This window comes from Tenggerimyces flavus, from assembly GCF_016907715.1.
Lineage (GTDB): Bacteria > Actinomycetota > Actinomycetes > Propionibacteriales > Actinopolymorphaceae > Tenggerimyces > Tenggerimyces flavus.
This window is the reverse complement of sequence record NZ_JAFBCM010000001.1, coordinates 1,414,675-1,472,345: the sequence shown is the minus strand read 5'-3', so window position 1 is coordinate 1,472,345 and position 57,671 is coordinate 1,414,675. Positions and strand designations below refer to the sequence as shown.

Sequence of the window (57,671 nt, the reverse complement as noted above, 5' to 3'; positions counted from 1 at the left end):
CCCTGACGCTGGCGGTCGCCGCCACCACGTTGACGTTGACCGGACCGGGAGCCACCGCGGCACCGCCCCCGGCGCCGCCGGCGAAGCAGCAGGGTGAGCGGATCACCCTGGTCACCGGCGACCGGGTCGAGGTCGTCCGGGGCGCCGCGCAGCTCGTCCCGGGCAAGGGCCGGCAGGGCATCGGGTTCGCCGAGACCCGGACGAAGGACGGCCGCTACACCGTCGTCCCCTCCGACGCGATGCCCCTGCTGGCCGCGGGCCGCCTCGATCCGCGGCTGTTCGACGTCACGTTCCTGCTCGAGGCCAAGTACGGCGACGCCCACCGCGCGGACCTGCCGCTGATCGCGACCTACACCGCAGCCAAGAAGCCCATCGCCGGCGCCCACGTCGTACGCAACCTCGCCAGCATCGAAGGCGGCGCGATCGCCGCCGAGAAGGCCAAGGCGACGACGTTCTGGAACGAGCTCAAGAGCGGCGCGGGCATCGCCAAGCTCTGGCTGGACGGCCCCGTCCGCGCGAGCCTCGACCAGAGCGTTCCGCAGATCGGCGCGCACACGGCCTGGAAGAGCGGCTACACCGGCAAGGGCGTCAAGGTCGCCGTTCTCGACACCGGCATCGACGCCACCCACCCCGACCTCGACGACGCGATCGTCGAGGCGAAGGACTTCTCCGAGTCCGGCAGCACCATCGACTACTTCGGCCATGGCACCCACGTGTCCTCGATCGTCACCGGCAGAGGCGACGCCTCGAAGGGCAAGTACAAGGGCGTCGCACCGGACGCCAAGCTGCTGGTGGGCAAGGTCCTCGACGACGGCGGCTACGGGTACGACTCGAACATCATCGCCGGCATGGAGTGGGCCGCCGCCAAGGGCGCGCGCGTCGTCAACCTGAGCCTCGGCAGCTGCGCGACCGACGGGAAGGACCCGAAGTCGCAAGCGGTGAACGCGATGACCAAGAAGTACGGCACGCTGTTCGTCGTCGCGGCCGGCAACCACCCGGCCGACCCGAACTGCTTCGCCGACGAGCGCGTCTCCTCACCGGCCGCCGCGGACAGCGCTCTCGCGGTCGCGAGCGTCACCAAGCAAGACGCGCTGAGCACGTTCTCCAACGTCGGCCCGCGCCTCGGCGATCACGCGCTCAAGCCGGAGATTTCCGCACCAGGACAGGCGATCGTCGCCGCCAAGGCCTCCGAGAGCGGCGGCGACCCGGCCGTACGGTACGTCCAGCAGTCGGGGACGTCGATGGCCGCTCCGCACGTCGCCGGTGCCGCCGCGATCCTCGCGCAGCAGCACCCGGACTGGCGCGCGCCGCAGCTGCGCGCGGCACTGATGGCGTCCGCACTGCCGAACGCGAAGCTCGGCGTCTTCCAGCAGGGCGCCGGCCGCGTCGACCTGACGAAGGCGATCAGGCAGACCGTGCTGACCGAGCCCGCCGGACTCGGCTTCGGCCTGGCCAGGTGGCCGCATACCGACGACCAGCCGAGCAGCAAGCGGCTCACGTACCGCAACACCAAGCTGCGGCCAGTGACGCTCGACCTGTCCGTCACCGGGAACGCACCGGCCGGCATGTTCAAGGTCAGCCCCGCGAAGGTCACCGTTCCCGGCGGCAAGACGGTCGGCGTCACGGTCACCGCCGACACGAAGGTGAAGTCGGCCGACGGCCTGTTCGGCGCGTGGATCACCGCTCGTGCGGGCAGCACGCTCGTCGCGCGCACGCCGCTCGGGGTGAACAAGGAGGTCGAGTCGTACGATCTCACGCTCAGGGCGATCGACCGGACCGGCAAGGCGGCCGTCACGCAGGTGTGGCTCACCAGGCCAGGCGCCAGTGAGGTGCGGCCGGCCAGCCTGAACGGCAAGCCGGTCACGGTGCGGATGCCCAAGGGAACGTACGACCTGTCCGCCCCGATCCACACCGAGAACGCCGATCCGGCGCTGTCCAGCTACACGATCGTCGCCCAGCCGGAGTTGAAGCTGACGAAGAACACCGTCGTCGTCCTCGACGCTCGCAAGGGCAAGAAGGCCGGCGCCAAGGTGGACGCCGCTTCCGCCAAGCCCCAGGGACAGTACGCGATCTGGCTCGACAACGGGTCGCTGCTCTCGCGGGTTCGCGGTGGCGACGACGGCAACGTCACGGGCGTGCTCTTCGCGGTGCCGACACCGCCGGTGACGAGCTACCCATATACGTACGGCTTCACCGGAACGCTCGCCTCCGCCACCCGGGGCTACCTGCTGCACGAGACCCTCGCTGGGCGGATTCCCGAGCCCATGTTGGTCGTCCGCGACAGCCAGCTCGCGACGGTGCGCACGCGCCTGCACGCCGAGGGCGTCGACACGGGCGGCGTCGGGCACCTGAAGGTCATGGTCGCTGGCGACTCGTTCCCGGTTCCGCTGGGGTTCGACGTTAACGTGCCGGGCGATCGGACCGACCTGTACTCGGCGCGTCCGGAGCTCGGCTGGCAGAGCGAGCTCAGCACGGACCAGACGTACGAGTACGACTACGACTCAGTCGCCGGCAGCTCGTACCGCCCGGGCACCAAGTACGACAAGTACTGGGGCAAGGGCGCGCTCGGTCCCGCGTTCCGGCCGAGCTACGCGTACGAGCGGCTGTGGGCGGGCGTGGGTGAGTTCTCCTCGTCGGCGACGGGATCCCTTACTGGCTTGCAGGTCAACGACGGCGTCACCGCGCAGAACACGCTGCGCAAGAACGGCGTCGTGATCGGTTCCAACGACGAGCCGGGCGGCGGGACCTTCGACGCGGTCGACCCGGACGAGGCCGCTACGTACCAGCTCACGACGAGCGCCACGCGCGCTGTGGACTGGTCGACGCTCGCGACGCGGGTGGACGCCGCGTGGACGTTCAAGGGCCCGTTCGAGGAGTTCGAGCGGCCATCGGCCCTGTCCGTGCGAACGGCGGGCGCGTTCGACCTGCTCAACCGCGCACCGGCGGATCGTGCGTTCCCGCTCCGCGTCACGGTGGAGAACGCCGACGGGACGAAGCCGAAGGTCCAGCGGGTCGCGCTGCGGGCCTCGTTCGACGACGGCACGACCTGGACGACGCTCCAGCTGGCACCGTCGGGCGACGTGTACTGGACGACCGTGCCGAAGCCGCCGGCCAACGCACACTTTGTCTCGCTGCGCGCCGTGGCCGAGGCGGCCGACGGGACGAAGGTCGAGCAGACGGTGATCCGCTCGTACGAGCTGAGGCGCTGAGCAGTCACCGCACGCCGGACATCAGGCGCTTGATCATCGGTGACGCGACTCCCAGGAGCACGCCGAGGAGGACCGTGATGCCGCCGAGGATGCCGAAGTACTTCACTTCGTCGTCGGGGTTGTAGAAACCAGCCAGCGCACCCGACATCGCCGTGCCCACGGCGACCGAGAGGAAGAACAGCGCGACCATCTGGGTACGGAACGCCGCCGGAGCGAGCTTGGTTGCCAGTGACAGGCCGACCGGCGACAGCAGCAGTTCGGCGATCGTGAAGACCAGCAGGACGCCGGCCAGTCCGAGGAGCGGTGCACTGTTCGACCCACCGCCGGACATCGGCAGGAACAGCAGGAACGCCAGACCCATCGCCACCAGACCCAGTGTGAACTTCACCGGCGTCGACGGCTGCCGGTCGCCCAGCTTCGTCCACAGCGCCGCGAACAACCCGGCCAGGACGATGATGAACACCGGGTTGATCGACTGCACGAACGACACCGGCATCTCCCAGCCGAAGATGGTCCGGTTGAGCCGTGTGTCGGAGTAGATCGTGACGACCGTGAACTGCTGCTGGTACAGCGACCAGAAGACCGCACTCGCCAAGAACAGCGGGATGAACGCGACAACCCGGCGCCGCTCGGTGGAGTCGATGTGCTTGCTGCTCAGGATCACCGCGAAGTACGCGACCGCCGCCGCGACGCTGAGCACGATCACGATCGTCGCTAGGTGGGCGGCGGGTAGCAGTCCCAGGAACGCGAGGACCGCGACGACCACCACGACGGCCGCGCCGAGCGCGATCACCTTCGGTGCTTGGGATCTCGGCAGCGGACGTGGCACTTCGCGCGCCTCCGCAGGCAGCCGCCGGCGACCGAAGCTGTACTGCAGCAGGCCCAACGCCATCCCGACCGCGGCGGCGCCGAAGCCATAATGGAACCCGGCCTCCTTCTGCAGCAGCCCGGTCAGCAGCGGGCCGATCAGCCCACCGAGGTTGATTCCCATGTAGAACAAGGAGAATCCGGCGTCGCGGCGCTGGTCGCCCTGCTCGTACAACGTGCCAACGAGCGATGTCGCGTTCGCCTTGACGCCGCCGCTACCGAACGCGATCAGCACCAGCCCGACGCCGACACCCGCGAAGCCAGGCAGCAGTGCCAGCGCGATGTGCCCGAGCATGACCACGAACGCGCTGTAGAACAACGTACGTTCCGGCCCGAGCACCCGGTCGGCGAGCCACGCGCCGAGGATCGTCGACAGATAGACGAGGCCGCCGTACGCACCGACGATGCTCGCGGCCGTGGCCTCGTTCATGCCCAGGCCGCCCCGCTCGGCGGAGTAGTACAGGTAGATGAGCAGGATGCCCTGCATGCCGTAGAACGAGAACCGCTCCCACAGCTCCACGCCGAACAGGCTCGCCAACGGCCACGGCTGCCCGAAGAACGTGCGCTGCCGTCCACCCGTCGTTGTCGCGGACATCAGCATCGTCCCCTTTCGCTGCTTCGCCCGAGCCTCCCATCTCACCACGAACCGGGCGGGCTTCGCGCTACGAGACGCGCGGCGTCGTCATCCTTTGCGCAATCGAGAACGAGCGTCCTCGGCCCACGCGAGCAGGCGGCCCACGTGCGGGTCCTCTTCATCGGTCAGGACGGCTGCGTGGCCGCGGACGACCTCGCCGCCCGTTCCGTCGATGCTGACCAGCGTGCCGTCCTCGAGCGCGAGGCCGGTGGCGCCGACGACGGCGGGCTTGCCCATCGACCGCGCGACCACCGCGGCGTGGCTGGTCGGTCCGCCCTTCGCGGTCACGACACCGGCCGCGGCGGCGAGTCCGTGCAGATCCAATGGCGAGGTCTCCGGCCGGACCAGGATCACCGGACCGTCCGCGGCCATCCGCACCGCGGCATCCGCGGTCGTCGCGACCTTCCCGATCGCGACGCCCGGGCTGGCGCCGATCCCGCGGGCGAGGACGTCCGCCTTGTCTAGGTCGAGGCGCGGCGTACGGACGTGCGCCAGCTGCTTCGGCGAGACCCGCGCGACTGCCTCGCCCCGGTCGATCACACCCTCGTCGACGAGCTCGACCGCGACACGTACGGCCGCTCGGCCGACCAGGCCGCCGGACCGTACCTGCAGCAGCCACAGCCGGCCCGACTCGAACGTGAACTCCACCGAGCACGCGTCCCGGTAGTGCGCCTCGATCCGTCCGAGGGCGTCAAGCAGGGCTTGCCAGACCGCGGGCTCCCCGTCTTGGAGGTCACTCAGCGGAGCAGTGGTCGAACGGCCAGAGACCACGGCCTCGCCCTGCCGGCCGAACAGCACGTCTCCGTAAGGGATTCGCTCACCTGTGTTGGGATTCCGGCTGAACGCGACGCCGCTGCCGCTGTGCTCGTCGCGGTCGCCGTACACCATCGCCTGCACGACGACCGCCGTTCCGCTGTCGTGCGGGATGCCGTGCAGCGTGCGGTACGTCTGCGCGCGGGGCGTGTTCCAGGACGAGAACACCGTCTCGATCGCCCGCATGATCGGCTCGATATCCGTTGACACGTTGAGGATCGTGCTCATCATGCCGGGCATCGACACCGCCGCCCCGGATCGCACGGACACCGCTCCGGGAAGAGCGGTGATTGCCGACGCGACCTCGTCGACGAGACCGTCGGGCGGCCGGCCGTCCCGGAGGAACGCGCGACAAGCAGCCGTGCCGATGACGAACGCCGGCGGCACGGGCAGCCCGAGGCGCAGCAGGACGACGAGCCCGAACGCCTTACTGCCAAGGGCATTCGCGTCCTCGTCGAGTTCCGGAGACAGCTGGCGGATCCAGCTCATTCGAGTAGCCTGGGCACGTGCCGTACTCGACCAGCACCGACCTCCTGGTGCTCCACACGCTTCGCTGCGTCGGATTCGTCAGCCTGGCAAGGCTTTCCGAAGCGACCGGCCTCCCCGCGGACGACGTCGAGTCGGAGCTGATCGACCTCGCCGTCGCCGGGCAGGTCACGCACCTGCCGGGTGACTTCGGCGGCTGGGGTATCACGGACACCGGCAAGGCGGTCGATCTGGAACGCACTTCCGCCGAGCTCGACGCCGCGGGCGCTCGAACCGCGACGGCGAAGGCACTCGACGACTTCCTCGTGCTCAACCCGGAGCTGCTCGACCTGTGTGCGGCCTGGCAGCTGAGCGACCACGACGACTCGGCGTACGACGGCCGCGTGTTGGGCGCGTTCCTGGATCTGGACCAGCGGGTCGACCCGATCTGCGCGGCGTTGGCGGCAGCGCTGGAGCGCTTCGCGCGTTACCGAGCGCGGTTCGACAGCGCACTCGCGCGGGCGAAGGCGGGCGAGCTGGAGTTCCTCGCCGACAGCACGTCCTCGTACCATGCGATCTGGTTCCAGCTTCACGAGGATCTGCTCTCCACGTTGGGGATTCCGCGTACCTGAGCGACGCCGACAGCGTGCCCTGCACCGGGACCCTGCGCTCGGGCGACGACCCGGCCGCGGGCGACGCGGACGGCGACCTCGCTGTCGTCACCCGTCTCCTCGCTGTCGAGAACGAGGCGGAGCCGCGGCACCGGGTCGGGCCCGAAGACGCGACGCAGACAGACCAGCAGGTCGCCGATCCGCAGAGCGACCAACCGTCCCAGCTCGGCACGGTCGTTCGTCGCGAGGACGACCGTGACCAGTTCGCCGGATCCGGCTGCGCGGATTGCCTCCTCGGCCGCTCCGAGCCGGCTCGTGCCCAGCACGACCATGAGCCCGTCGTCGCCTTCCGAGGGTTCGTCGACAAGCTCGGCCGAGCGGACGAACGCCAGGTGTGGCGGGTCCCAGGTATCGCCGAGGTCGAGATCGGCGAGGTGCTCGCACGCGCGCGCCACGTCGAACGGGTCGCCGAAGCCCGGCGCGGTCTCGGCGAGCTGGCCGACCCCGTTCAGCAACGTGAGCACGAGCTCGGCGAGCCGCACCCGCCGCATCGGCTGCGCGTCGAGGGACTCCAGCGCCCGGCCGAGTAGCAGCGCCTCCAGTCTGGCGACCTGGCCGAGCACCACCCGGCCGCGTTCGTCGTCGACCACGCCGGCGAGCGAACGCAGCCGTAGCCGCCCGTCGGCGGGCGAGTGTCCGGTCAGCGGCAACCGTTCGAACCAGACCCGGGCGAACGCACCGAGCGCCTCCGCCACGCTGCCCAGCGGCTGGGCCGCGGCGGATGCGTCGTCGAGCGAGTCGACGAGCACTGCGAGATAGAGGGCGCGCTTGCTCGGGAAGTTCGAGTAGACCGCGCCCCGGGTCAGCTCGGCCCGCTCGGCGATCTGGTCCACCTTGGCATCGGCGTACCCGCGGGCGGCGAACTCCGCCCGCGCCGCCGCCAACACCGCCGCCCGCGTCCGGTCCTGCTGCTGCGCCCGGGTCAGGCGAGCCACGCCTCGCACCTTCCAGATGTTGTCATCATCTGAATGATAGCGGTTCCAATATGACGCCAGGTGTCGCGAAGGTCTGGGAGGGTCGGGGGATGACGACGAAGGCGCTGACCGGGCGCGACATCGCTGAAGCCGGCCTCACGGGGTGGGCGTTCATCCAGGACTACGGGCTGTTCCGGCTGGAGACGCGGATCCAGACCGGGAGCTACTCCGCGAGCCTCCAGCTCGTGGCGGCTCTCGGGGCAGCGGCGGAGGAGGTGGGTCATCAGGCTGACTTCGACGTGCGCGGGAGCCGGGTCGACGTACGGCTGACCAGCGGCTACGAGGCACACGGCGTGACCGAACGGGACGTCACGCTCGCCCGGCGGATCACCTCGCTCGCCGCGGCTGCGGGGGTCGAGCTCTCCTGCGAGGGGCTCTCGCGGCTCGAGCTGGCGCTGGACGTTCCGGACACCGCGAAGACCGCGCCGTTCTGGGCGGCTGTGCTGGGCCGGGAGATCACGAGCGGCGACGGCTGGGCCGACGTGGGCGACACGGGTCAGGTGCTGCCGATGATCTGGTTCCAGAAGTCGGGGAGCGAGGAGCCCCGGCAGCGCTGGCATCTCGACCTCTGGCTCAACCCCGACCAGGTCCAGCCCCGCATCGACGCGGCGCTGGCCGCCGGCGGGACGTTGGTCAAGGGCACGACGGTGGCCGACCCGGACGGGAACATGATCTGCCTCTGCTCGGCGAAACCGGACGACGGCGTGATCTAGTTGACTCTCGGGCTACCCGAGACTCCAGGCTGGTGGCATGTCCGGCGACGAACTCCTCAGCATCGGGCGCTTCGCCCGCCTCGCGCTGGTGTCGGTGCACACGCTCCGGCACTACGACGAAGTCGGGCTGCTCGCGCCCGCGGAGGTGGATCCCGTCTCCGGCTACCGCCGCTATCGAAGGGCGCAGATCCGCGACGCGCGCCTGATCCAGGCGCTCCGGGGCGTCGACCTGCCGATCGAGGACGTCCGGCGCATTCTCGAAGCCGGTACGGACGACGGCATCCGGCGGACGCTGGCTACGCATCGCGCCAAGCTCGAACGGCAGCGCCGGCACGTCGACGCGCGGATCGCCCAACTCGACCAGTTCCTGGAGGACGGAATCCCCATGCCCACAGTGCAATCCGGCTGCCGACCCGTTCAGATCAGCATCGGTGTCGATGACCTCGACGCCTCGATCGCCTTCTACCAAAGGGCGTTCGACTTCCCGTACAAGGTCATCCGCCGGACCGAGCAGCGGGACCACTTCGGTTTCTCGTTCGGCGAGTACGGCAGCGACGATTTCTTTCTGTTCCTGCTGCTCGGCCCCGACCGCTGCGGCCGGCCACCGGGGCCATGGACGATCGGGCTCGAGGTCGACGACGTCGAGGCGTACCACGCGAAGGCCGTCGCCGAGGGTGCCGCGGAGACCGTTCCGCCGAACGACGGCCGCTCCGCCGTACGGGACCCGAGCGGCAACTGGATCGACCTCGCCGAGGGCAAGTCCGCACCGCGGCCGGCCGCGATCAAGCTCGCCGTTTCCGACGAAGCTGAGGCCAAGGCCTTCTACACCAGGGCCTTCGGCGAGATCAGCAGCGCGGACTTCACCGTCCAGGTGCTCGGGGACGAGGACAGGTTCGACCGCCCCGGCCCGTCCGGCTTCTCCCTCCTCGTCGAGGACGTCGACGCGATCCACGCCCGCGCTCTTGCCGAAGGCGCCACCGAGGTCGTAGCCCCACGCGAGGCCCAGGGCATGCCGCGCCACTCCTCCGTCAAGGACCCGAGCGGCAACACCATCGGCCTCGCCCAGGGCTAGGCGCCCGCCACCCACCTCACTGCGCCCCGCGGGGTGGCGGCTGTCCACAGCAAGGTCCGACTTCACCCACCGAAACGGGGTTCTCCAACGTGGCAACAGCTCGCGGGACCCCGGCCCGGTGGGTGAAGTCGCGTGGGAGCTAGGCGGGCACCCGGTGCTGACGCTGAACACGCGGAACGGCGGCACGTCCCTGCTCGGCGAGCGGGACGCCACCGCCCATCTCGAGCGCGTCACCAAGGTCGGCGTCTATCGCTGGGTCTACGCCACCGTGGCCCGCGACTTCAGCGCCCTCGCCACCCTCTACGGCTCGCACGATCTGGTCGGCAGGCGCGCCTAGAATCCGGCGCGTGGATCGTCATGCACATGCCGGTCGACGGCGTCACCGGGGAGTAGCGGGCGCCCAGTAGAGCCACGGCCCCGTACACGGCGTGAAGCCCCGAGCGCCGTAGAACCGCGATGCGGCCGCGTCGACCGCCGACACGAAGACCACCTCCACGCCAGCCGCAGCGAGCCAGGACAAGCACTGCTCCACCAGCGAGGTCCCGACCCCGGAGCCCCGAGCCGAGGAAGCCACGACCAGCTCCTCCACCATCCCGTAGGAGCTCGACCCGTAGTCGACCAGCGTCGCCACCACGACGCCGACCAGGCGGGAGCCGTCCTCGGCGACGAACGTCCGGGCCTCCTGCCGTACGGTAGGCAACGTCGTCTCGTCCGCACCGCCCGGATGCAGCTCGGACAACACCCGGACCAGCTCAGCTCGGTCCGAGGCGACAGCTTCGCGAATCGTTCCCACACAGCGGATTCTCAGTGAACTCCCAGGAATCCGCACCTGCATTCCGCCGCTGCGGTAAGCACACGAACCACCTAGGGTTGGACCACATGGGCAGAGTACGAAGGCGGGACGAACGCGGCGTTGTGACTCAGCTGTTCATGTTCCTCGTGGTCAGCGGCGTCGCCGGCGTTCTCGTCGCGGGCCTCGTCATCCCGCTCGCCGGGATGACCGGCATGTCCACCCAGGCGGCGATCGACAACTTCGAGAAGCTCCCGAGCACGCTCAAGGAGCCGCCGCTGCCCGAGCGCAGCACGATGTACGACAGCAAGGGCAACGTGCTCGCCACGTTCTACGACGAGAACCGCATCAACGTCAGCCTCGACAAGATCTCCAAGCCGATGCAGCAGGCGATCGTCGCGGTCGAGGACGCCCGGTTCTACGAGCACGGCCCGCTCGACCTGCGCGGCACCATGCGCGCCCTGATCCGCAACCAGCAGGGCAGCGGCATGCAGCAGGGTGGCTCGTCGATCACGCAGCAGTACGTCAAACTCGTGCTCTTCGAGTCCGCCAGCACCCCCGCCGAGCAGAAGGCGGCGATCGACGAGACGTACGAACGCAAGCTGCAGGAGCTCCGCTTCGCGGTCGGCCTGGAGGAGAAATACTCCAAGGACCAGATCCTCGAGAAGTACCTCAACATCGTCTTCTTCGGCGCGAACATCTACGGCGTCGAGGCCGCGGCGAAGCACTTCTTCAACACGACGGCCGACAAGCTCACCGTTCCGCAGGCCGCGATGCTCGCCGGCATGGTCCGCAACCCGAACGGCTTCAGCGTCGAGAAGGACCCGCTGGAGGTCGTCGCCCGCCGCAACTTCGTGCTGTCCCGCATGGTCGACCAGAAGTCGATCACCGTGGCCGACTACGAGCGCCTGAGCAAGCAGGGCCTCGGCCTCGACATCAGCGAGACGAAGACCGGCTGCTTCAGCTCCAAGTACCCGTTCTTCTGCGAGTACGCCGTCGAGACGCTGCTGGACGACCCGGCGCTCGGCGCGACGCGGGAGCTCCGCCGGCGGTACCTCTACGAAGGCCGCCTCGAGATCCGCACCACGCTCGACCCGAAGGCGCAGGACGCGGCGCAGAAGTCGATCCGCAAGAAGATCCGCCCGACCGACCCGGTCTTCTCCGCGGTCTCGATGGTGGAGCCGGGGACCGGGCACATCAAGGCGATGGCCCAGTCGAAGGGGTACGGCAGGGGCGACGGCAACACGTTCGTCAACTACAACGTCGGCCAGAACGACGGCGGCGGCATCGGTGTGCAGCCGGGTTCGACGTTCAAGCCGTTCGTGCTCGCGGCCGCGATCAAGCAGGGCATCCCGCTCAGCCACCAGGTGTCGTCGCCGAACTCGATGGTGCTGCCCGCGCGCGAGCCGATCTCGAGGTGCGATGGCAGCCGTCCATGGCGCGACGACGACCCGTGGCGGATCGGGAACTCGTCCAACCCCGGTGCCAGCAGCATCGACCTGATCCGCGCGACGACGCGTTCGGTCAACACCGCGTTCGTCAACCTCGAGCGCGAGACCGGGCTGTGCGACCCGTGGCGCATCGCGACCGAGGCGGGCATCAAGCGGGGCGACGGCAAGCCGCTGGAGCAGGTCGGCTCGTTCGTCCTCGGCGTGAACGAGGTGACGCCGCTGTCGATGGCCGAGGCGTACGCCACGTTCGCCGCCCGTGGTGTGCACTGCCGCGCGATCGCGGTGACGTCGGTGCTCGACCGCAAGGGCAAGGCCGTTCCGGTCAAGGCCGCGGGCTGCAAGCGGGTGCTCGAGGAGCACGTCGCCGACGCTGTCAACTACACCTTGCGTCAGGTCGTCGACGGCAACGACCCCAGCCGGTCCGGCAAGGACATGGCGATGGAGGGGCGTCAGGTCGCGGGCAAGACGGGTACGAACAACGACCGCAAGGCGGTCTCGTTCGCCGGCTACACAACCGACCTCGCGACGTACGCGGTCGTGCAGGACGCGCACTCGCCGCTGCGCGGCCTGCGTGGCCAGCGGGTCGGCGGGAAGCGGCTGGCCGACGCGGAGGTGTGGGGCGGCAAGCTGTCCGGACCGATCTGGCTCGGCGCGATGGAGGGAGCCCTCGACGGCAAGTCGAGCCCGGACTTCGAGGACCCCGAGGACGTCGTCGTCGAGGGCGAGCAGTCCGATGTGCCGTGGGTGTTGGGATACAGCGAACGTACGGCGACGCGGATGCTGCGCGAGGCCGGCTTCGAGGTGACCGTCGGCGAGCCGGTGTCCTCCTCGCGGGAGGAAGGCACGGTCGCGGCGCAGTCGCCGAGTGGCGGGTCGGAGTACGGGACGGGGAGCACCGTCGAGATCCGGCTGTCCCGCGGCGACGGCAACGGCGATGGCGACGGGGATGGGAACGGCGACGGGGACGGCGACGGGAACGGGGACAGCGGCGGCGATGGCGACGGCGACGGCGACGGGGACGGCAACGGGAACGGTGGCGGCGACTAAGAGGGGATGAGCACCTTCTCACCGGTTGCTCATTCTTGTCTCACCGGACGCGGCTGGACTCTCACTCGAACCAATCGAGAGAGGAGTCCAGCCGAGATGAAGACGCGAACCCTGATAGCCGGCCTGACCGCGGGAGCCGCCGCGCTGGTGGGTGTGGTCCTCGTACCGTCGATGGCGCACGCCGAGGAGCGCGTGTGCCGCAACGCCACGCTGGGTGCGATCACCGTCGACAACCTGCGTGTACCGGCGGGTGCGTGGTGCACGCTCAACAAGACCAAGCTGATCGGCACGGCGAAGATCGAGCGTGCCGCGGCCCTGTCGGCGAACAGCGCGCGCATCAACGGGAACGTCCAGGCGGAGAACGCGCGACAGGTCAACCTGCGTAGCACGTTCGTCGGCGGCAGCGTCCAGATCAAGCAGGGCGGCGGCGCGGCCGTGACGGACAGCCGGATCACTGCCGACATCCAGTACGACTCCAACCGCACAGCCCTGTCCGCGTTGAGGAACAGGGTCGGCGGCAGCATCCAGGTCATGTCCAACCGCGGCGGCGTGACGATCACGTCGAACCGTGTCAACGGCAACTTGCAGTGCAAGTCCAACAACCCCGCGCCGAGAGGCAGCGGCAACATCGTGCAGGGCAACAAGGAAGACCAGTGCAAGCGACTCTGACCTAGAGCACCAACGTCGATCCGGCCGGCGGTCCCCCTTCTCCTGGGGCCGCCGGCCACTTGTCTTTGGGACCCAAGCGAAACCACACCCAGGTGAGAGAACTCTCATCTGGCGTTCATGGTCCTCTCTTCCGGACGTACCAGACTCCTCGCCATGATCAGGACGAAGATCATCGGAGTGGTCGCCGGAGTACTCGGCGTAGTCGGCGTGGGTGGGCTGATCGCGGGATCGGCGCTGGATCGGGCCGTCGGGGAGCCCGACCTCGGTGGACGGGTGGAGCTGGATGCCCCCGTCGTTCCCGCCGACGCCAAGCCGGCTCAGCCGGCCCAGCCGGCAGAGGCCGCCAAGCCGTCCCCCGTAGCGCCGGTGCCGCGAGCCGCGGCCAACGACGATGACGACGGTGGCGATGACGACGCGGACGACGGCGCCAAGGGTACGCAGAACCAGAAGCCCGCCAGGTCCAGCGCGGGCGATGACGACGATGACGACGACCAGCCGGCCAAGAAGAAGCAGCCGCGCCCGCAGAACCAAGACGATGACGACGATGACCAGGACGACGACGGAGCAGGCGACGACGACGGAGACGATGACGGGGACGACGGGGACGACGACTAGCCACCCCTGGATCCGCACCGCGGCCGAGACGCTGCGCTCGGCCAGGCTGCGGATCCTCGGCTGGGTCCTCCTCCTCACCGCGCTCGGCATGACGTTCGCCGGCGCTGCCGTCTACGTGGTCGAACGGGCCCGCATCGAGACCCGCGTCGACCAGTCCCTCGCCCAGGAGGTCGACGAGTTCCGCAAGCTCGCCGCACAGCGCAACTCGGAGACCGGCCAGCCGCTCGGCCCGCGGGAGCTCCTGTCCCTCGCCCTGCAACGCAACATCCCCGACCGCCACGAGGCGATGTTCAGCTTCCTCGACGGCAGCGCCGCCTACTTCGCGCCGAGCGAGCAGGCCGAGGCCATCAGCACCGACGAGGAGTTCCACCGCGCGGTCAGGGCGATCCTCGCCGACGGAAGGCCGGGCTTCGACCACGCCGACACCCAGGCCGGGACCGTACGCATAGCCGTTCTCCCCGTACGCCAAGGCGACCAGACCCACGGCTGGGTCGTCGCCCACCAGATCGACCGGGCGCTCGCGGAGTTCGACGACGTCATCGGCACGTACACGGTCGTCGCCGCCACCGGCCTCGTCCTCGTCGGCGCCGTCGGCTGGATCGTCGCCGGACGGCTGCTCAGACCAGCAAGACTGGTACGCCAAACCGCCCAGCAGATCAGCGAGAACGACCTCACCAAGCGGATCCAGGTCAGCGGCGACGACGACCTCTCCGAGCTGGCGCGAACGTTCAACGCCATGCTCGACCGCCTCGAAGCCGCGTTCCGCACCCAACGGCAGTTCCTCGACGACGCGAGCCACGAGCTCAGAACGCCGATCACGATCGTCCGCGGCCACCTCGAGCTCCTCGACCACGACAACCCGAGGGACATCGACGACACCAAGGCGCTCGTGCTCGACGAGCTGGACCGGATGAGCCGCCTCGTCGAGGACCTCATCACACTCGCCAAGGCCGAACGTCCCGACTTCCTCCGAATCGCCCCGGTCAATCTTGGCGCGCTCCTCGACGACATCCTCGACAAGGCCCGCAGCCTCGGCGACCGGCACTGGCGCGTCGACGCCAGCTCGCACGCGATCGTCCAGGCCGACGCGCACCGGCTCACCCAGGCGCTGCTCCAACTCGCCGACAACGCGGTCAAGCACACGACACCGCACGACGTCGTCGCGTTCGGCACGCACGTCGACGGGTTCGCCGGCACCGTACGGTTCTGGGTCCGCGACACCGGCCCGGGCATCACGCCGGCCAACGCACAGAGGATCTTCGAACGCTTCCAACGAGCCGAAGCGAGCTACGACGGCTCCGGCCTCGGCCTCGCGATCGTCTCCGCGATCGCCGAGGCGTTCGGCGGCCGCGTCGAGCTCAACAGCCGCCCCGGCGCCGGCGCGATCTTCACCCTCGTCATCCCACACGTCCGGGTGTACGAGGCGAACGACGACCGCACCGAAGTCCTGCCGATCTACGGAGCGGTCAACCGATAACCCATTCCGCGGACGGTCGCAATACGCTCCGAGCCGATTTTCCGGCGCAGATAACGTACGTACACATCGACGATGTTCGAGCCCGGATCGAAGTCGTAACCCCAGACCCGCGACAACAATTGCTCCCGCGACAACACCTGGTCCGGATTGCGCAGGAACGTCTCGGCAAGCAGGAACTCCCGCGCCGTCAGCTCCACCGTCTTGCCCTCGATCGACGCGCGCCGCGTCCGCAGGTCCAGCGACAGATCGCCGTGCCGCAGCACGGTGATCTCGGCGGATCGCTCGTCCCGCAAGCGCAACCGGATCCGCGCCAGCAGTTCCTCGAAGCGGAACGGCTTGCTCATGTAGTCGTCCGCGCCGCCCTCGAGCCCCGCGACCGTGTCCGTCACCGTGTCGCGCGCGGTCAGAATGATGACCGGGATCAGATTGCGCGACTCGCGCAGCCGCCGAAGGACAGAAAAGCCGTCCAGATCCGGCAGTCCGAGATCGAGAACGAGCAGGTCGTACTCACCGGTGGTCGCGAAGTCGTACGCGGTCGAGCCGCTTGTCACGGCGGTGCTGGTAAATCCGTTGGCGCGAAGCCCTTTCTCGATAAAGGCGGAGATGCGGGCTTCGTCCTCGGCTATCAGGATCCGGCTCAAGACGGCGACCATTTCGTTGTCAGGTTCATCGGTACCAGCGTCAGCCGTCCAGCCGGAATCCTCAACGACAGCGAGATGAGAATCCTCTCATGAAAGGCCGGGGACGCTAGGCCGTCAGGGAGAGAAGAAGACCTAGCGTCCCCGCTGGGCCGGCGGACGGTTGGGTGGGGGGTCGAACCGGCCGACCTGCCAGCATGTCCACCAGACTGCCCAGCGCAGATGAAAGCGCGATGAGACCACCCTGAGGACTTCCTCATGCGGGTCCGGTGCGCTGGAACACGACGTCGGGCTCGCCGATGGCAGGCGGAACGACCGTCGCGTACGGGATACGCAGCAGGAACGTCGCGCCGCGCCCCACCCGCGACTCCACCCACGCGCTCCCGCCGTGCGCCTCGGCGATCGCGCGGACGATCGCCAGCCCGAGGCCCGACCCGCCCGTACGCTGCGAGCCCTCCGTCCGCTGGAACCGTTCGAAGATCCGCTCGGCGTGCTCCGGGGCGACACCCGGACCGAAGTCGCGGACCCAGAGCCGCACCCACGAGCCGTCCGCCGACGAGCCGATCAGCACCTCGTCGTCCGGCCCAGAGAACTTCACCGCGTTCTCCGCCAGCTGAACCAACGCCTGCGTGAGCCGGTGCCGGTCCGCGATCACGGCTGCGGACGTCCGCGCCTCGATCCGCCAACGCCGGTTGCCGAGCGCCCGCGCCTTGTCCACCACGTCGTCGGTGAGTCGCCCGATGTCGACGAGGTCGATCTGCAGGAAGTCAGGACGTTCGGCCTTGGCCAGAACGATCAGGTCCTCGACCAGCCGGCTCATCCGGTCGAGCTCGTCGAGCAGCAACGCGCGCGTCTCGGCCGCGTCGGCCGGGTCGGACACGTCGAGCAGCTCCAGATGGCCACGGACGATGGTGATCGGCGTACGCAGCTCGTGGCCGGCGTCGTCGAGGAACTCCCGCTGCGTCGCGAACGCCGTCTCCAACCGGTCCAGCATCGCGTTGAACGTCCGCGCGAGTTCGGCCACGTCGTCCTTGCCGGTCTCCGCCATCCGCAACGACAGGTCGGTCTCGGAGATCTGTTGAGCGGTACGGCGTACCTCACGGATCGGCCGCAGCAGCCGTCCCGCCGACAGCCAGGTCACCAGCCCCACGACCACCAGCACCCCCACCGCGGCGATCGAGTAGATCCGGATCACCTCGATCAGCTCGGCATGCTCGGACTCGGCGAAGTAGGCGACCACGAACGTGCCTCGCTCCGCGCCCTGCACCACCGGCATCGTCGCGAACCGCACCATCCCGCGCGCCGACTCGTACTGCCCGTACGCCGGCTCGTCGGACCGCGTCACGAGGTCCTGGAACGCCGGGTCGAAGTGCAACGGGAGATCGCCGTCCAGCGGGTGGAACGGTTCCTTCCCCGGCATGAACCCCGCGAGCGTCTGGTGCTCGTCCGGGACGTTGCGCCGCATCGCCACATAGAGGAGCCGCTCGATGCTCGCGAAGCTCTCCCCCGTCCCGGGGTCGATCCCGGACTCCTCGAACTCCGCGAACTCCCGGATCTCCTGCTGCAGCGACGCGTTGATCCGTTGGTCGATCCGCTGATCCTCCAGCACGTACGCCACCCCGGCTGCCCCGGACATCCCCAGCGACATCAGCAGAATGACCCAGGCGAGGATCCGCGCCCGGACCGAGTGCACGAGATCGGACACGGAGCGGCCGAGGCCCCGGAGGGCCCCGGCTCGTTCCGTCGGCTCGACCATCATCTGTCCAGGCTGGCAGATTCTGCCGACTCCCGGGGGTTTTCGGCCCGCGTCAGCCGTAGCTGACGACCAGCCGCGGCGGGTTGTCGGTTCCCTTCTCCCTACTGTGGAAGCCCTGATCCAGGCCACCACCGTTCTCCGCGGCGTCCTTGACGAGGAAGCCGTTGTTGGCGCCGCCGTACATCGCCAGGACGAGCGCGTCCACGTCCCACTCGACATACCGAGCCGAGGTGGCCGACGGAGCCGTCGCCGGCGTGCCGGCCATCGCGGGTTGGTTGTTCCACCGCACCGCGCTCTCCGTCCACGCCGCCCCGAGCCCGTGGGCCTGGAGCGTCCGCCCCGACTTGTACGACGAGGCGTACAGGCGCAGCTTCGCGTCCGTCACCTGGCAGTTCGCCGGGATCGTCGGGAGGTTGAACCGGACCAGAGCCCGTGCGTTCGCTCCCGACTTGGTGTCCACCTTGAGCACCGAGTCGGTGCCGTAGTTCTGGCTGGCGGAGTCCTGCAGGATCCAGCTGTCGGCGGCCGCGCCCACCGTGACCGTCCCCGGCGTGCAGGTCGTCGGCGGCGGCGTGACGGTCCAGGTGTGGACCGTCGGCGAGGCGTCCGGGTTGCCCGCGGCGTCGACCGCGTGCACCGCGAACGTGTGCCCGCCGACCGCGAGCCCGGTGAGGTTGCGCGGAGACCCGCAGGTCGCCGCCGCGGCCCCGTCGAGCGCGCACCGGAACGTCGATCCGGGCTCGTTCGCCGAGAACGTGAACGTCGCCGTCGTACTCGCCGTGCTCGCCGGCGGCGCCGATCCCATCGTGGTGGCAGGTGGCGTCGTGTCCGGCGGCACCTCGACCGTCCAGCTGTGCTCGGCCGGCGACTGGTCGACCAGCCCGACCGCGTTCGTCGCCCGGACCGCGAACTCGTGCGGCCCGACCGCGAGCCCGGTGTACTCCCGCGGCGACGTGCAAGGCGTGAACGCCGCGCCGTCGAGCGAGCACCGGAACGTCGCGCCCGCCTGGTCGGAGGAGAACGTGAACGCCGCGGTCGTGCTGGTCGTCGTCGCCGACGGAGCCGTCAGGATCGTCGACTCCGGCGCCGGCACCACGGTCCAGGTACGGACCGCGGGCGACGACTCGACGTTGCCGGACAGGTCCAGTGCCCGGACCCGGAGCTCGTGCGCCCCCGGCTCCATCCCCTGCACCTGGTGCGGCGACTCGCACTCTTCGTACGCCGCGCCGTCGACCGAGCACTCGAAGGTCGCGAACGGGTCGTCGGCAGTGAACGTGAACGTCACGTCGATCAGACCGGTCGTCGCCGGCGGACCGGTGGCGATGGTGGTCTGCGGCTGCACCGTGTCGCCGGTGTACGTCCAGCCGTACCGGACGTGCGACGCGTCCACGTTGTCCTCCGCGTCCACGGCCCGCACGTCGAACGTGTGCGGTCCGTTGGTGAGCGGCTCGGGGACCTCCGGGTTCGGGTACGTCCACGGGCTGGTGCACTCGGCGAAGTCCGCCTCGTTGTCGCTGTCGAGCCTGCACTCGAACAGCAGCCCGTCCGGCGACGTCACGTTGTCCGTACCGGTGAACGTGAACGTCGCGTCACCGCTCGGGTTCGCCGGCTGCGTCAACAGCACCGTGACCGGCGGGGTCGCGTCGAGCGACGGCTCGATCTCCCATTCCCACAAGCCCATCTCGTCCTCGCCCGACGGGATCTCGTCGAGGTCGGTCGCCTGGATCCGCAGCACGTGCGAACCCACGGCGAGGTCGGAGAACGTCGCCGGCGACGTGCACTCCGCGAACGGCCCGAGGTCGAGCGAGCAGGCGAAGCCTGTCACGGGCTCGTTCGCCTCGAACGTGAACGACGCCGTCGTGCTCGTCGTCGGGTCCTCCGGACCGGCCGTGATCGTCACGACCGGCGGACCCACGCGAGTCCACGGATGCACCGCGGGACTCGGGTCCCGGTTGCCCTCGTCGTCGACCGCCCGCACGCGCAGCTCGTGCGCGCCGAACGTGACCTCCTCGAACTCCAGCGGCGAGACGCAGGTGGTGTACGCCGCGCCGTCGAGCGAGCACTCGAACGTCGCGTCCGGCTCGTTGCTGGTGAAGAGGAACACGGCCTCCTCGAGCGGGGACTGGGCCGGCGGCCCAGACGTGATGGTGGTGTCCGGCGGCACACCCGGCGCGGGCAGCTCGATCACCCAGGTGTACGGATCGGGTGTCGGGTCCACCTTCTCGGCAAGGTCGACGGCGCGCACCTCGAACTTGTGCGGCCCGGGGGACAGGTTCGAGTACAGCTGCGGGTTCTCGCAGTCCTCGAAGTCGGCCTCGTCGTTGCTGTCGAGTCGGCACTGGAACTCCAGCTCGAACAGCGGGGTGTTGTCGTCGGTGCCGGTGAACGTGAAGCTCGCCGAGCGGCTCGCGCTGGGGTTCGCCGGCATCTCCAGGATCTCGGTGTCCGGAGGGTTGACCTCCGGCGGGATCGGCGGGCCGCCGTTGCACTCCACGTTGAAGCACTGCAGCAGCTCGGTGTTGCCGACCGCGCGGTTGCCGCCACCGTCGATGTTGTTGATCTCGGCGTAGATTCCCCAACCGTCGTTGTTGTTCGCGGTGTTCGCCGTGATGCGGTGGCCTGCCTTGTTGACCGCGATGCCGTCGCTGGTGTTGTCGTTGGCGATGTTCCGCTCGATGACGTTGCCGGGATCGGTCGACTCCGGCAGCACCTCGGCCTCGACCGCGATGCCCTCGGACTCGTTGGCGCTGGTGAGGTTGGACAGGATCACGTTGCCCAGCGACAGCGAGCCGATCGCGATGCCGGTGTCGGCGTTCTCACTGGCGTCGTTGGACTCCAGCCGGTTGCGGTTCGACTCGAGGAGCTCGATGCCACCGCCGTTGAAGCGCAGGTCATTGCCTCGTACGACGGTGTCGTGCGCGCGTTCGAGCACGACACCGGGCTTGTCGAACGAGTTGGCGACGTTCGCCACGATCTGCGTCTCGTTCGAGTCGATGACGTCGATGCCGGCCTCGCCCTCGCTGACGGTGTTGCCCTCGACGAGGTTGCCGTGCGAGGCCGCCTGGATCAGCACAGCGCTCTTCGCGCTCGCACCGATCGTGTTGCCCACCAGGGAGTTGTTGCCCGAGGCGAGGTCGAGCATGATGCCGCTCTCGCTCGACGCGGTGATCGAGTTCTCCTCGAACCGGTTGCCGGTCGAGCCGACCACCCGCACGCCCTCGCGAGCGCTGCCCGCGACGGTGTTGCGCTGGACGAGCGCGCCCTGCGTGCCGTTCTCCAGGACGATGCCGGCCGCGTTGCCGGCGAACGAGTTGTCCCTTACCTGGTTGCCGTTCGTCCCGTCGTCGGCGTTGTTGAGGTACGCACCGGCCTCCTGGTGGAGGCGCAGCGTCAGGTCCGCCACGATGCCGAGCGCGGTGTTCGCACCGAGGTGGACGCCGTAGTCGAACTCCTGCACGGTCCCATTCCGGATCGTCACCGCGTCGAACCCGTCGTTGCGGATGCCGACGCCCTGTCCGACCCCGTCGATCACGGAACCGTCCAGGTCGAGCGTGATCCCGTTCGCGCCGATCACCAGACCGTCGTTCTGGCAGTCGGTCAGGTCGTTCGTCACCCGTGTGCTCTGGGTGAGGACCTGTCCGCAGGTGACGGTCGTGGGCACCGGGGCCGCCGCGACGGTCCAGGTGTACTCGGCGGGAGACAGATCGACGTTGCCTGCGCCATCGGTGGCGCGCACCCTGACAGTGTGGGCGCCGACGGACAGCCCGCTCAGCTGGTGCGGGGAGGAACAGCTGGCGTACGCGCCCGTGTCGAGGGCGCAGGCGAACGTCGACCCGGCTTCGGTGGAGGTGAAGGTGAACGTCGCCGTGGTCGCGACCGTACTCGCGTCGGGACCGGAGACGATCGTGGTGTCCGGTGGCGTCGTGTCCGCGGGCGGCGGCACGATCGTCCAGGTGTAGCTCGCCGGCGTCGGGTCGACGTTGTCGGCGAGGTCGATGGCGCGCACCTGGAACGTGTGCTCGCCCACCGTCAGCCCGGGGTACGTCTTCGGGCTCAGGCACGCCGCGAACGGCGCGGCGTCGATACGGCATTCGTACCGGAGGTTCGGCCCCGGCGTCTGGTTGTCGCTGCCGCGGAACCCGAAGACCGCCTCGGTGCTCGACGTCGAGGCGTCGGGCCGCTGGAAGATCGTCGTGTTCGGCGGGGTGTCGTCCGGTCCCGGCGGTGCGGGCACGACTGTCCAGGTGTACGTGGCCGGCGACGGGTCGAAGTTGTCCGACGGGTCGACCGCTCGTACCTCGAACGTGTGCTCACCGGCCGGCAGGAACCGGTACGTCAGCGGGTTGGCACACTCCAGCCAGTTCTCACCCGGGTAGGGCTCGGTCGGGTCTGGATCGGGGTCCGGCGGGTCCGGTGGCGCGTCGAGACGGCACTCGAACCGCAGCGCCCCGGCCGGCGCGACGTTGTCGGTGCCGGTGAAGTCGAACACCGCGGTGCCGAGGCTGCTGCTCGGGTTGGTCGGGTTCTGCGTGATGGTGGTGTTCGGCGCCTCGAGGTCCGGCAGGACCGGAGGAACGGGGATGCCGTCACCGCAGACGACGCCGGCGCACTGGTCCGGCTCGCCGTTGCCGTTGGCGACGTTGCCGCCGCCGTCGACGACCGGCTCGGCGGCGTTGATGCCCCACGCCGCGTTGTTGTGCGCGATGTTGCTGGTCACCGTGTGGCCTGCCGCGGCGGCGATGCCGTCGCTCAGGCTGCTGTTGGCGAGGTTGCCCTGGATGACGTTCCCGTCGAGCGGGTTGCCGTCCTGGTCCAGCGCCTCGTTCAGCACCGCGATGCCGTCGCCATCGGCGGCGATCACGGTGTTGCCCAGAATGCGGTTGCGCAGCGACTCGCCGCTGACCGAGATGCCGGTGCCGGAGCTCCGACTGGCGTCGTTGTCCTCGATCAGGTTGCGCGAACCGCCCTCGAGCTCGATGCCGCTCGGGTTGAAGCGGACGTCGTTCTCGCGGATCACACTGTCGTTCGCGCCGTTCATGCCGATGCCGCTGTCGGACGCGAGGTGCGCGGAGATGCCGATCACCTGGTTGGCGTCGGAGTCCTCGATCACGACGCCCGCGTCGCCCGTACGGGTGTACGTGTCGCCGCGGACCTCGTTGCCGTGCGCGCCGTCGGTGATCATCACGCCGGCGTCGCCGGTGTCGGAGACGGCGTTGTCGGTAAGGACGTTCTCGGACGACGCCTCGATGCGGATGCCGCCGTCGCTGTCGAGCAGCGGGTCGGTCGTGACGCCACTGATCCGGTTGTTGTCCAGGGTGTTTCCGCTGCCGGACCAGACGTGGATGCCGCTGGCGAAGTTGCCCCGCAGCTGGTTGTCGGCGATCACGCTGTTCTCGGTGTCGTTGAGCAGCGAGATGCCGATCTCGTTGTCCTCCAGGACGTTCTCTCTTACCTGGTTGCCGTTCCGGCCGTCGTCGGCGTCGGACAGCTCGATGCCAGCTGTCGCGTTGCCGCGGACGGTCAGGTCCTGGACGGTGCCGTACCGGGAGCCGGCCGTCAGCTGGACGCCGTACCCGAACTCCTGCACGGTGCCGTTGACGATGACCACGCCGGTGTGGCCGACGTTGCGGACGCCGGCGGGCAGGCCCTCCTCGGGCAGCTCGATCGGCGAGCCGGGCTGGCCTTCGAAGTAGCCAGGTCCGTCGATCGTCTTGCCGTTCAGGTCGAGCTTGACGTTCGGCGCGCCGATCACCAGGCCGTCCAACGGGCAGTCCGTGAGGTTGTTGAGCACGAGCGTGCTCTGGGTCAGGATCTGCCCACAGGTGACCGTCGTCGGGACGGGGTCGGCCGGCGGGGGCGGTGGCGGCGTTCCGGGTCCGTCGAAGCGGAGCACGAGCTGCGGGTACGTCGGCGGGGTGCCGGGGTCCTGCTCGGCCTCGCTGCTCGCGAAGACCTGCTCGGCGCCGGGCTCGCCTTCCTCTTGGGTGTCCTTGACGAGGAAGCCGTGGTTCGGTCCGCCGGCGAGCATCGCGGTGAGGTGCGCGGTGAGGTTCCAGCTGCGCGTGCCGGGGCCGGACGTCGCGAGGGCTTCGGTTCCCGTGGCCGCGGGCTGGCTGTTCCAGGTGACCGTGGCCTCGTCCCAGTCCGCGACGATGGGCGCCGCGGACAACGTACGTCCTGCTTCGCCACCGTCGGCGTGCAGTCGGAGGCTGGCGCTCTCGAGCTCGCAGCCTGCCGGGAGGGTGGTGGGCAAGGTGAACTTGACGAGGCTGCGCGCGTCGGAGCCCGTCGCCTCGGAACGTACGGTGAGCTCGGGCTCGGCGCCGACGTTCTCCTCCGGGTTGACCTCGTCGACGTACGCGTCCTGACTGGCGGCGAGGGTGACGTTCGCCTCGTCGCAGTTCGCCGGCGACGCGACGGTCCACTCGAAGCGCGCGGGTGTCGGGTCGATGTTGTCGTTCTCGTCCGTAGCCCGGACCTCGACGGTGTGCTCGCCCGGGGTCAGGTTGGAGAACGTCGTCGGGCTGTAACACTCCAACCAGGCTTCGGGATCCGTGCTGTCGATCCGGCACTCGAACTCGAGCAGGATCAGCGGCGTGAGGTCGTCGGTCGCGGTGAAGCCGAACGTCGCGGTGCGCCCGTTGCTCGGGTTCGGCGGGGTGAGGGTGAAGCTCGTCTGCGGCGGCGTGACGTCGAGTCCGCCGATGAAGTTGTGCACTGCCGGGGACTGGTCCACATTCCCAGCGCGGTCGATCGCGCGCACCTCGAGGCGGTTGTTGCCCTCTTCGATGTCCATGGGCTCGTACGGGTTCGGGCAGCCGAGGAACATCTCGTCGGGGTCCGGAGGCTCGGTCGGGTCGGGCGGGTCAGGTGGGTCGGTCGGGTCGTTGTTGAGGATGCGGCACTCGTACAGCAGGTCCGCGGGCTCGGTCACGTTGTCGGTGCCGTTGAAGCGGAACGTCGCGGTCTCGCCGGTGGTGGCCGGCGGGTCGACGAGGCTCGTGTTCGGCGGCGTGGTGTCCGGTGCGGCGAACGGGCCTTCGTGTTCGTACGCCCCGATGTCGCAGGTTGCGCCCTGGGGCCGCTCGACGCCGCGCTGGTCGGTCATCGGGCAGGGGGCGAGGCCGCCGTCGAGGGCGTAGCTGTCCTCGCGGATCGCCTGCGCCATGGTGCTTCCGCCGTTGTCGGCCACGGCGTCGATGCGCGGATCGCCCGCGTGCTGGCGGTCTCTGGGACCGCGGAAGAAGCAGGTGTCCGCGGAGTCGAGGTTGCCGCCGACCGAGCCGACCGCGAAGTTGCAGTCGGCGCCGAGCCTGTTGCCGGCGACGATCGTGTTGCGGAACAGCACTGACGTGCTGGGCTCGATCGGGAAGTTGATCGAGGTGATCTCGCCGCCGACGCCGCTCGCCGTGGGAGAGGTGTTGTGGGAGATCGTGGAGTTGACGACGTCCACGGTGGAGTCGGAGTCGATGTAGAGCCCGCCGCCCCGTACCTGGGCGAAGTTGGCGGAGATGGTGACGTTCTCGTACGTCGCCTCGGCGTCGCCAAGCCCGTACACGCCGCCGCCGAGACCGCTGTCGTCGCTGACGCCGAGTCTGGCCTGGTTGTTCCAGAACGTGGAGCGGATGACGCGCAGCTCGCCGTCGGCGAGGTTGGCCATGCCGCCGCCGTTCTCGGCGGTGTTACCGTGCACGCTGGTGTCGACGAGGTTGAACGCGCCACTGCCCTCGTTGGCGATGCCGCCGCCGTCGAGGGTCGCTCGGTTGCCTTCGAACGTGAGTCGCTCGAGGGTCGTTCTATCGCCTGTGTTGGCGAAACCGCCGCCTTCGGCGCTGGTCGTGTTGGCGGTGAACTTGCTGTCCTTGACCGTCACGGAGCCGTTGTTGCCGGTGTGGAGACCGCCTCCGCCGGCGATGGACTCGTTGCCGTCGAACGCGGCGTTGGCGATCGTCACCGCGCCGTCGCCTCCCGCGGACATGCCACCGCCGCCTCCGTCGCCGGAGACCGGGTCGCCGGCCTCGTTGGCCTTGAACGTGGTGCCGGTGACTGAGACGGGGCGCTCGGTGCTGGTGTAGAGGCCGCCGCCTTCGCCGCCTGCGTGGTTGCTCTCGAACTTGCCGCGGGTCACGGTGACGGCGGTCTTGGAGATGGCCGCGACGCCGCCGCCGTCCTCGACGGCGGTGTTGTTGACGACGGTGGAGTCGGTGAGCGTGAGCTCGCCCTCGTGGTCGACGTACGCTCCGCCGCCTGCCGCTAGGGAGCTGTTCTCGGCGAGCGTCGTGTGGGTGAGCTTGACGACAGCCGGAATGCCTTCTGGGCTTGGCTCTCCGGAGTTGAAGATGCCGCCACCTGATCCGGCGCTGTTACCTTGGATGGTGCTGGGGGTGGCTGAGGTGCCGGTGACGTTGACTGTGCCGAACGCGACGTACAGGCCGCCGCCCTCGCCGGCCTCGGTCGTGTTGTCGACGAGGTCGACGCCGACCAGGTCGAGGCGCCCGGTGCCCTGGCTGGAGATGCCGGCGCCGAACGTACCTGCCTGGCTGTTCCGGACGGCGACGTTCTCGAACCTGACGGTGCCCTCGGAGGTCGTGTGGACGCCGCCGCCCTGCTCGGCGTCGTTGCCCTCGCGCATGGTGAGGTTGGTGACGGTGACATTGCCGGCGGTCAGGTGGATCTCGAGGACCCTGTCAAGGCCGACTTGCCCCGGGCCGCCGTCGATGATCGTGGCTTCCTTGCCGGCGCCCTGGATCGTCAGGGGCCTGGTGATGTCGAGGTCGCCGCTCGCGATGAGGTTGTCGCCTTGCGGGGCGATGCTGAGCGTGTACGTACCCGCGGGGACGACAACGGTGTCGGCCGCCGTACTCGCGTTGGCTTCCTGGATCGCCGCGCGCAACGTGCAGGTGCCCGCGGCGGTGGCGCAGCTCCCGTTCCCGACGCTCGCGTCCGGGGCGTCGGTGGGGCTGGTGACGGTGTAGACGGCGCTCGCCAGCGCCGGTGCCGGTGGTGTCGCGAGGGCGGCGAGAAGCGCTATGCCTGAGGCGACGGCGATGAATCTGAGACGACGGTGTGCTGCTCTCACGACGGACCCCCCAAGGGTCGTCAAGGGTCCATCGCGGCATGAGTCGACTCGTCGTCGCCGATGCTTTTGCGCGGCGTCGTTCTCTTGGTCGCGCCGCGAGGAATCCCCACCCAGTAAGACGATTGCTTCTTGTCTCCCCCGAGACAATTCGCAGCATAGGAAGATGAGGAGAAGCATTAGCGGCGGATGAGAACCTTCTCACCGCGCTTTCATGCTTCTCATGCTGGTCTCATCTGGGTCTCATGTACGAGGGATCTTCTCGGCGGGTTGCGGGTGGTATGGCCCGGATACGTCGAGGAACGTAGGGAAGTTGTCGCTCTGCGTCGGACGCTCGGGGTTTGGGAGTCGGCCATCGTGTGCGGCATGACTTCGCTCTCACGTCCCCGCCTCGCCACCGTCCTCGGCCTAGTAGTAGCCGCCCTCGGCATCGTCGTGCTGATGCTGTCCGGCGCGAACCTCCCCGTCGTCCCACCCGGCCTCGTGCTCCTGTTGGGCGTAGCCGGGGTGGTCTTCTTCACCCGAGCCCGCTGGACGCCGCTACTGGCCGTGGCCATCGCCCTCGCCGAGCTCGCGGGCGTGATCTTCAGCGGTGCCCTGGCCAACGTGGTGGACCCCACGGCGTTCGCCGCCTTCGGAGCAACGTGGCTCCGAGTGGTGGGTGTCGCCATCACCCTGGTCGCCGCCGTGGTGACCTTCACCACCGCCCGACCCCGCCCCGTCGCCGAGCCCGCAGCCGCCTGACCCACCCGCAGACCCCGATGGCCACCGTCGCCCCCACGGTGGCCATCGGCCCATGTCCAGACGCCGGCCGCCGCGGGTTAGACACCCCAGGTCCGTAAGTTGTCAAGCGGCGGTTTGTTGATCTTGGTTTCGGTGGGCCCAGGCGGTGTGTTCGTCGTAGTGGGTGTGGTGGCGTAGGCATCCGTGGAGGATGCCGACGAGGCGGTTGCCGAGGGCGCGGAGGGCTTGGTGGTGGAGGTCGCCGGCGGCGCGGTGTTGGTCGTAGAGGGCGCGTGCTCCGGGGCTTCGGGTGAGGGAGCAGAAGGCCCAGGCGTCGATGGCGTCGTAGAGGCGGCGGTTGCGGACGTGGCGGGCGAGCACGGCGCGTTTCTTGCCCGAGGCGATGGTCAACGGTGACGTGCCGGCGTAGTTCTTGCGAGACTTGGTGGTGGTGTAGCGAGTGGGGTCGTCCCCGAACTCACCGAGCACCCGGGCGCCGAGGATGACACCGAGTCCTGGCAGGGAGAGGTAGATGTCGGCGTCCGGGTGGTGCTCAAAATGGGCTGCGAGTTCGGTTTCGAGCTCGCTGATCTGGCGGTTCATCTCGGCGATGATGCCGACTGCGGCGCGGGTGGTGGCTGCGAACGCGCCCGCGACGGGGACGGGTGCGGCCAGCTGCTCGGTGCGCAACGCGGCCTGGATCTCGCGGGCCCGGGTGTCGAGGTTGCGTTGCCGGCCGCCGCGTTTGAGAGCGGCTCGGATCGCGGAGATACTCAACTGCGCGCCCTGGTGGGGAGTTGCGGCGCGCTCGAGCACGGCCAGCGCGTCCCGGTCGGCCAGATCGTCGAAGGCGACCAGCGCGGCCGGGTAGTACTCGCGCAGCGCCGAGCGCAGCGCGTTGGTCTGCCTGGTGCGCGCCCAGATCAGGTTCTGGTGGCCGCGGGCCAACACCTTGACAGCCTCAGCACCCGCACTGTCACCGGCGATCGGCCGGTGGTTGTGCCGGTCGGTGCGGACCAGATCGGCGAGCAGTTTCGCATCACCGGCGTCGGACTTGGCTCCCGACAGATGGTGGCGGTCGCGGTAACGGGCCACCGCCAGTGGGTTGATCGCATACACCTGGTACCCGGCCGCGACCAACGCGTTGACCCACAGACCACGGTCGGTCTCGATCCCGACCACCACCCCGGCCGGGTCCACGCCATGATCCTCGGCATGGACGGCGGCGTGGCTGGCGACCACGTCATGCAACGCCCGGATCCCGGGCAGCCCTTCCGGCAGCCGGCGTGAGGCCAACCGTTCACCGTTCTCGTCCATCACGTGAATGTCGTGATGATCCTCGGCCCAGTCATCGCCAACGAAGATCATCGATCACCTCCCAGGGTGCGCCGAGTCGCTGGAACCTGTCCGAGCCGAAGGCAACCCGGCGGCAACCTAATGGATCAGTGCTCACGCCATCATCGACGGGCACGACACCCCATCAGCGCTACAGGAAGCCTCACCAACCGGCCGGCGCACGATCTAACCCTAGGAGTCGAACATCGATCCAGGCGGCAGAAGTGCTCACCGGCCAGCGGCTCGGCGACCAGCGTTCCTCCAACCAGACATCATCCGTTCGAGGCTCGCCGATCAGGTCCCATTAGGCGGCCGGGGTGAGGCGGTGATGGCGAAGTGGTTGTCGCTGGGGGTCGATCCAGTCCGGGGGTAAGAACTCGGGTAACCCATCGAGCGCGATGCGGACCTGCCAGGCGCCTTGGTGGATCAGGCGGTGGTGGTAGCCGCAGAGCAGAACCCCGTTGTCCCGAGTGGTGGGTCCGCCCTTGCTCCACGGGACCACGTGGTGGGCGTGACACCAGCCGGGTGGCCGGTCACACCCGGGGAAGGCGCAGCCGCCGTCGCGGAGCTCGAGGATGCGGCGGAGTTTGCCTTGGAAGAGTCGTTGTTGGGTGTCGGTGAGGATGCTGACGCGGCCGGGCTGATCGTCGGGCTTGACCAAGAACGCGCGGTCGGCCTCACACATCAACTGCTCGACGAGTTTGCGGGACAGTTCGATGCCGGTGTGCAGGGTGCGTCCGCCGGTCCGGGTGACGGTGATGACGAGTTGGGTGGGGTTCCCGCCGTGGGAGGGAACGAGCTGTTCGGCCAACAGCCGGCGGCAGGCTTCGCCGATTGCGTCGGCGTAGCGCTGTTCGGGGGTACGGGTGTCGCGTCCGTCGGGGCCGGACTGCGGCGCGGCCAACGGGTCGAGGACGAGTTTGAGGCGTTCCCCGACCACCTTCGGCAACCGGCCGGCGACCCGCCAGGTGCCGGTGGTCTCGTCCCAGCCCATCCGGAAGAACCTGTCCCGGTGCGCCCGCGCCTCTTCCCGCGTCAGTTTCTTCTCCAACACGTGGTCGGCGAGGTCGGGGTCGATGTTGTCCAGGACATGGTTGCCGACCGTGTGGAGAGTTCTGGCGTCGAAGGTCTTCGCCTCCTCGGCAAGAGTGGCGTCCACGCGGGCCCGCAGCTCGGGGGTGGAGACCTCCGACGGCAGCAGGTGCACGGTCTTGGAGACGACCCGGGCATGGTCGAGAGAGATCTCCCCTGCTTGTAGAGCCGCGGTCGTGGCGGGAAGGTCGGCATCGAGGTGCCGGGCCAGCTTCACCAGGCCACCCGCCTCCGCGGTGGTCACGTGCAGGAGGCCGGCGACCCACTGCTGGGTGTTCGCCGCACCAGCCGCGACGCCGACGTTGCGAGCGTCGGCTTCGCGGATGAGCTCGACCCGGCGGCCCTGAAGCTGGTTCAGCTGGGTGGCGTTGTCGAGGAGCGCGGTGGTGAGTTCGGAGTCGGTCATCGACCACGCCGACACACCACCAGTAGCGGTGCCGGTGGTGTTCGAGCAGGTGGTCGATTCCATAGCAGAATTCTACCAAGAGAATCGGCTTAATGCCCAACATCGTAAGGGGAATCCCCGACATCACCGCCACCACAAACAACGGCGGGCCCCACAAGCAGCCGCAACACGGCCACAAACCCAAGGCGCAGGCAGGCCTGTCCCCGGGAACTGTTCCGGGGGGCAGGGGCGGCGCGTGAAAAACAGGTGGCCGGACCGGGGCGAGTCAAGGGCCGCAAAGCGGTCGCGAAGCGACGCCTCTCTCCTCCGCGAAGCGCCCCAGAGAGGCGCCCTTGACGCGCCCCGGACCGGCCACCACACTCGACCGCCGCCACAGCCCGACCAGCTAGCCCGCCCAAGCACAGCAGGGAAAAAAACAGCAAGAACAGAAGCACAGCACCGCCCCCAAAGGAGCGAAGGTGAAGAGGATGGGAGTGACAGTCGAGAGAGGTGAGAGCGACCGCGCAAGCGACGATGGCGGAGAGGGTCAGAGCAAACGGGGCTCGCGGGGCCAGGGAATGGAGCGATGGTCGCGCGCAGCGCAAGATGACGAGGCGCGCAAGATGACGAAGCGCACTGGATGAAAGAGCGTGCGGGTGGCAATGACGGCTGCCCAGGAGAGGGCGAGGGTGATGCTGCGGCCCAGTGAGTGACGTAACGGTGAGATGGATGGGCGCGGCGCGGAAGAGAAGTGACCCGGACATCGTTCCGCCCGCACCGGCACCGCCCGACGTACAAGCGGTGGTCAACACACGGCCTACCGACGTCCTCCCCGCATTCGCCGAGGTGCGCGTACGGCTGGAACTGGACCCATGGCAAGCCGATGAGACGCCGCGTCACCCGGCCGAAACGACCCCGCCGCGGGGAAATACGCGAACGATCGCGTTCGGCAGGTGCTGCTGACGGCGGGTGATGTCCATGGGTGGTATCGATCGCACTTGGGACGGTTGGGGTCCATGATCGGATGCGCCGTCACTCCCGGCCGAGCAACGCCCAGGCGTTGCTGGCGAGTTCCTTGGTTTCGATCTCCTCGAGGGTGAGGAACTGCATCGCGAGCCCCTCGCCGAGGACGACGTCTTCCTGGCGGGCGTCGGTGCTGCCCTCGAACACATGGAGGCGGATCCCGGTTCCGTCAGCACCGACCTGCTCCAGCACCCGACAGAGCTCAAGGGTGGCGGTCAGCCCGGTCTCCTCCAGCAGCTCACGGTGGGCAGCGGTCAGGGCGTCCTCCCCCGGCTCAACCAGTCCACCTGGCGGCGACCACCGTCCCGGTTCCGCACGCTTGTCATGGCCACGGTGTTGCATCAACACCCGCCCAACCCGGTCGGTGAGGACGACGAACGCAACTTCGTGATCGATCATGCACAGCACCCTAGGCGCCGGGTACGACATCCCACCCAGCCGCAGGACCGTGCCCGAGAGTGCTCGCATGACAGCAACAAACGCCCATGGATGATGCTGTCGGACCCGTGTCTCTTCGCGTCGAGAGGTTCGGCGGTGAACCGACTTAGGTATGGTCTGGTCCGTACCAGGCACGCCGGATTGCGGAAGATTCGCAAGGAAAGCGCCGGGCCAACGCTCGCTTCTTGCAGGATCACAGCAAGAGCACGTCATATCCCCCGAGGTTGTGACCACGACCACCCTTCGATACCTCTCGCCCGGGTAGCCACCACACCTAACTTCGAAGAACGGTCGCACCCAGACCGCCACAGGCTCCCGGGAGGAATCGGACCAGATGACGGCCACCTTGAACCCGCACACGAAGACGAGCGAGGCACCCTCACCAAGCGCGAGCGTGGCAGCCACGACGCATGCGCCGACGACCCATGCCAAGTTGCTCGCCTGGGTCGACGAGGTCGCCGAGCTCTGCCAGCCCGACTCCATCTACTGGTGCGACGGCTCCGACGCCGAGTGGGCCGAGCTCACCAACGAGCTCGTCGCGGCCGGCACCCTGGTGCGTCTCAACCCCGCCAAGAAGCCAAACTCCTTCTGGGCCCGCACCGACCCCTCCGACGTCGCCCGCGTCGAGGAGCGTACGTACATCTGCTCAGCCAAGGAGAAGGACGCCGGCCCCACCAACAACTGGATGGCGCCGGACGACATGAAGCGCACGATGCGCGAGCTCTACCAAGGCTCGATGCGCGGAAGGACCATGTACGTCGTCCCCTTCTGCATGGGCCCGCTCGACAACGAAAACCCCATGTTCGGCGTGGAGATCACCGACTCCGCGTACGTCGTCGCCTCCATGCGCATCATGACGCGCATGGGGCAAGCAGTCCTTGACAAGCTCGGCACGGACAAGAACTTCGTGCCCTGCCTGCACTCCGTCGGCGCCCCGCTCAACGAGGGCCAGAAGGACAAGGCCTGGCCCTGCAACGAGACCAAGTACATCTCCCACTTCCCCGAGACAAGGGAGATCTGGTCGTACGGCTCCGGCTACGGCGGCAACTCCCTGCTCGGCAAGAAGTGCTACTCCCTCCGCATCGCCAGCGCCATCGCAAAAGACGAGGGCTGGCTCGCCGAGCACATGCTGATCCTCAAGCTGACAAGCCCAAAGCAGGAGACCCACTACATCGCCGCCGCCTTCCCCAGTGCCTGCGGCAAGACCAACCTCGCGATGCTCGAGCCGACCATCCCCGGCTGGAAGGTCGAGACGCTCGGCGACGACATCGCGTGGATGCGCTTCGGCGAGGACGGCAGGCTGTACGCGCAGAACCCCGAGTTCGGCATGTTCGGCGTCGCCCCCGGCACCGGCTGGCAGACGAACCCGAACGCGATGCGCGCGATCGAGCAGGGCAACTCGCTCTTCACCAACGTCGCTCTCACCGACGACGGCGACGTCTGGTGGGAGGGCTACTCCCCCAAGCCGCCCGCGCACCTCACCGACTGGAAGGGCCGCGATTGGACCTCCGAGGCCAAAGAGGTCTCGAGCCACCCGAACAGCCGGTTCTGCACGCCGCTCAGCCAGGTTCCCATCCTGGCGAACGAGTTCGACAGCCCGCAGGGCGTGCCGATCTCCGCGATCTTCTTCGGCGGCCGCCGCGCCTCGACGGTCCCGCTGATCACCGAGTCGCGCGACTGGACGCACGGCGTGTTCATGGGCGCCACGCTCTCGTCGGAGACCACGGCCGCCGCGGCCGGCAAGGTCGGCGTCGTGCGCCGCGACCCGATGGCGATGCTGCCGTTCCTCGGGTACGACGGCGGCGACTACTTCGCGCACTGGTTGTCCATGCAGCAAAGGACAGAACCGGCGAAGCTGCCCCGCATCTTCTACGTGAACTGGTTCCGCCGCGACGACGAGGGCTCGTTCCTGTGGCCGGGTTTCGGCGAGAACGGCCGCGTGCTGAAGTGGGCGATCGAACGGATCGAAGGCCGCGCCGAAGCCACCGAGACGCCGATCGGCAACGTTCCCGCGCAGGGCGCGCTCGACGTCACCGGACTCCACCTCACCGCTGACGAGCTCGAGGCCGCGCTCGCGGTCGACGCCGAGGAGTGGAAGGACGAGATCCCGATGATCGCCGAGTGGTTCGGCAAGTTCGGCAGCACGCTGCCCGCCGAGCTGTGGACCGAGCTCGACGCCCTGAAGGAACGCCTCAACAAGAACTAGGTCCCCACCTGGACGAAGGAGCCGCCTCAAAGACGAGGCGGCTCCTTCGATTTCTACAGCGAGTCGAGCACGGCGAACGGGTCCGCGCCAAGCCCCGAGTCGATCGCGACGATCCGCCGAGCGAACGACCACGAGCCACCCGCCGGCAGCACGACGCGGAAGCGGCTCTGGATCCAGTTGCCGTTGCCGTACGCGACGAATCCCCCATCCGCATAGAGGATTCCGTACGTCTGCCGATCCGTCCCGGTCATCCCGATCCACGGCCGCGAAGGCTGGTACTGCGCCGGACTCCCGTACGGCGTGGTGATCACACCGTGGCCAGGCACCCCACTGCGCTGGCCGGCGCCGTCGTGGTCCATCGCGTCGCCGACCCACACCTCGAGCTCCGAAGCCGACGTGTTCGTCAACGTGCTGTTGACAGCAACCCAGGGATCCGACGCAGTCGCCGTGAACGTGGACGAGACCGTGACACCGGCAACTTCCGCGGCGGCACCACTGACCGTCACCGTCGCCTGAGCGGAGTCCACCACCACCGAGGTCGAGCGCACGAGTCCGCGCTGCCACGCCTCCGTCCCGGTAGGCACCGACGACGCCACGTACGGCAGGTTGGCCCAGTCCAGCTGGTCCAGATGCCCCACAGACCCTAGGTCGATCGGCTTTCCCCTGGTGGCGTCGGGAAGTTGAGGATCGTTGAACGCGTTCGCCACCGTCAGAGCGACCAACCCGTTGCCGAGAACGATGTCCTGCGGACCGCCCTCGCTCGTCGGCCCCGGAACCCGCAAACCCGTCGAAGCGAACGCACCCGAGACGGCCTCCAGCGAGAAGCCCCCAGGGATGGGCGAGCCCTCGACCACGGTGATCGGCCGGCTCTGCGACACGAAGCCCACCGCCGACGCCTCGAGCGTGTACGAACCCGGCGGCACGAAGAGCAGGTACTCGCCCTTCGCATCCGTCCAGCTCCGCACCACGACCGAGCCGGAGGGCTGGCGGACGACCACCTCGGCGTTCGGCAACAGGCGCTGGTCGCCAGCGGCCCGGATGGTCCCGCCCAGCCCGTCGCCCTCGTCGATCCGGCGGACACCGGGAACTCCCGACCGAAGCTCGTACGCGGCGATCGTGTACGCCGGCGACGTGGCAACGCCCGCGTTCAGCACGATCCGCAACGTCGTCTCCCACCGCTCCGGCGTGACGTCGAACAGCTGGTAGCCGCGGTAACTGCCGTTGTAGAAGCGCACGTGCGGGTTCGCCGCCAACCCCTGCCGGACGTCGGCGTCCCAGCCGATCCCCGACGAGATCGACGTCCCCACGAACTCTGACGCCACGATCTCCGAGTCGCGGTAGACGTCGTTCACCCAGTGCGAGTGCCAGTCGCCGGACAGGATCACCGGGTTGCTCGGCCGATGCGTCGCCACGGCGTCAAGCAGTCGTTGACGCGCCGCCGGATAGCCGTCCCACTGGTCCAGGTTGTACGTCAGGCCAGGCCCCAGGTCGTAGTCGAAAGGTGCCAGAATCGTCTGCTGGGCAATGACATTCCACCGAGCGGACGACGCGGCCAGCCCGTCAGTCAGCCACCGCTCCTGCTCCGGCCCCATCAACGTCCGCTCCGGGTCGAAGACCTCGTCGCAAGGCGGCCGAGTCCCGTCGCCGCAGGCCTGCGCGTCCCGGTACTGCCGCGTGTCGAGCACGGAGAACTCGGCCAGGTTGCCCCACCGGAACCGACGGTACATCGGATAGTCGGGCCCGACCGGCGCGGTGCGCATCGGCAGGTGCTCGTAGTAGGCCTGGAACGCGTCCCGCCGCCGCTCCGGGAACGGCCGCCCGTCCGGGTTGGACTTGTGGTCGTCCGCCCAGTTGTTGAGGACCTCGTGGTCGTCCCAGATCGTGAAGAACGGGAACCGCGCGTGCGCCTCGCGCAGGTCCGGCGAGGTCTTGTAGAGCGTGTGCAGCCGGCGGAACTCCTGCAGGCTGCCGTTCGACGTCTCGTAGATGTAGTCGCCGAGGTGGATCACAAGGTCCAGGTCGTGCTCGGCGAGGTCACGCCAGGAGGAGTACGGACCGCCCGCCCAGCTCTGGCACGACGCGGTCGCGAACCGGAGCCGCGCGGCGGCGTACCCCGGCGTCGGCAACGTCCGAGTCCGCCCCGTGCGGCTGTACGTACCGTCCACCTCGAAGCGGTAGTAGTACCACCGGTTCGGCCCAATCCGGTCCGCGATGACGTGCACGGAGTGCGCCGACTCCGGCCGCGCGACGACCTCGCCACGGCGCAGGACGTTGCGGAACCGTTCGTCCCGCGCGACCTCCCACCGCACCGTCACGGGCTGGGCCGGCATGCCGCCGTCCGGCCGGGACGGGTCGGGCGCGAGCCGGGTCCAGAGCACGACGCTGTCGTGGGCTGGGTCGCCGGAGGCGACACCGAGCGTGAACGGCGCCGGGTCGACGTCCGCGGCAGCCGTGGACGCTCCCAGGACGAGGGCGGTCGACGCGCCGCCCGTGAGAACGAGAAACCGTCGGCGGTCGAGCAGGTTCGTAGTCGTAGGCACAGGTAGGACTCCCCGGTCGTCAGTAGGCCCCCCGTGCCGGATTGTCAGGGAACCGGGCGCGGATGACCACGAGGCGACAACCCGCTGAACGGAACGTGGGGTGTCAGCTTCCGGTCGTCGGCGCCTTGCCAGGCCGCCGTGTTGCCTGGCCAGTGCACTGGCCTCAACGGGAGGGAACCAGGATGCTGCCAGAATCATCCATGAGTTGACCGCCACCTCCCGGGGGACCCGATGCGCGCAATCTTGATCTTCGTCAGCTTCGGTGCGGTCGTGGCCTTGCTCGCGTTCACGATCTACCTCACGGTCCAGGTCTCCGGCCTGCGCAAGGAACGGGCTCGCCTGAGGGAGCTGGTCGCCAGGGTGAAGGACATCGCCTGGGACCAGCGCGAGCTCGACCCCAACCTCAGCACCGTGATCATCGACGAGATCCGCATTTACGAAAAGAAGGAGCTGGGACCATGAGGAAACGCACGGGGGTCGTCGCGATCGTTGCAGCGGTCGGACTCCTCTCCCTCACCGCCTGCACGAGCATCAGCACGCAGCCCGACGAGGCCGGCCTGACGTACAACGCGGGACCGATTTCGGACACCGCGTTCGACACCTGCGTAGGTCCGGGCAACCGCGACTGGGACGGCCCGGGCGACCAGCACTATACGTACCCGTTCGGCCAACGGACGTTCGCGTTCGGCGGCGACGAGGGGCTCGACGGCGCGGCGATCAGCGTCGTCACCAGCGACAACGTCACGATGTCGGTCTCCGGGGTCACGACGTTCGCGCTCAACACCGACTGCAAGACGCTGCAGCAGTTCCACGAGCGGATCGGCATCAAGTTCCAGGCGTGGATGGAGGACGGTCAGACGACCGACGGCTGGCGCGACATGCTGAACATCTACCTCAAGCAGCCGCTGGAGAAGGCGATGGACGCCGTCTCGAAGAAGTACGGTTACAAGGCGCTCTACTCCGACCCGGCCGTCAAGGAGAAGTGGGAGGACGAGATCGTCACGCTCGCCTCGACCTTCATCAAGGACCAGTCCGGCTCCGACTACTTCTGCCAGCCTGGCTACGCCGGCGCGGGCCCGTGCGGCAACGCCGTGCTGACGCTGCAGTCGCCCGTTCCGCCGGAGAACATCCGCGCCGCGCTCACCGCGGAGCAGGAGGCCGTCGCGCAGAACAACGCGCAGAAGCAGAAGAACGAGACCGTCCGGACCGAGCTCGAGTCGATCCGCGAACTGGTGAAGGTCCTCGGGCCGGAGGCGTACGTTCTGTACAAGGCGATCCAGGACGGCAAGGTCAGCGTTGTCCCCGTCCCCGCCGGCAGTGGCATCAACGTGAACCCACCTGCACCGAAGTAGGGAGTGCTCGCTCTTGAAGATCACCGACGTCAAGGCAATCTGTACCGCTCCGGACGGGATCCGGCTCGTCATCGTCAAGGTCGAGACGGACGAGCCGGGCCTGTATGGGCTGGGTTGCGCGACGTTCACCCAACGCCCGTTGGCCGTGGTGACCGCGATCGAGGAATACCTCAAGCCGTTCCTGGTCGGCCGTGACCCGGCGGCGATCGAGGACATCTGGCAGGCCTCGTTCGTCTCGTCGTACTGGCGCAGCGGACCCGTCCTCAACAACGCGATGGGCGGCGTCGACTCGGCGTTGTGGGACATCAAGGGCAAGCAGTTCGGCGTGCCCGTCTACCAGTTGTTCGGCGGGAAGTCGCGGGTCGCCGCCGATGTCTACGTGCACGCGAACGGGTCGGACGTTCGCGAGGTCGAGGACAACGCGCGCGCGTACCTGGAGCAGGGTTTCCGCCACGTACGCGCGCAGATCGAGGTCACCGGCTACTCGACGTACGGTGTCGGCTCGTCCCAGAGCGTGCCGAGCACCAACCCGAAGCCGTCGGAGTCGGCGCGGCTGAAGGTCGAGGAGAAGGCGTGGGAGCCGCGGCCGTACTGCCTGCTGGTGCCGCGGCTGTTCGAGCACCTGCGCAACACCCTCGGCGACGAGGTCGAGCTGCTGCACGACGTGCACGAGCGGGTGCCGCCGATCATGGCGATCCAGCTCGCGAAGGAGCTCGAGCCGTACCGGCTGTTCTTCCTGGAGGACATGTTCGCGCCGGAGGACAACGAGTACCTGCGGATGGTGCGGGCGCAGACGGCGGTGCCGATCGCGATCGGCGAGCTCTACGTCAATGTGCACGAGTACGTGCCGCTGATCCGGGACCGGCTTCTGGACTTCATCCGCGTGCACATCTCCGACATCGGCGGCCTCACGCCGGCGCGGAAGCTGTCGGCGCTGTGCGAGTACTTCGGCGTGCGGACGGCGTTCCACGGACCGGGCGACACCTCGCCGGTCGGGCACGCGGCGCAGCTGCAGCTCGACCTGTCGGTGCCGAACTTCGGCATCCAGGAGGCGCACCTCTTTGGGGAACGGACGCGGGAGGTCTTCCCGGGCTGCCCGGAGATCCGCGACGGCGCGATGTGGTCGAACGAGCAACCGGGCTTCGGCATCGACATCGACGAGTCACTGGCGGCGAAGTACCCGTTCCCGGAGCACCCGTACAACGGCGCCTGGCCGGAGATCCGCCGCCGCGACGGCACGGTCGTCAAGCCCTAGCCTCGACCTTGCCTCCGGCGTTGGTTCGACCGGCCGGCCCCGCCCGCCCTGGGGCCAACGATCATGTTTACATGATCATTGGCCCCTTGACGTGGGATGGACGCCAGGTCATGGGGTCACTGGCCCGGTAAGGCGACCACCAACACAGGAAATCCCGAGGCTAGTTCTATGCGCGATCTCTCGGCCTGGCGCGGGATCAACTTCGGCGGCGCGCTCGACGGCGGGCGGGACTGGATCCTCGACCACCACCTCGACGTGGTGGTCGAGGCCGGCTTCAACCTCGTCCGCCTGCCGGTGCGGTGGTCGCCGCGCCGGCCGGAGTTCGCGCGGGTGGACGAGGTCGTGCGGGGCGCGCTCAGCCGCGGGCTGGACGTCGTCGTGACCGTGCACCACTACGACGAGCTGTCCGCCGACGTCGCACTTCACCGGGCGGACTTCCTTGCGCTGTGGGGATCGCTGGCGGAGCACTTCGCTCCGTTCTCGCCGAAGCTGCATCTCGCGCTGTTGAACGAGCCGCACGAGCCGATGACCTCGTCGCAGTGGAACGAGCTGCTGGCCGAGGCACTGGCGGTGGTCCGTTCGAGTAACCCGGACCGGCTCGTGCTGGTCGGTCCGATGCTCTGGAACACGTTCGAAGCACTGCCCACGTTGTCCGTGCCGGACGACGAGAACGTGGCGGTGACCGTGCACTACTACTCGCCGTTCCAGTTCACCCACCAGGGCGCTCCGTGGCTGCCCGCCGAGCTGGTCACGCCCGCGCGATCGTGGGGCTCCGAGGACGACTACGCGACCGTCCGCGCGGACTTCGCCCGAGCCGCCTCCTGGGGACGCCCCTTGTTCCTGGGCGAGTTCGGCGTCCTGAACACCGTCGACCTCCCCACCCGCGCGCGCTGGCTCACGCACGTTCGTTCCCTCGCGGAGGAGTACGGGATGGGCTGGGCCTCCTGGGACTTCGGCACCGACTTCGGCGCCTACGACCTGACCGCGGACCGGTGGCGACCGGAGCTGCTCACCGCTCTGCTGCCTCAGTAGCCGCGAGGAGCGCACGGGCTCGGGCGATCGTGTCGGCGAGCTCGGCGGGCGTCGTTCCCACGGAACCGAGGAGGCCGTGAGCCTGCTCGCCGAAACCCTCCGGCGCGCTCGGCAAGCTGGCCGCGGACGCGATCATGCCCTTCTCGTTGATCAGCCAGCGACCGTCCCGGCCGTGCACGGCGTGACAGATCGCCCCGATCGCGCGGAAGAGACAGCCGGCGACGTACGTGGGGTCATTGCCCTTCTTAGCGTTGTCGAGCAGGAAGCCCGCCTCCCAGAACCCGTGGCCGAGCGCCGACGCGAGCGCGGGCGGGTACGTCCGCGTCTCGTCCCGCAGCAGAGTGAGCTCGCGCGAGGGGTCCGCGAGCACCCGGGAGAGCGCGACCTCGCCGACGTACGCATGCGAGTAGAAGCCGAGCGGATGCCCCGTCTGGTGGCCGATCTCGAACCGGCCCTCCTGACAGTCAGCCCAGATCCGGCGGACCCGATCGAGGTCACGATAGATCCAGTCCACGCGAACGCCGTCGATGGTGAGCCAGCCGCCGCCGTCGACCCACGGACCCCAACCGCCCAGCTCCGTCAGCTCCGTTTCGCCAGCCAGGGCGCGCAAAGCGGCCAGGTCAGGCGCGCCTCGGTAGTACAAGCCAATGTCGTAGTCGGAGTCCGGCCGATGCGTCCCGCGCGCCCGACTCCCGCCGAGCGCCACGGCGACCACACCGTCGACCGCGACAAGCCGTTCCGCCAACGCATGCAGGGCGAGATCATCCACGCAACGCAGCTTAGGTCGTGTCGGGCAAATAGGGCCGGTCATCGCGCGCCGCGCGATGGCGCGCGGCGCCCCGCGCCCGTATGGGCGTGGTGCAGGAGGAACTCATATTGGTTATATGGGTGACGAGGTGCACCGCGGCCAGACGGGATGCGAGGTGTCGCGCGCCAGGCGATCTTTGACCGACACGGCCTATGGCCAGGTGGACGCGGGCTCCGGTCGGTGCACGCCGCGCGGGCGGTAGCCGAGGGCTTCGGACTCGCCGAGGTAGTCCGCGAGCAGCCAGATGATCGCCAGCCACATCTCCGTCCCCTGCAGGCCGGGCGTCAGCTGCGCGTCCGTGCCACGGGCAGGCGCGAACGCGAAGCCGGCGCCGTCCTGCCAACGGGTCAGCGCGGCGTCGAGCTGGGAACGCGCCCACTCCTCGCCCTCGCGCCGCCGGTGCGAGGTCTGCTTCGCGCACAGCCACAGCGGATGGATCACGTCGAGCACGTTGCACGCGTTCACCACGTACCCGGGCGACGCGGCATGCGCGAGCGACGTGTCGACGGCACGTTCCGGGTACGGCACCGGCAGCCCGAACTGCGCGAACGTGCCGCGCGTCAGCCGGTAGAACCCGTTCACGACCTGCAGCCACTCGGCCTTCGGATCCGGCGAGCCCCACATCCCGTGCCACGGCGAGGCCCGCGTCAACAGCCAACCGAACAGTGTCTCGGCCGCACCGCCGACCGCGAAGTCGTCGCGGTTGCGGTGCAAACCCGTGCCGAACGCGTCGATCCACGCACCGGCGCCCCACGCTCGCGTCGTCCACGGCAGCGCGTTCAGGCGGGCGATCAGCTCCTCCGGTTCGAGCCCCGCAACGGCATGGATCGGCTCGGGGAACCGGGAGTCGAGGATCTGCAATGCGTAACCCACACAGAGGATGTGGTACAGCGCGGTGCCGTTGTCAAGGCTGGGTTGCGCGTCGTCGCCGTACTCCGGAACGAGCCCGCTCTTCGAGTCCTGGAGCGACCGCAGCTGCGCCGCGATCTCCGCGCCGGACCGATGCGGCGGCGCGCCGCTGAGCAGCAGGTCGGCGATCTCCACCGCGTCGCACCACGCCCGTACGGTCTGCGTCGCACCCGGGCGGTCGACGTAGTGACCCTCGTCGTCGTGCCAGCAGCGGTCGAGAACGTCCGTGGCCTGCGAGCGGGCGAGGTCGGCGAACGCGGTCAGCCGCTCACGGAGCCCGGGCGCGGAGCCCGAACGCGAGGCGCGCCGGTCCCGGATCAGACGAGCCGGGTTGCCACCCATCACGGCCCACTCCGGCACGTCCTTCGTCACGACGGCGCCGGCGCCGATCACCGCATGCGAGCCAATCGTGACGCCGTCGACGACGACGGCGTTCGAACCGATCCACACGTCGTCGCCGATCGTGATGCCCTTGGTGACCGTCGGCTGCTGGTCGACCCGGCGGTCCGGTGCGATGCCGTGGTTGAAGCCGAGCAGCGACGCGTGCGCGCCGATCCGTACGTCGTCGCCCGTCTGGACGAGCCCGCGCGCGACGGCGTACGGGTTCAACGTGCAGCGCTCGCCGAGCGTCACGTCCTCCATCACGTACGCGTGCGCGGCGATGTAACTGCCCGCGCCGATACGCAGCCGCTTCGGGTAGACGTCGGCGTGCGGCGAGACGAACACGTCCTCGGCAAGCTCGACATCCCCGCGGGTGGCGAGCTCGGCCTGGAACGCAAGCTGCGCGGCGCGTTCCTCATCGGTGGCCTCGCGGAAGAACCCCCATGGCGCGACGTCGTGATGTTGTGGACCTGAGCCGACCGCCATGATGCCCTCTCGCCGGGAAACGCTTTCCATTCCACCCTAAGCGCTCCCGGCAAGAGGGCATGTGGCCGAGACAGGTCAGTTCGTCGAAGTCACCCGCTGGTGCAGGTCCATCACGACCTTGCGCGCCGAGAGGAACGCGCCGTTCTGCCAGGCGGTGTAGTAGGACAGGTGGTCGCCGGCGAAGTAGATGTTGCCGTCCGGCTGCAGCAGGTGCAGGTATGCCGCGCCACGCCCGCCGGGCCACTGGACCCAGCCGCCGAGGCTGTACGGCACCTTCGGCCAGGCGACCGAGAACGAGTTCTGGTACTCCTCCCGGTAGACCTCACCGTGGATCTTCACCCCCTGCTCGACCGCCCGCGTGACCCGGTCGGCGACGGACAGGTTCGTGTACGCGCCGGAGTAGTAGCCCACGACCACGCCCTTGCGGCTCATGTAGCCAAAGGACGGGTAGTAGATGCCGGACACGTCCAGGTTGGTGTGGGTGACACCGCCGAAGATCTTGAAGTCCTGCTCCCAGAAGCGCCGCTTGAACTGGATGCCCATGCGGCCGGTGTTCGAGCCGACGGGCACGGTGAGCGCGTCCTTCGTCGCGGTGGACAGGTTCGACGGGATGGTCTTCAGCACCATCGGCGGGATCGTCACGACCGCGTAGTCGGCGTCGAGCCGCTGCAGCTTTCCGTTGCGTCGATACGCGATCCGTACGCCCTGCGCGGTGTTGTCGAACTGCGTGACCTCGGCGTTGTACGTGATCCGGTGCTTGCCGACGGCGTCGGCCAGCGCGGCGCTGATCCGGTCCATGCCGCCGACCGGCTGCCACATCATCATCGCCTGGTCGAAGCCGAACTCGAACGCGAACCTGTCGCCGAGCTGGTTCTGCAGCACGGCGGACATCGACGGCGGCGGTCCGGCGACGGTGCCCGGCTGGTCGCCGGCGCCGGGTGGCGTGTTGTAGCCGCGGCGGTTGTTGCCGAGGTACTTGCCGCCGCTCAGCCCGCCGAAGCTGTTCGCGAACGCGACGACCCGCTCGACGTCGGCCGCGCTCATCAGGCTGTTCAGCGCGCCCTGATTCGCAACGGTGGCGAGGATCTCGGCGATGTAGCCGTACGCGTCCGCCTTGGCCTGGCGGTGCGTGATCCTGGTGCTGGCGAGCGGGCCGAAGTCGGTGGTCGGGGTGTTCTCGTTGTAGTAGAAGCCCTGCGCGTTCGCGTTGATCATCGGCTCGACCGCGACGTCGAGCTCGCGGCAGTAGTCGAGGGTCACGTGGTGGCTCGGGATGCGCGACGGTCCGGCGTTGAAGTACTGACCCTTGTCGTACTTCGCGACCTGCGTAACGCCGTCGGTATCGGTGTGTTTGTCGCCGCCTCGTACGGTCCACGCGCGACCGCCCGGGCGGCCACGAGCTTCGATGAGGTGGCAGTCGTAGCCGGCCTTGCCGAGCTCGTACGCGATCGTGAGCCCGGCGGTGCCGGCTCCGAGGATGGCGACCTTCTTCCGCCGCGACGTTGCGGCGAGATCGGTCGAGGTGGGCGGCACGAACCGTACGGTCTCGGCGTTCGCCGGTGTGGCGACGAGGCCCAGCGCCCCGAGCGAGCCGTACAGGGCGGCGGCGCCGCCCGTCATGCCGACCTTGGTGAGAAATCGACGCCGGCTCACGTTCTCCGGCGTACCTGCGGACTCGGTCATGGTCCTCCCCAAAGGCACACGAGTAGTGGCACCCCCGCGCTCCACCCCTGACCCACGGGGGTGGACGGCTCGCGGTTCGAGGACGCGATGGGGAGGTCCGGAAGCGGTCGCCCGCGCTCAGAGCTTGGCGACCTCGGGTGCGGCCTTGGCGAGGGTGTCGATGCCGGCGGGCGACCAAGCTCCCATGGTGATCACCACCATGTGGGTCATGCCGAGCTCGGCGGCCACGGCGCAGCGGTCGACGAAACTCTGGACGGACTCGCCCAGGTCAAGGCGGGTCGACAGGGTCTTGTCGATCGCGTCGAACGGGCGGCCCAACCGCTCGCAGTGACCTTCGAGCACCTCGAGCTTCCGGCGTACGGTCTCGCCGCCGTCGGGGATGTCCGGCAGGTTGCACGCCTGCGCGTACTCCGCCACCATCCGCAGCGTCTTCTTCTCGCCCATCCCGGCGATCAGCAACGGCGGGTGGGGCTGGGAGGCCGGCGCGGGGCTGCTCTCCTTCCACATCGACAGGGCCGTACGTACGGTCGACTCCAGGTACTCGAAGCGCTCCGAGGTCGGCGGGAACGGCAGGCCCATCTCCGTGGCCTCGCCTTCCGCGTGGCCCGTACCCACGCCGAGCCAGGCCCGACCGTTCGAGAGGACGTCCAGCGTCGTCACGGCCTTGACCAGCAAGGAGGACGGGCGGAACGTCACGCCGGTCACCATCGTCCCCAACCGAATCCGGCTGGTCCTCGCCGCGAGGAAGCCGAGCGTCGTGTACGCCTCCAACATCTCCGTGTCCCCGGGCGGGGCGAACGGATCCACCTGCAGCAGGTGATCCGCCACCCACAGCGTGTCCAGGCCGCCCTCGTCCGCCTGCGTGGCGGCGTCGACAAGTGAGGGGGTCAACGAGCCGGGCCAGGAGTAGTTCGTGACCGACAAGCTGAGCTTCATGGTGTGTCTCCAAAGTTAGGGTGACTCTAAAATTAGTGCTACGATACGAATATGGCAACTCCATCAAGTCTTCGCGAACGCAAGAAGCGCCAGACCCGCGAGCTGATCGCGTCGACGGCGTTCAGGCTGTTCGCCGAGCGTGGGTTCGACCAGGTCACCGTCGCCGAGATCGCGCGGCAGTCGGACGTGTCCGCGGCGACCGTGTTCAACTACTTCCCGACCAAGGAAGACTTGATCTACTCCGGCTTCGAGGAGTTCCAGCGCGAGTTGGTGCTCGCCATCAGGGATCGGCCGGACGGTACGACGCTGCTCGAGGCGTTCCGCGAGTACGTGCTGAGGCCGACCGGTCTGCTCGGAAAGCGCACGAAGGAGGAGAACGAAGCCGTCGAAGCCTCCTCACGCATCATCCACGGCAGCGGAGCACTGCTCGCCAGGGAGCGCGAGGTCTACGACGACGTCACCCGCGTGCTGGCCGAGGTGATCCGCAAGGAGCGCGGAGCCAAGCTCGACGACATCGCACCCTGGACCCTCGCCAACGCCATGCTCGGCATCCACCGCGCCCTCGTGGAGTACGTACGCCGCCAAGCACTCGAACGCGGCATCACCAGACAACTCCCAGCACGACTCCGCGCCCAAGCCGAAGAAGCCGTCGAAGCCCTCCGCACCCTCGAAGGCACCTGACCCAGATGGAGTCGAGGCTCTACGTCCGCTGACGTAAGCCCGATGTCGCCCGCGAGCGGATTCGCCGAGGGTCGCCGGGTTGCAGGGTGGGCGGCATGGGTGTTCTAGGGGAGCTGCAAGTCGCCGACGGGCTCGGCGAGCGGTTGGCCGCCGGGCTCGAGGCCGTCGAGGTCCGGCTGCACGACGTCGCCACCGCGTTCCCGGGACGCGCGCTCGTCGACGTCAGGCCGCTCGTCAGCAGCGGAGGCAAGCGGATCAGGCCGCTGTTGACCTTGCTGGCTTCGGAGTTCGGCACGCCAACGGGCCACGATCACATCGTCGCCGCCACGATGGTGGAGCTCGCGCACGTCGCCACGCTCGTCCAGGACGACGTGATCGACGCCGCCGCGGAGCGAAGGTTCGAACCCTCGGTCAACGCCACCGTGGGCAACCGGCGGGCCGTCCTCGTCAGCGACTGGTTCCTCGCCTGCGCCTCCGAGCTCTGCGCCTCCCTCGGCGACCTCGCCCTCGTCCAACACCAGGCGCACACGCTCCACCGCCTCATCCGCGGCCAGACCGCCGAGCTCGTCGGTCCCGCCCCGGGCACCAACGCCAAGGACCACTACCTGGAGGTCATCGCCGACAAGACAGCGTCCCTGCTCGAGTTCTCCAGCTGGCTCGGCGCCACCGTCGCCCAAGCCGACCGGACCTCGACCAGAGCGCTCGCGAGGTACGGGCACGCGCTGGGCATGGCGTTCCAGATCCGCGACGACATCCACGACATCGCACCCCCACCAGGCGGAACGGGCAAGCCGCGAGGCACCGACCTCAGCCAAGGCGTCAGCACACTGCCGATCCTGTACGCCGCCGAGTACGACCCCTGGCTCGCCGATGGACCCGTCAAGCCCGACCAGCTCGACGCAGCCCTCGAACGCGTCGCCGAAGGCGGCCTCATCCAGGCCAGGCTCGACCTCACCAAGTACGGCGAGTACGCCAAGGACCAGCTCACCGACGCCCTGCCGATCCCCGCGAGAGAGGCCCTCGAAGCGCTCGCCGACTACGTCGTTCTCAGCTGACCCGAGCGACCGCACGCCCGGTGTGCAGGAACGTCGCCCGCCCCGCGTCGTCGTCACCGGAGAACGCGATCGACTGGTGCTGCCCCTCCACCGGCTCCACTGTCACGAACCGAACGCCGTCCGCCGTCGCCAACCGGTACTGCTCCGGCTCGCCCGTGAACAGGGCAGCGAACTCGCCGCACGGACGTTGGCTGAACCACAGCGTGCCATCGTCGGTCGCGCCGACCTCGTACGACGCGACCCGCGCCTCGTACCGCCCCACGTACCGCCGCGGCTCCACAGCCACCGGAGCGGAAGGCGGCGCGTCGAGCGCAGGAAGCGACACCCCAGCGACCTCCTCCAGCAGCCGTCCAGCCACCTCGTGGAAGATCAGCGCGGCCACATCGGTATTGGTCAGCACACAGACAGCCGCGTTCGCCGACGGCACGAGCCGGAGGAACGCGCTCTGCCCGATCGTGTTGCCGTCGTGATGCACCACCCGCCCGCCGGGCAGCTCTGTGATCCGCCACCCCAACCCCTGCCCCTGCGAAGGCGCGGTGTTGGGAATCTGCAACTGCACCTCCTGCATCGCCAGCACACTCGCCTCCGACAGCACCCGCGCACCGGACGCCGCGACACCGCCGCGCAGATGCAGCTGGGCGAACGTCAGCAGGCTCCGCGGCGACATCGCGAGCATCGAGCCGGCGGGCGCCGTCGTGTACGGCAGGTTCCACACCGGCGCCGCGGTGAGCTTCGCTGTCGGCTCGGGCTTGAAATGCCCCACAGCGGCACGGAACAGCAGCGCCTCCTCGGGCAGCGTCGCGATGTGCTCCAACCCGAGCGGCACGATCAGGTGGTCGCGCAGCGCCTGCGTGTACGGCTTGTCCCGCAGCACCTCGACGATCCGCCCGAGCACCGAGTAGCCCGCGTTGTTGTACGAGAACATCGACCCCGCGGGGAACAGCTGCGGCACGTCGGGCAGCACCTTGTCGACGAACAGCTCGACCGCGTCGGTCCCCTTGTTCGTCTCGGTGAAGATGTCGCCCTCGAAGCCCGACGTGTGATCGAGCAGCTGCCGCGGCGTCACCGACGCCGAAGCGGACTCCGAGACGACGGCGAACGAGGGCAGCGCCGAACGGACCGGCTCGTCGAGCGAGAGCAATCCCTCGTCGACCAGCTGCATCACCAACGTCGACGTCCAGATCTTCGTGATCGACCCGACCTGGAACACCGACTCCGGCGTCGCCTCCACCCCCGTGTTCAGGCTCAGCACCCCGGCCGCGGACTCGACGACCGAGTCCCCGACGAGCACCCCCACAGCCATGCCCGGCACGTCGTACCGAGCGGCAACCGTCGCCAGTGACGAGTCCAACCACTGCTTCGCCTCAGCGAGCGCCATCCGCTACCCCTCCAACTCCTGCGCGCGAACCCGCCCGCGAGCGAACACGAACTGCACCACGAACCCGAGGACGAACGCCGCCAGCACGCCGAGGTTGGCGTACGTCCACGGCCCGTTGTCCTTCGGCCCCAACCCGAACGGTTCCAGCAGGTACCCCTGCCAGGTCAAGGTCGAGTTCACCACCATCCCCCAGCCGACGACCGTCGCCAGCACCATCGCGACCACCGCGGACACACCGACGGCACCGTACCGGCCGCGCGACACGTAGAGGTCGGCCTCCGCGTACGGCTCCCGCCGCAACGCCAGGTCGGCCAGGAACACCCCACACCAGGCCGTGATCGGCACGCCCAGCGTGATCAGGAAACCCTGGAACGGCCCCAACACGTCGGTGGCGAAGAAGACCAGCCAGATCGTCCCGATCACCATGATCACGCCGTCGATCAGCGCCGCCTTCCAGCGCGCGATCCGCACACCCAACGTCAGCAGCGTCAGGCCGGACGAGTAGATGTCCAGCACCGCGCCGGCGACGAGGCCGAACACCGCGACCAGCATGAACGGCACGAGGTACCAGGTCGGCAGCACGTTCGTCAGCGCGCCGATCGGGTCCAAGCCGATCTCCGCGTTCAACCCCTCGTTGCTCGCCACGAGCAGCAGCCCATAGGCGATCAGGATCACCGGCGCGAGCGAGCCGCCGAACGTCGTCCACGCGACCACTCCGCCCGCGCTCGCTCGGCGCGGCAGGTAGCGCGAGTAGTCGGCGCCCGCGTTCACCCAACCGAGCCCGAGCGCGGTGGCCGCGAGCACGAGCGCCCCGATCACCGCGGTGGGCGAGCCGGAGGGCGCCGACATGACCGCGTTCCAGTCGATGCTGCCGACGGACAGCACGATGTACCCGAGCGTGAAGAACGCGAGCGCGATCGTCAGCCAGGTCTGCAGCCGCATGATCGCGTCGAAGCCGAGGCAGCCGGCCACCACGACGATCGCGGCGACGACGAGGAACGCGACGATCTTCGTCGTCGCACCCGCGGACCAGCCGAGCCGGTCGAACACGGTCGAGGTGGCCAGCGTGGCGAGCGAGACGAGGACGGTCTCCCAACCGACGAGCAGCAGGTACGAGACGACGGCGGGCAGCGCGTTCCCGCGGACGCCGAACGCCGCCCGACTGAGCACCATCGTCGGCGCCGAGCCACGCTTGCCGGCGAGCGAGACAAGGCCGACGAGCAGGAAGGACAGGATCGTGCCGAGCACGCCGGCGATCAGCGCCTGCCAGACACTGATCCCGAAGCCGAACAGGAACGAGCCGTACGAGATCGCGAACACCGAGATGTTCGCGGCGCACCACGGCCAGAACAGATCGCGCGGGGAGCCCTTGCGTTCGGACTCGGCGATGACGTTGATGCCGTTCTGCTCGACGCGCGTGGTCGTCGAGCTGGGCGGGAGTTCGGTCGCTGCCATGGCAACCTCCGGTAGCGCCTGCGGGCCGTCAGACCTGGATATACACCAGCGAGCGGCTCGATTGGTCTGATTTACGACCGGCGGCGGCCATGGCGCGCACCGTGGGGGTCCGGGGGCTCGGCCCCCGGGGATGATGCGGAACGCCCCGGTCCGCGCTTTCCGCGGACAGGGGGCCCCAAAGTGGAGCGGAGGCGGCGGGATTTGAACCCGCGAGAGGGGATAAACCCTCAACCCGCTTAGCAGGCGGGCGCCATAGACCGGACTAGGCGACGCCTCCTCCAATTCATGCGGGATCAGGGTAGCGGTCGGTCGTACGGCGCGGCAAAGCGCATTCGGAGTAGCGTGCCGCCCAGGGGCGAATTGTCTGCCTACCTGGGGATCGGTATGACGGCACGTGGCTATGCGGATCGGTTCGAGGCGGGCAGGACGCTCGCCGGGTCGCTGCGGGCGTACGCGGGTCGCGGGGACGTCACCGTGCTGGGCCTCCCGCGCGGCGGAGTGCCGGTGGCGTACGCCGTCGCCGACGAGCTCGACGTGGCGCTGGACGTGTTCTGCGTACGGAAGCTGGGCGTGCCCTGGCACCGCGAGCTCGCGATGGGCGCGGTCGCCGCGGGCGGCATCCGGGTGCTGAACGAGGACGTCCTCAAGCGTGTGCGTGTCGACCCCGACGAGGTCGACGCGGTCGTGGTCGAGGAGTCCGCCGAGCTGGTCCGGCGCGAGCACGCGTACCGCGGCGACCGACCCCCGCTCGACGTCAGAGGCAGGGTCGTGATCCTCGTCGACGACGGCCTCGCGACCGGTGCGACGGCCCGTGCCGGCCTGGCCGCGGTGCGCCAGCTCCGCCCGTCCCGCCTCGTTCTCGCCGTGCCCGTCGCGCCGCGCGAGGCGCTCGCCGCCTGCGCGAAGCTCGCCGACGAGGTCATCTGCCCGTTGATGCCGGACCCGTTCGACGCGGTGGGCCGCTGGTACGAGGACTTCAGCCCGACGACCGACGACGAGGTCCGCACCCTGCTCGCGCGGAGGGCCCCGAAACAATAGGCGCATGACGAAGGTCGCGCTGGTCACCGGCGGCAACAGGGGAATCGGGCTCGAGGTCGCGCGCCAGCTCGCCCAGTCCGGCCACACCGTGGTGGTCGGCGCCCGCGACGCCGGCCGCGGCGAACACGCGGAGGCGACGCTGCTCGGCGAGGGACTGGACGCCTCGTCGGTACGTTGCGACGTCACCGATCCGGCCGTCATCAAGGCGGCAGCCGAGGCGATCGCGGCCCGCTACGGCCGGCTCGACGTCCTGGTCAACAACGCGGCGATCGCGCCGGAGGAGGGGCCGCCGAGCGAGGCCACGCTCGAGGTGCTGCGGGCGACGTACGAGACGAACGTGTTCGGCGTGGTCACCGTGATCCAGGCGTTCCTGCCCTTGCTCCGCGCATCGGCGGCTGGCCGGATCGTCAACGTCTCGTCCGGCTCGGGCTCGCTGGCGGAGGTCAGCGGACCGGGCTGGCGCGCGGAGTGGAACGGGCTGTCGTACAACACCTCGAAGTCCGCCCTGAACGCGCTCACCGTCGCGTTCGCGGTCGAGCTCCGCGACACTCCGGTCAAGATCAACGCCGTCAATCCCGGGTACACGGCCACCGACATGTCGCCGGACGCGACCCGCTCGCCGGCACTCGCCGCCGCAGTCGTGCACCGGTACGCGACGCTTCCCGACGACGGCCCGAGCGGCGGCTTCTTCGACGAGAACGGCCCGATCCCCTGGTAGTCACTCGCAGCCCGGCTCGTCGAAGAAGCCCAAAATGAACGTCAGACGCCGCGAGACAGACGGTGGCGTGCGGCGAAACTGAGCGAGCCGGGCTGCGACATCAGGATTCAGTCTTGGGCGGCGAGTCGAGCGTCTTCACGTCGTACACACCCTCGGCGTACTGCTGACGGATCACCTTCTTGTCGAACTTGCCCACGCTCGTCTTCGGCACCGCCTCGATGAACGACCAGCGCTCGGGCAGCTGCCAACGGGCGATCTTGCTGGACTGGGACAGGAACTCGCGCAGCTCCTCCGGCGTCGCCGACTGACCCTCGTGCACGACCACGGTCGCGAACGGCCGCTCGCCCCACTTGTCGTCCGGTACGCCGACGACCGACGCCTCCGCCACGGCCGGGTGACCCATCAGCTGGTTCTCCAGGTCCACCGACGATATCCACTCGCCGCCGGACTTGATCACGTCCTTCGCCCGGTCGGTCAGCGTGAGGAAGCCGTCCGGGTCGAGGTGCCCGACGTCGCCCGTACGGAACCAGCCGTCGTGGAAGCGGTCCGGGTCCTCGACGCCGAAGTACGAACTGGTGACCCACGGCCCGCGGACCTCGAGCTCACCCACGGTCTCGCCGTCCCATGGCGCGACCTCGCCCTCCGGCGTCACGATCCGGCCGTCGACGAACGAGACCAGCCGGCCCTGCGACAGCCGGTAGCGCCACGCGTCGTCGCCGGTCACGCCCTCGGGCGGGCGCGCGACCGTACCGATGGGCGACATCTCGGTCATGCCCCAGGCGTGCAGGATGCGCACGTCGTGCCGGTCGAAGCCCTCCATCAACGACCGCGGGCACGCCGAGCCGCCGACGATCACGTCGCGCATGCTGGACCAGTCGGCCTCCTCGTGCGCGTCGAGGTACTGCAGCACCCCGCCCCACACCGACGGGACGGCGCCGGCGAGCGTGACCCGTTCGGCCTGGACGAGCTTCACCAACGGCTCCGGCTGCAGGAACCGGTCCGGCATCACCATCGAGGCGCCGAGGAAGAACGCCGCGTGCGGCAGTCCCCAGGCCAGCACGTGGAACATCGGCACCACCGGCAGGAACGTGTCCGACGACCCCATCGCGATCGCGTCGCCGAGCGAGATGCCCAGACAGTGCAGCAACACCGAGCGGTGCGAGTACACCACGCCCTTGGGATCACCGGTCGTCCCGGACGTGTAACACATCGCGGCGGCGGAGTTCTCGTCCAGCTCGGGCCAGTCGAACGTCTCGGGCTGGCCCTCGAGCAGGTCGGCGTAGGAGTGCAGCTCCTTGCCCTGCGCGTCGACGCTGGACAGGTCGAAGTCGCCGACGACGATGATGTGGCGCACTTTCGGGAGGTACGGGAGCATCGCGGAGAACGGCTGGAACAGCGTCGCGTCGACCAGCAGGACCTCGTCGCCGGCGTGGTTCGCGGTGAAGCAGATCTGCTGGCCCGGGAGGCGGATGTTCAGCGGGTGCAGGACGGCGCCCATCGCGGGAACGGCGAGGTAGGCCTCGAGGTGCTCCTGGTTGTTCCACATGAACGTGCCGACCCGCTGGTCCCCGTCGATGCCGAGGCCGCGCAGCGCGTGGGCCAGCTGAGCGGCGCGGCGGCCGACCTCGGCGAACGAGGCGCGGCGGACGGTGACGCCGTCGCCGGTCAGTGTCGCGACCTGGCCCGTACGGCCGTGGACGGTCATCCCGTGCTTGACCACCCAGCTGAGAGTGAGCGGGAAGTCCTGCATCGTGCTCAACATGTCGCCTCCTCGGCAGCGGCGCTGCTCCCTGGGCCCCTCGGTACGGCCGATCTTGGCAGTTGGAACCGGTCCGGGGACAGTCCATGCAACTTCTCGGCCGGTTGAGTCGTCCCTACCTAAGAGACCGCCCCTCGCCGGTGGCGCGCGCCCGCGTGCCGGCCGGGTCCGTACGACGAGAACAGTGGGATTGAATAGCGCGCATGTCTGACCCGACCTGGGACCCGACCACGGAGCATCGCGGCCACCCCGCCCAGAGACCGACGGGGAGGCGTCGCCGTTCCGGCATGCCGTTCAACCGCGTTCTGGGCCTGACCCTGCTCAGCGCGCTGGTCCCCGGGACCGGGTATCTCGCGACCGGGCGACGCAAGCTCGGCATCGCGGTGCTGGCGATCCTCGTCCTGATCCTCGCGTTCGGCGCTTACGTCGCGCTGTTCGGGCGGGACTGGGCGATCGGGCTCGCAGTCGAGCCGACGTCGCTCGCGATCGCGGCGACGATCCTGGCGGTGATCGGCATCGCCTGGGTCGTGGTAATCGTGACTTCGCACCGGGCGCTCCGCCCGCGGGCGGTCAGCCCCCTGCAGCGCATTCTCGGATCCGCCCTGGTCGGCGTGCTGGCGCTGATGGTGATGTCACCGATGGCGCTGGGTTCTCGGTACGCGTTCGTCCAGCGCGACGTCGTCCGTACGATCTTCGCCAGCGACGACACCAAGAGCGCGACGCGCCCGCAGAACGTCACCGCGGAGGACCCGTGGGGTGGCCGTTCGCGGGTCAACCTGCTGCTGCTCGGCGGCGACGCGGGTGAGGGCCGGGACGGGACGCGGACGGACAGCGTGATCGTCGCGAGCATCGACACCCGTACGGGCAACACCGTGCTGTTCAGCCTGCCGCGCAACCTGACCAAGCTGCCGTTCCCCAAGGACTCGCCGCTGTACGACCTCTACCCGGACGGCTTCCAAGGCGACGGGCCGGACGCGGAGTACCTGCTGAACGCGGTCTACCGGAACGTTCCGGGCGCGCACCCGGACGTGCTGGACTCCGACCACAAGGGCGCGGACGCGCTCAAACTCGGCGTCGGCGAGGCGCTCGGGCTCCAGCTCGACTACTTCATCCTGATCAACCTGGACGGCTTCGAGCAGCTGGTCGACGCACTCGGCGGGATCACGGTCAACATCAACACCAGGGTCGCGATCGGCGGCAACACCGACACCGGCCGGCGGCCGGACGACTGGCTGGAGCCAGGCCCGAACAAGCACCTCGACGGCGACAACGCGCTCTGGTTCGCGCGTGGCCGGTACGGGTCCAGCGACTACGCCCGGATGGGCCGCCAGCGTTGCGTGATCAACGCGATCATCCAGCAGGCGGACCCGGCGACGATGCTGACCCGGTACGAGGCGATCGCGAAGTCGTCGAAGGACATCGTCGAGACCGACCTGCCGCAGTCTTTGCTGAAGCCGTTCGTCGGCCTCGCGCTGGACGTCAAGGACGCGACCGTCACCAGCATCGTGTTCGACAACAAGGTGATCCGGCCGGCGCACCCGGACTACGACCTGATCCGTTCGAAGGTCGAGAGCGCGCTGGCGGCGAGCGAGGCTTCGCCTTCGCCGGGCGCCAGCTCAACCGCCAAGGCTCCGGCCACGCCCAACGCGCCGGATCCCACCAAGGCGGCCGAGCCACCTCCGGACAACGGGGATGACGAGGAGTCGCCCGGCGACGATCCGTCCAACGCGCCCTCGCCAGGGACCGGTGGGGACGAGGCCGCGGACTCGCTGACGGACAGCTGCGCGTACCAGCCGCAGAGCTGAGAAGCCGGTGGGCAATTCGCCCATAACCATGACGTAGCGGACCGGCTACTTAGGGCTAAATCCGCAGCTAGTGGCCTTCTTTGTCACGGAGAGAATTTCCCTTGTACGGTGCGTAACCCAACCCCCGTACCGTCGTTAGTCCAAGTGAGCGCACCATCCCTCCCTGGTGCATCAGAAGCGGCGCCTCAGGTCTTGTGCCCCCCAAGACCTGAGGCGCCGCACCCGTTTGTGCGGACTTGTTGTTCCAAGGCGTGAAAAGCCTCCGGGCGCCAGACCGTTGGTCTGACGCCCGGAGGCTTTGCTCGTTCCGTGAGCCGTACTGGGGTGTTACTTGGCCGGCAGCGGGACCGGCAGGCCGGCACCACCCAGGTCGGGAACCGGCAGGCCGCCGTCACCCGGCAGCGGGACGGGCAGGCCGTTCTCGCCGAGGTCCGGGATCGGCAGGCCGCCGTCACCCGGCAGCGGCACCGGCAGGCCGTCGCCACCACCCAGGTCAGGCAGCGGCAGCGGGAGGCTGCCGAGGCCCGGGATCGGGACGAGGCTGTGCGGGCCCTTCGGGATGTCCTTGCGCGGCATCGGCAGCGGCACGCTGTCGCCACCCGGCAGGCCGGGGGCCGCCGGCAGCGGGAGCGGCAGCAGCGCCGGAAGAGCCTGCAGCAGCGATGTCAGGTCGGAGAGGCCCGACAGGCCAGGCACGCCCGGGACAACGTTGGGGGAGTCCGGCGTCTCAGCCGAGGCGCTTACGGCGGTGCAGAGCGGGAGAGCAAGGGCCGCGACCGCGACACCTGCCGTGGTCAAAAGCTTCCGCATGTGCGAACAACCTCCGAAATTATCGATTTAAGACCATGTCTCGCCATACCGGCGAAAAGAGCAACGCGGGACATACGACTCCAGTTGCTCACCGATTGTCAAGTCGACACAACGCTCTGTGGTTGTTGTGACGCATGTGAACGCAGTGCTGGGGTGTCCGCGGAGGCGAGTATGCTGCCGGGCTATCGGTCACCCTGGCGGCGACCGACGGGCCGTTCCAGGCCTTGGGGGGCACAAGGCCTGGGGCGGTCTTTGCTGCCTGGCCTACTGGAGCGGGCGATACCCGTGCGCGTCGTTGAGGTGCGTACGGATTTCCTGCTCGATGTCGTCGAGCCTGGCCGCGAGCATCTTCGCGAAGATCGGACTGCGGCGGCCGTCGTTCAGCTGGATCAGGAGCGTGGGACCGCCAGCACCGTCGCTCCGTACGACGTCGTCGACCTCTTTCCAGGCTCCTTGCCGCGGGCTGTTGCGTCGGAGGACGTTGGTGCGGTTGGTGAACCCGTCGGCATCGAGCCGGAGCCCGGGCCGCGGGTCGAGGATCATCACCGCACCAGCCCCGGCGATGACGACGAAGACGATGGCGAACACGATGCGCAGTACCCCGAAGATGCCGCCATCGAGCCAGTCCGTCGTGGCTCGTAGTACCTCGAGCAGCACGAACGCGGCGAGCCACACGAACCCGACGCCCACCATGCGCAACCCCACCGCCGGGCGCAGCCGATACGAGACAACAGAGGCGTCGGACATGTCGCCGAGTCTTTCATGCCTCCTGAGCGCCGAAACGAGGGGCGTTGGCCTCTACCCATGCGCGGAACGGGATGGCTGGGCGGCCCAGGATGTCCGCCACGGTGGTGGTCGTGCGCTCGGGGGTGTGCACCCATTGGGCGAGGCCGGCGATGGCGCCGTCGACGTAGGGGCTGTCGCCCCAAGCGGCGCGGAACATCGCCCGGCCCTCTTCCGGGGTGAGCTCGACGAAGCGCACCTCGCGTCCCAGCACCGACGCGATCGTCGACACCTGCTCGACCTGGGTCAGCGCCACCGGACCGGACAGTTCGTGCACCTTCCCCGCGTGCCCCGGCTCGAGCAGTGCCCGGACGCCGACGGCGGCGGTGTCGCGCTCGTCGATCAGCGGCCGCGCCGCCGCGCCGTACGGGAGCCGTACCTCGCCCGCCTGGATCCCGGCCGCCCAGCCCAGCGTGTTCACCGCGAACCCACTCGGCCGCAGGAACGTCCACGACAGCCCGCTCTGGGCGATCAGCGCCTCCACCTCGTCGTGGAACGGCACCGACCCCGCCGACGACAGGTACACCAGGCGCCGCACATCGGAACCGAGCGCGTCCAGCACCGCCCCGAAACCCTCGGACGTCGTGAACGGCCACACCAGGAACACCCGATCGACCCCCGCAGCGGCCGCGGAAACCGACGCGAGGTCAGCAAGGTCGCCGGCTACC

41 protein-coding genes and 1 tRNA gene (2 of these 42 only partly in view) are annotated in these 57,671 nt (G+C 69.0%); 20 read left to right on the top strand and 22 right to left on the bottom strand.

Annotated elements, in window-relative coordinates; translation table 11 throughout:
* Nucleotides 1-3,209, top strand: the 3' portion of a protein-coding gene (locus JOD67_RS06830; RefSeq protein WP_205116321.1) for a S8 family serine peptidase. It extends 34 nt beyond the left edge of the window; the window shows 3,209 of its 3,243 coding nt (coding positions 35-3,243); the start codon falls outside the window, past its left edge; the stop codon is at nt 3,207-3,209.
* Nucleotides 3,210-3,213: 4 nt separating this feature from the next.
* Here JOD67_RS06830 and JOD67_RS06825 read toward each other — a convergent pair whose 3' ends face one another.
* Nucleotides 3,214-4,671: a peptide MFS transporter gene (locus tag JOD67_RS06825; RefSeq protein ID WP_239553751.1), complete on the bottom strand. Its 1,458-nt coding sequence runs from the start codon at nt 4,669-4,671 to the stop codon at nt 3,214-3,216.
* An 87-nt stretch (nt 4,672-4,758) separates the two neighbouring features.
* Nucleotides 4,759-6,012, bottom strand: coding sequence for a PEP/pyruvate-binding domain-containing protein (locus JOD67_RS06820; protein ID WP_205116319.1), 1,254 nt, complete (start codon nt 6,010-6,012; stop codon nt 4,759-4,761).
* Between the two features lie 17 nt (nt 6,013-6,029).
* Between JOD67_RS06820 and JOD67_RS06815 the strand changes: the two genes are divergently transcribed.
* Nucleotides 6,030-6,620, top strand: a complete 591-nt coding sequence (locus tag JOD67_RS06815; protein ID WP_205116318.1) for a hypothetical protein — start codon at nt 6,030-6,032, stop codon at nt 6,618-6,620.
* Here JOD67_RS06815 and JOD67_RS06810 read toward each other — a convergent pair.
* Nucleotides 6,578-7,594 carry a TetR/AcrR family transcriptional regulator gene (locus JOD67_RS06810; RefSeq protein WP_205116316.1) on the bottom strand — a complete coding sequence of 339 codons (1,017 nt, stop codon included), beginning with the start codon at nt 7,592-7,594 and terminating at the stop codon, nt 6,578-6,580. The genes JOD67_RS06815 and JOD67_RS06810 overlap by 43 nt on opposite strands.
* 89 nt (nt 7,595-7,683) lie before the next feature.
* Between JOD67_RS06810 and JOD67_RS06805 the strand changes: the two genes are divergently transcribed.
* From JOD67_RS06805 to JOD67_RS06795, 3 genes are all read left to right on the top strand, one after another.
* A complete protein-coding gene (locus JOD67_RS06805; RefSeq protein WP_205116314.1) occupies nt 7,684-8,346 on the top strand; it encodes a 4a-hydroxytetrahydrobiopterin dehydratase in 663 nt (220 codons plus the stop codon).
* A 37-nt stretch (nt 8,347-8,383) separates the two neighbouring features.
* Nucleotides 8,384-9,418, top strand: a complete 1,035-nt coding sequence (locus JOD67_RS06800; protein WP_205116312.1) for a VOC family protein — start codon at nt 8,384-8,386, stop codon at nt 9,416-9,418.
* A 154-nt stretch (nt 9,419-9,572) separates the two neighbouring features.
* Nucleotides 9,573-9,755 (top strand): hypothetical protein, encoded by a 183-nt coding sequence (locus tag JOD67_RS06795; protein ID WP_205116309.1) that lies wholly within the window; start codon nt 9,573-9,575, stop codon nt 9,753-9,755.
* Nucleotides 9,756-9,797: 42 nt separating this feature from the next.
* Here the strand turns inward: JOD67_RS06795 and JOD67_RS06790 are convergent, their stop codons facing one another.
* On the bottom strand, nt 9,798-10,211 hold the full coding sequence (locus JOD67_RS06790) for a GNAT family N-acetyltransferase (RefSeq protein WP_205116307.1): 414 nt from the start codon (nt 10,209-10,211) through the stop codon (nt 9,798-9,800).
* A gap of 86 nt (nt 10,212-10,297) precedes the next feature.
* Between JOD67_RS06790 and JOD67_RS06785 the strand changes: the two genes are divergently transcribed.
* The 4 genes from JOD67_RS06785 to JOD67_RS06770 all read left to right on the top strand — a co-directional run bounded on the left by JOD67_RS06785 (nt 10,298) and on the right by JOD67_RS06770 (nt 15,467).
* On the top strand, nt 10,298-12,706 hold the full coding sequence (locus tag JOD67_RS06785; protein ID WP_205116305.1) for a transglycosylase domain-containing protein: 2,409 nt from the start codon (nt 10,298-10,300) through the stop codon (nt 12,704-12,706).
* A 96-nt stretch (nt 12,707-12,802) separates the two neighbouring features.
* Nucleotides 12,803-13,375 (top strand): hypothetical protein, encoded by a 573-nt coding sequence (locus JOD67_RS06780; RefSeq protein ID WP_205116304.1) that lies wholly within the window; start codon nt 12,803-12,805, stop codon nt 13,373-13,375.
* A gap of 153 nt (nt 13,376-13,528) precedes the next feature.
* On the top strand, nt 13,529-13,990 hold the full coding sequence (locus JOD67_RS06775; RefSeq protein ID WP_205116303.1) for a hypothetical protein: 462 nt from the start codon (nt 13,529-13,531) through the stop codon (nt 13,988-13,990).
* Complete coding sequence (locus JOD67_RS06770) at nt 13,920-15,467, top strand: sensor histidine kinase (protein ID WP_205116302.1); 1,548 nt, start codon at nt 13,920-13,922, stop codon at nt 15,465-15,467. The genes JOD67_RS06775 and JOD67_RS06770 overlap by 71 nt, the downstream gene beginning before the upstream one ends.
* Here JOD67_RS06770 and JOD67_RS06765 read toward each other — a convergent pair.
* The 3 genes from JOD67_RS06765 to JOD67_RS06755 all read right to left on the bottom strand — a co-directional run bounded on the left by JOD67_RS06765 (nt 15,446) and on the right by JOD67_RS06755 (nt 26,940).
* Nucleotides 15,446-16,108 (bottom strand): response regulator transcription factor, encoded by a 663-nt coding sequence (locus JOD67_RS06765; RefSeq protein ID WP_205116301.1) that lies wholly within the window; start codon nt 16,106-16,108, stop codon nt 15,446-15,448. The two genes, JOD67_RS06770 and JOD67_RS06765, sit on opposite strands and share 22 nt — an antisense overlap.
* Nucleotides 16,109-16,361: 253 nt before the next feature.
* A complete protein-coding gene (locus JOD67_RS06760; RefSeq protein ID WP_205116300.1) occupies nt 16,362-17,864 on the bottom strand; it encodes a sensor histidine kinase in 1,503 nt (500 codons plus the stop codon).
* A 49-nt stretch (nt 17,865-17,913) separates the two neighbouring features.
* On the bottom strand, nt 17,914-26,940 hold the full coding sequence (locus tag JOD67_RS06755; protein WP_205116298.1) for a right-handed parallel beta-helix repeat-containing protein: 9,027 nt from the start codon (nt 26,938-26,940) through the stop codon (nt 17,914-17,916).
* A 363-nt stretch (nt 26,941-27,303) separates the two neighbouring features.
* On the opposite strand from JOD67_RS06755, the gene JOD67_RS06750 reads away from it, so the two are divergent.
* Nucleotides 27,304-27,681 carry a hypothetical protein gene (locus JOD67_RS06750; RefSeq protein WP_205116296.1) on the top strand — a complete coding sequence of 126 codons (378 nt, stop codon included), beginning with the start codon at nt 27,304-27,306 and terminating at the stop codon, nt 27,679-27,681.
* Between the two features lie 102 nt (nt 27,682-27,783).
* Here the strand turns inward: JOD67_RS06750 and JOD67_RS06745 are convergent, their stop codons facing one another.
* From JOD67_RS06745 to JOD67_RS06735, 3 genes are all read right to left on the bottom strand, one after another.
* Nucleotides 27,784-29,028 carry an IS110 family RNA-guided transposase gene (locus tag JOD67_RS06745; RefSeq protein WP_205116295.1) on the bottom strand — a complete coding sequence of 415 codons (1,245 nt, stop codon included), beginning with the start codon at nt 29,026-29,028 and terminating at the stop codon, nt 27,784-27,786.
* A 271-nt stretch (nt 29,029-29,299) separates the two neighbouring features.
* The gene (locus tag JOD67_RS06740; protein WP_205116294.1) at nt 29,300-30,556 is read right to left on the bottom strand and encodes an HNH endonuclease signature motif containing protein; all 1,257 of its coding nucleotides are present in this window, start codon (nt 30,554-30,556) and stop codon (nt 29,300-29,302) included.
* Between the two features lie 948 nt (nt 30,557-31,504).
* Nucleotides 31,505-31,894: an NUDIX domain-containing protein gene (locus JOD67_RS06735; protein ID WP_205116293.1), complete on the bottom strand. Its 390-nt coding sequence runs from the start codon at nt 31,892-31,894 to the stop codon at nt 31,505-31,507.
* Between the two features lie 373 nt (nt 31,895-32,267).
* Here JOD67_RS06735 and JOD67_RS06730 point away from each other — a divergent pair, with 373 nt between their 5' ends.
* Entirely contained in the window at nt 32,268-34,139 is a 1,872-nt protein-coding gene (locus JOD67_RS06730; RefSeq protein WP_205116292.1) for a phosphoenolpyruvate carboxykinase (GTP), read from the top strand.
* Nucleotides 34,140-34,192: 53 nt separating this feature from the next.
* On the opposite strand, the gene JOD67_RS06725 is transcribed toward JOD67_RS06730, so the two are convergent.
* Nucleotides 34,193-36,679, bottom strand: coding sequence for an alkaline phosphatase D family protein (locus tag JOD67_RS06725; protein WP_307782299.1), 2,487 nt, complete (start codon nt 36,677-36,679; stop codon nt 34,193-34,195).
* Between the two features lie 231 nt (nt 36,680-36,910).
* Between JOD67_RS06725 and JOD67_RS06720 the strand changes: the two genes are divergently transcribed.
* From JOD67_RS06720 to JOD67_RS06705, 4 genes are all read left to right on the top strand, one after another.
* The gene (locus JOD67_RS06720) at nt 36,911-37,141 is read left to right on the top strand and encodes a hypothetical protein (protein WP_205116288.1); all 231 of its coding nucleotides are present in this window, start codon (nt 36,911-36,913) and stop codon (nt 37,139-37,141) included.
* Nucleotides 37,138-38,031: an SPFH domain-containing protein gene (locus JOD67_RS06715; protein WP_205116287.1), complete on the top strand. Its 894-nt coding sequence runs from the start codon at nt 37,138-37,140 to the stop codon at nt 38,029-38,031. Before JOD67_RS06720 ends, JOD67_RS06715 begins: the two co-directional genes overlap by 4 nt.
* 13 nt (nt 38,032-38,044) lie before the next feature.
* Nucleotides 38,045-39,286, top strand: a complete 1,242-nt coding sequence (locus tag JOD67_RS06710) for an enolase C-terminal domain-like protein (protein WP_239553749.1) — start codon at nt 38,045-38,047, stop codon at nt 39,284-39,286.
* Nucleotides 39,287-39,454: 168 nt separating this feature from the next.
* On the top strand, nt 39,455-40,318 hold the full coding sequence (locus JOD67_RS06705) for a glycoside hydrolase family 5 protein (protein ID WP_205116286.1): 864 nt from the start codon (nt 39,455-39,457) through the stop codon (nt 40,316-40,318).
* Here JOD67_RS06705 and JOD67_RS06700 read toward each other — a convergent pair.
* The 4 genes from JOD67_RS06700 to JOD67_RS06685 all read right to left on the bottom strand — a co-directional run bounded on the left by JOD67_RS06700 (nt 40,296) and on the right by JOD67_RS06685 (nt 45,521).
* On the bottom strand, nt 40,296-41,087 hold the full coding sequence (locus JOD67_RS06700; protein WP_205116285.1) for a nucleotidyltransferase domain-containing protein: 792 nt from the start codon (nt 41,085-41,087) through the stop codon (nt 40,296-40,298). The two genes, JOD67_RS06705 and JOD67_RS06700, sit on opposite strands and share 23 nt — an antisense overlap.
* Before the next feature lie 189 nt (nt 41,088-41,276).
* Nucleotides 41,277-42,902, bottom strand: a complete 1,626-nt coding sequence (locus tag JOD67_RS06695) for an acyltransferase (protein WP_205116284.1) — start codon at nt 42,900-42,902, stop codon at nt 41,277-41,279.
* A gap of 75 nt (nt 42,903-42,977) precedes the next feature.
* A complete protein-coding gene (locus JOD67_RS06690) occupies nt 42,978-44,585 on the bottom strand; it encodes a flavin monoamine oxidase family protein (protein WP_205116283.1) in 1,608 nt (535 codons plus the stop codon).
* A 117-nt stretch (nt 44,586-44,702) separates the two neighbouring features.
* A complete protein-coding gene (locus JOD67_RS06685; protein WP_205116282.1) occupies nt 44,703-45,521 on the bottom strand; it encodes an LLM class flavin-dependent oxidoreductase in 819 nt (272 codons plus the stop codon).
* 51 nt (nt 45,522-45,572) lie between these two features.
* Between JOD67_RS06685 and JOD67_RS06680 the strand changes: the two genes are divergently transcribed.
* Both JOD67_RS06680 and JOD67_RS06675 read left to right on the top strand, forming a co-directional pair.
* A complete protein-coding gene (locus JOD67_RS06680; protein ID WP_205116280.1) occupies nt 45,573-46,202 on the top strand; it encodes a TetR family transcriptional regulator in 630 nt (209 codons plus the stop codon).
* Between the two features lie 95 nt (nt 46,203-46,297).
* Nucleotides 46,298-47,257, top strand: coding sequence for a polyprenyl synthetase family protein (locus JOD67_RS06675; protein ID WP_205116278.1), 960 nt, complete (start codon nt 46,298-46,300; stop codon nt 47,255-47,257).
* Here the strand turns inward: JOD67_RS06675 and JOD67_RS06670 are convergent.
* From JOD67_RS06670 to JOD67_RS06660, 3 genes are all read right to left on the bottom strand, one after another.
* Complete coding sequence (locus JOD67_RS06670) at nt 47,250-48,635, bottom strand: serine hydrolase domain-containing protein (protein WP_205116276.1); 1,386 nt, start codon at nt 48,633-48,635, stop codon at nt 47,250-47,252. The two genes, JOD67_RS06675 and JOD67_RS06670, sit on opposite strands and share 8 nt — an antisense overlap.
* Nucleotides 48,636-48,638: 3 nt before the next feature.
* Nucleotides 48,639-50,090, bottom strand: coding sequence for a purine-cytosine permease family protein (locus tag JOD67_RS06665; RefSeq protein WP_205116274.1), 1,452 nt, complete (start codon nt 50,088-50,090; stop codon nt 48,639-48,641).
* Nucleotides 50,091-50,276: 186 nt separating this feature from the next.
* Nucleotides 50,277-50,367, bottom strand: a tRNA-Ser gene (locus JOD67_RS06660).
* A gap of 107 nt (nt 50,368-50,474) precedes the next feature.
* Between JOD67_RS06660 and JOD67_RS06655 the strand changes: the two genes are divergently transcribed.
* On the top strand, nt 50,475-51,128 hold the full coding sequence (locus JOD67_RS06655; RefSeq protein ID WP_205116272.1) for a phosphoribosyltransferase: 654 nt from the start codon (nt 50,475-50,477) through the stop codon (nt 51,126-51,128).
* 4 nt (nt 51,129-51,132) lie between these two features.
* Complete coding sequence (locus JOD67_RS06650; protein WP_205116270.1) at nt 51,133-51,846, top strand: SDR family oxidoreductase; 714 nt, start codon at nt 51,133-51,135, stop codon at nt 51,844-51,846.
* Nucleotides 51,847-51,946: 100 nt separating this feature from the next.
* Here the strand turns inward: JOD67_RS06650 and JOD67_RS06645 are convergent, their stop codons facing one another.
* On the bottom strand, nt 51,947-53,608 hold the full coding sequence (locus JOD67_RS06645) for a long-chain fatty acid--CoA ligase (RefSeq protein WP_205116267.1): 1,662 nt from the start codon (nt 53,606-53,608) through the stop codon (nt 51,947-51,949).
* Between the two features lie 200 nt (nt 53,609-53,808).
* Here JOD67_RS06645 and JOD67_RS06640 point away from each other — a divergent pair, with 200 nt between their 5' ends.
* Nucleotides 53,809-55,410 carry an LCP family glycopolymer transferase gene (locus JOD67_RS06640; protein WP_205116265.1) on the top strand — a complete coding sequence of 534 codons (1,602 nt, stop codon included), beginning with the start codon at nt 53,809-53,811 and terminating at the stop codon, nt 55,408-55,410.
* Between the two features lie 327 nt (nt 55,411-55,737).
* On the opposite strand, the gene JOD67_RS06635 is transcribed toward JOD67_RS06640, so the two are convergent.
* The 3 genes from JOD67_RS06635 to JOD67_RS06625 all read right to left on the bottom strand — a co-directional run.
* On the bottom strand, nt 55,738-56,220 hold the full coding sequence (locus JOD67_RS06635) for a hypothetical protein (protein ID WP_205116263.1): 483 nt from the start codon (nt 56,218-56,220) through the stop codon (nt 55,738-55,740).
* 264 nt (nt 56,221-56,484) lie between these two features.
* Nucleotides 56,485-56,967: a hypothetical protein gene (locus JOD67_RS06630; protein ID WP_205116261.1), complete on the bottom strand. Its 483-nt coding sequence runs from the start codon at nt 56,965-56,967 to the stop codon at nt 56,485-56,487.
* A gap of 13 nt (nt 56,968-56,980) precedes the next feature.
* On the bottom strand, nt 56,981-57,671 hold the 3' portion of the coding sequence (locus JOD67_RS06625; RefSeq protein WP_205116259.1) for an NAD(P)H-binding protein. The gene runs 137 nt beyond the window's last position; only the last 691 of its 828 coding nucleotides appear in the window; the start codon falls outside the window, past its right edge; the stop codon is at nt 56,981-56,983.

What these genes read in the sequence shown, in the direction of transcription:
- JOD67_RS06785 (WP_205116305.1), top strand. Translation starts at nt 10,298, where the DNA reads ATGGGCAGAGTACGAAGGCGGGACGAACGCGGCGTTGTGACTCAGCTG.
- JOD67_RS06695 (WP_205116284.1), bottom strand. Translation starts at nt 42,902, where the DNA reads ATGGCGGTCGGCTCAGGTCCACAACATCACGACGTCGCGCCATGGGGG.
- JOD67_RS06745 (WP_205116295.1), bottom strand. Translation starts at nt 29,028, where the DNA reads ATGATCTTCGTTGGCGATGACTGGGCCGAGGATCATCACGACATTCAC.
- JOD67_RS06820 (WP_205116319.1), bottom strand. Translation starts at nt 6,012, where the DNA reads ATGAGCTGGATCCGCCAGCTGTCTCCGGAACTCGACGAGGACGCGAAT.
- JOD67_RS06740 (WP_205116294.1), bottom strand. Translation starts at nt 30,556, where the DNA reads ATGGAATCGACCACCTGCTCGAACACCACCGGCACCGCTACTGGTGGT.
- JOD67_RS06760 (WP_205116300.1), bottom strand. Translation starts at nt 17,864, where the DNA reads ATGATGGTCGAGCCGACGGAACGAGCCGGGGCCCTCCGGGGCCTCGGC.
- JOD67_RS06630 (WP_205116261.1), bottom strand. Translation starts at nt 56,967, where the DNA reads ATGTCCGACGCCTCTGTTGTCTCGTATCGGCTGCGCCCGGCGGTGGGG.
- JOD67_RS06730 (WP_205116292.1), top strand. Translation starts at nt 32,268, where the DNA reads ATGACGGCCACCTTGAACCCGCACACGAAGACGAGCGAGGCACCCTCA.
- JOD67_RS06645 (WP_205116267.1), bottom strand. Translation starts at nt 53,608, where the DNA reads ATGTTGAGCACGATGCAGGACTTCCCGCTCACTCTCAGCTGGGTGGTC.
- JOD67_RS06635 (WP_205116263.1), bottom strand. Translation starts at nt 56,220, where the DNA reads ATGCGGAAGCTTTTGACCACGGCAGGTGTCGCGGTCGCGGCCCTTGCT.
- JOD67_RS06670 (WP_205116276.1), bottom strand. Translation starts at nt 48,635, where the DNA reads ATGGCGCTCGCTGAGGCGAAGCAGTGGTTGGACTCGTCACTGGCGACG.
- JOD67_RS06735 (WP_205116293.1), bottom strand. Translation starts at nt 31,894, where the DNA reads ATGATCGATCACGAAGTTGCGTTCGTCGTCCTCACCGACCGGGTTGGG.
- JOD67_RS06655 (WP_205116272.1), top strand. Translation starts at nt 50,475, where the DNA reads ATGACGGCACGTGGCTATGCGGATCGGTTCGAGGCGGGCAGGACGCTC.
- JOD67_RS06750 (WP_205116296.1), top strand. Translation starts at nt 27,304, where the DNA reads ATGACTTCGCTCTCACGTCCCCGCCTCGCCACCGTCCTCGGCCTAGTA.
- JOD67_RS06770 (WP_205116302.1), top strand. Translation starts at nt 13,920, where the DNA reads ATGACCAGGACGACGACGGAGCAGGCGACGACGACGGAGACGATGACG.
- JOD67_RS06675 (WP_205116278.1), top strand. Translation starts at nt 46,298, where the DNA reads ATGGGTGTTCTAGGGGAGCTGCAAGTCGCCGACGGGCTCGGCGAGCGG.
- JOD67_RS06715 (WP_205116287.1), top strand. Translation starts at nt 37,138, where the DNA reads ATGAGGAAACGCACGGGGGTCGTCGCGATCGTTGCAGCGGTCGGACTC.
- JOD67_RS06775 (WP_205116303.1), top strand. Translation starts at nt 13,529, where the DNA reads ATGATCAGGACGAAGATCATCGGAGTGGTCGCCGGAGTACTCGGCGTA.
- JOD67_RS06720 (WP_205116288.1), top strand. Translation starts at nt 36,911, where the DNA reads ATGCGCGCAATCTTGATCTTCGTCAGCTTCGGTGCGGTCGTGGCCTTG.
- JOD67_RS06685 (WP_205116282.1), bottom strand. Translation starts at nt 45,521, where the DNA reads ATGAAGCTCAGCTTGTCGGTCACGAACTACTCCTGGCCCGGCTCGTTG.
- JOD67_RS06805 (WP_205116314.1), top strand. Translation starts at nt 7,684, where the DNA reads ATGACGACGAAGGCGCTGACCGGGCGCGACATCGCTGAAGCCGGCCTC.
- JOD67_RS06690 (WP_205116283.1), bottom strand. Translation starts at nt 44,585, where the DNA reads ATGACCGAGTCCGCAGGTACGCCGGAGAACGTGAGCCGGCGTCGATTT.
- JOD67_RS06640 (WP_205116265.1), top strand. Translation starts at nt 53,809, where the DNA reads ATGTCTGACCCGACCTGGGACCCGACCACGGAGCATCGCGGCCACCCC.
- JOD67_RS06825 (WP_239553751.1), bottom strand. Translation starts at nt 4,671, where the DNA reads ATGTCCGCGACAACGACGGGTGGACGGCAGCGCACGTTCTTCGGGCAG.
- JOD67_RS06705 (WP_205116286.1), top strand. Translation starts at nt 39,455, where the DNA reads ATGCGCGATCTCTCGGCCTGGCGCGGGATCAACTTCGGCGGCGCGCTC.
- JOD67_RS06665 (WP_205116274.1), bottom strand. Translation starts at nt 50,090, where the DNA reads ATGGCAGCGACCGAACTCCCGCCCAGCTCGACGACCACGCGCGTCGAG.
- JOD67_RS06800 (WP_205116312.1), top strand. Translation starts at nt 8,384, where the DNA reads ATGTCCGGCGACGAACTCCTCAGCATCGGGCGCTTCGCCCGCCTCGCG.
- JOD67_RS06780 (WP_205116304.1), top strand. Translation starts at nt 12,803, where the DNA reads ATGAAGACGCGAACCCTGATAGCCGGCCTGACCGCGGGAGCCGCCGCG.
- JOD67_RS06680 (WP_205116280.1), top strand. Translation starts at nt 45,573, where the DNA reads ATGGCAACTCCATCAAGTCTTCGCGAACGCAAGAAGCGCCAGACCCGC.
- JOD67_RS06650 (WP_205116270.1), top strand. Translation starts at nt 51,133, where the DNA reads ATGACGAAGGTCGCGCTGGTCACCGGCGGCAACAGGGGAATCGGGCTC.